44 protein-coding genes (1 of these 44 only partly in view) are annotated in these 51,486 nt (G+C 64.2%); 25 read left to right on the top strand and 19 right to left on the bottom strand.

Annotated features, from left to right (window positions below):
• Nucleotides 1–50, bottom strand: the beginning of a protein-coding gene (locus tag AC1Q7F_RS26750) for an alpha-ketoacid dehydrogenase subunit beta (RefSeq protein WP_492511608.1). 955 nt of this gene lie to the left of the window's left edge; 50 of the gene's 1,005 nt are visible here — the first part of the coding sequence; it begins with the start codon at nt 48–50; its stop codon lies beyond the left edge, outside the window.
• Nucleotides 50–1,054 carry a thiamine pyrophosphate-dependent dehydrogenase E1 component subunit alpha gene (locus AC1Q7F_RS26755; protein ID WP_492511609.1) on the bottom strand — a complete coding sequence of 335 codons (1,005 nt, stop codon included), beginning with the start codon at nt 1,052–1,054 and terminating at the stop codon, nt 50–52. Before AC1Q7F_RS26755 ends, AC1Q7F_RS26750 begins: the two co-directional genes overlap by 1 nt.
• Nucleotides 1,055–1,248: 194 nt before the next feature.
• Between AC1Q7F_RS26755 and AC1Q7F_RS26760 the strand changes: the two genes are divergently transcribed.
• Together AC1Q7F_RS26760 and AC1Q7F_RS26765 are read left to right on the top strand one after the other, a co-directional pair.
• Entirely contained in the window at nt 1,249–2,811 is a 1,563-nt protein-coding gene (locus AC1Q7F_RS26760; RefSeq protein WP_492511610.1) for a class I adenylate-forming enzyme family protein, read from the top strand.
• Nucleotides 2,808–3,491, top strand: a complete 684-nt coding sequence (locus AC1Q7F_RS26765) for an SDR family NAD(P)-dependent oxidoreductase (protein WP_492511611.1) — start codon at nt 2,808–2,810, stop codon at nt 3,489–3,491. Before AC1Q7F_RS26760 ends, AC1Q7F_RS26765 begins: the two co-directional genes overlap by 4 nt.
• Nucleotides 3,492–3,498: 7 nt before the next feature.
• On the opposite strand, the gene AC1Q7F_RS26770 is transcribed toward AC1Q7F_RS26765, so the two are convergent.
• Nucleotides 3,499–4,680, bottom strand: a complete 1,182-nt coding sequence (locus AC1Q7F_RS26770; protein WP_492511612.1) for an acetyl-CoA C-acyltransferase — start codon at nt 4,678–4,680, stop codon at nt 3,499–3,501.
• A 170-nt stretch (nt 4,681–4,850) separates the two neighbouring features.
• Here AC1Q7F_RS26770 and AC1Q7F_RS26775 point away from each other — a divergent pair, with 170 nt between their 5' ends.
• The 4 genes from AC1Q7F_RS26775 (at nt 4,851) to AC1Q7F_RS26790 (ending at nt 8,536) form a co-directional block, all read left to right on the top strand.
• A complete protein-coding gene (locus AC1Q7F_RS26775; protein ID WP_492511613.1) occupies nt 4,851–5,621 on the top strand; it encodes an enoyl-CoA hydratase/isomerase family protein in 771 nt (256 codons plus the stop codon).
• A gap of 3 nt (nt 5,622–5,624) precedes the next feature.
• Nucleotides 5,625–5,984: a Zn-ribbon domain-containing OB-fold protein gene (locus AC1Q7F_RS26780; RefSeq protein WP_492511614.1), complete on the top strand. Its 360-nt coding sequence runs from the start codon at nt 5,625–5,627 to the stop codon at nt 5,982–5,984.
• Nucleotides 5,981–7,141 carry an acetyl-CoA acetyltransferase gene (locus AC1Q7F_RS26785; protein WP_492511615.1) on the top strand — a complete coding sequence of 387 codons (1,161 nt, stop codon included), beginning with the start codon at nt 5,981–5,983 and terminating at the stop codon, nt 7,139–7,141. The genes AC1Q7F_RS26780 and AC1Q7F_RS26785 overlap by 4 nt, the downstream gene beginning before the upstream one ends.
• A gap of 162 nt (nt 7,142–7,303) precedes the next feature.
• Nucleotides 7,304–8,536 (top strand): amidohydrolase family protein, encoded by a 1,233-nt coding sequence (locus tag AC1Q7F_RS26790; RefSeq protein ID WP_492511616.1) that lies wholly within the window; start codon nt 7,304–7,306, stop codon nt 8,534–8,536.
• Between the two features lie 122 nt (nt 8,537–8,658).
• Here AC1Q7F_RS26790 and AC1Q7F_RS26795 read toward each other — a convergent pair whose 3' ends face one another.
• Nucleotides 8,659–9,399: an IclR family transcriptional regulator gene (locus AC1Q7F_RS26795; RefSeq protein WP_492511617.1), complete on the bottom strand. Its 741-nt coding sequence runs from the start codon at nt 9,397–9,399 to the stop codon at nt 8,659–8,661.
• 346 nt (nt 9,400–9,745) lie between these two features.
• Here AC1Q7F_RS26795 and AC1Q7F_RS26800 point away from each other — a divergent pair, with 346 nt between their 5' ends.
• The 3 genes from AC1Q7F_RS26800 (at nt 9,746) to AC1Q7F_RS26810 (ending at nt 13,133) form a co-directional block, all read left to right on the top strand.
• Nucleotides 9,746–10,618, top strand: a complete 873-nt coding sequence (locus AC1Q7F_RS26800; protein WP_492511618.1) for an IclR family transcriptional regulator — start codon at nt 9,746–9,748, stop codon at nt 10,616–10,618.
• A 181-nt stretch (nt 10,619–10,799) separates the two neighbouring features.
• Nucleotides 10,800–11,987 carry an acyl-CoA dehydrogenase family protein gene (locus AC1Q7F_RS26805; protein WP_492511619.1) on the top strand — a complete coding sequence of 396 codons (1,188 nt, stop codon included), beginning with the start codon at nt 10,800–10,802 and terminating at the stop codon, nt 11,985–11,987.
• Nucleotides 11,988–11,999: 12 nt separating this feature from the next.
• On the top strand, nt 12,000–13,133 hold the full coding sequence (locus tag AC1Q7F_RS26810; protein WP_492511620.1) for an acyl-CoA dehydrogenase family protein: 1,134 nt from the start codon (nt 12,000–12,002) through the stop codon (nt 13,131–13,133).
• A gap of 71 nt (nt 13,134–13,204) precedes the next feature.
• Here AC1Q7F_RS26810 and AC1Q7F_RS26815 read toward each other — a convergent pair whose 3' ends face one another.
• Genes AC1Q7F_RS26815 through AC1Q7F_RS26825 form a run of 3 tightly spaced genes read right to left on the bottom strand, consistent with a single transcriptional unit; the run spans nt 13,205 to nt 17,093 of the window.
• Complete coding sequence (locus AC1Q7F_RS26815; protein WP_492511621.1) at nt 13,205–14,107, bottom strand: 3-hydroxyacyl-CoA dehydrogenase NAD-binding domain-containing protein; 903 nt, start codon at nt 14,105–14,107, stop codon at nt 13,205–13,207.
• A gap of 43 nt (nt 14,108–14,150) precedes the next feature.
• On the bottom strand, nt 14,151–14,960 hold the full coding sequence (locus AC1Q7F_RS26820; protein ID WP_492511622.1) for an enoyl-CoA hydratase/isomerase family protein: 810 nt from the start codon (nt 14,958–14,960) through the stop codon (nt 14,151–14,153).
• A 30-nt stretch (nt 14,961–14,990) separates the two neighbouring features.
• Nucleotides 14,991–17,093, bottom strand: a complete 2,103-nt coding sequence (locus tag AC1Q7F_RS26825) for a 3-hydroxyacyl-CoA dehydrogenase NAD-binding domain-containing protein (protein ID WP_492511623.1) — start codon at nt 17,091–17,093, stop codon at nt 14,991–14,993.
• Between the two features lie 247 nt (nt 17,094–17,340).
• On the opposite strand from AC1Q7F_RS26825, the gene AC1Q7F_RS26830 reads away from it, so the two are divergent.
• The 3 genes from AC1Q7F_RS26830 (at nt 17,341) to AC1Q7F_RS26840 (ending at nt 21,551) form a co-directional block, all read left to right on the top strand.
• Nucleotides 17,341–18,486: an acyl-CoA dehydrogenase family protein gene (locus AC1Q7F_RS26830; protein ID WP_492511624.1), complete on the top strand. Its 1,146-nt coding sequence runs from the start codon at nt 17,341–17,343 to the stop codon at nt 18,484–18,486.
• Between the two features lie 96 nt (nt 18,487–18,582).
• Nucleotides 18,583–19,908 (top strand): aromatic ring-hydroxylating oxygenase subunit alpha, encoded by a 1,326-nt coding sequence (locus AC1Q7F_RS26835; RefSeq protein ID WP_492511625.1) that lies wholly within the window; start codon nt 18,583–18,585, stop codon nt 19,906–19,908.
• Nucleotides 19,908–21,551: an FAD-binding protein gene (locus tag AC1Q7F_RS26840; protein ID WP_492511626.1), complete on the top strand. Its 1,644-nt coding sequence runs from the start codon at nt 19,908–19,910 to the stop codon at nt 21,549–21,551. The genes AC1Q7F_RS26835 and AC1Q7F_RS26840 overlap by 1 nt, the downstream gene beginning before the upstream one ends.
• A 76-nt stretch (nt 21,552–21,627) precedes the next feature.
• Here AC1Q7F_RS26840 and AC1Q7F_RS26845 read toward each other — a convergent pair whose 3' ends face one another.
• Together AC1Q7F_RS26845 and AC1Q7F_RS26850 are read right to left on the bottom strand one after the other, a co-directional pair.
• Nucleotides 21,628–23,277 carry a GMC family oxidoreductase gene (locus AC1Q7F_RS26845; RefSeq protein WP_492511627.1) on the bottom strand — a complete coding sequence of 550 codons (1,650 nt, stop codon included), beginning with the start codon at nt 23,275–23,277 and terminating at the stop codon, nt 21,628–21,630.
• Nucleotides 23,278–23,309: 32 nt separating this feature from the next.
• Entirely contained in the window at nt 23,310–24,173 is an 864-nt protein-coding gene (locus AC1Q7F_RS26850; protein ID WP_492511628.1) for a TauD/TfdA dioxygenase family protein, read from the bottom strand.
• A gap of 190 nt (nt 24,174–24,363) precedes the next feature.
• Between AC1Q7F_RS26850 and AC1Q7F_RS26855 the strand changes: the two genes are divergently transcribed.
• The 4 genes from AC1Q7F_RS26855 (at nt 24,364) to AC1Q7F_RS26870 (ending at nt 30,671) form a co-directional block, all read left to right on the top strand.
• Entirely contained in the window at nt 24,364–25,152 is a 789-nt protein-coding gene (locus AC1Q7F_RS26855; RefSeq protein WP_492511629.1) for an SDR family NAD(P)-dependent oxidoreductase, read from the top strand.
• 324 nt (nt 25,153–25,476) lie between these two features.
• Complete coding sequence (locus tag AC1Q7F_RS26860; protein WP_492511630.1) at nt 25,477–27,804, top strand: TonB-dependent receptor; 2,328 nt, start codon at nt 25,477–25,479, stop codon at nt 27,802–27,804.
• A 78-nt stretch (nt 27,805–27,882) separates the two neighbouring features.
• On the top strand, nt 27,883–29,370 hold the full coding sequence (locus AC1Q7F_RS26865) for an aldehyde dehydrogenase (RefSeq protein ID WP_492511631.1): 1,488 nt from the start codon (nt 27,883–27,885) through the stop codon (nt 29,368–29,370).
• The gene (locus AC1Q7F_RS26870; RefSeq protein WP_492511632.1) at nt 29,367–30,671 is read left to right on the top strand and encodes an MFS transporter; all 1,305 of its coding nucleotides are present in this window, start codon (nt 29,367–29,369) and stop codon (nt 30,669–30,671) included. The genes AC1Q7F_RS26865 and AC1Q7F_RS26870 overlap by 4 nt, the downstream gene beginning before the upstream one ends.
• A 16-nt stretch (nt 30,672–30,687) precedes the next feature.
• Here AC1Q7F_RS26870 and AC1Q7F_RS26875 read toward each other — a convergent pair whose 3' ends face one another.
• From AC1Q7F_RS26875 to AC1Q7F_RS26890, 4 genes are read right to left on the bottom strand one after another with little or no spacing between them, the layout of a single operon-like run.
• The gene (locus tag AC1Q7F_RS26875) at nt 30,688–31,800 is read right to left on the bottom strand and encodes an epoxide hydrolase family protein (RefSeq protein WP_492511633.1); all 1,113 of its coding nucleotides are present in this window, start codon (nt 31,798–31,800) and stop codon (nt 30,688–30,690) included.
• Nucleotides 31,801–31,810: 10 nt separating this feature from the next.
• Nucleotides 31,811–32,119 (bottom strand): 2Fe-2S iron-sulfur cluster-binding protein, encoded by a 309-nt coding sequence (locus tag AC1Q7F_RS26880; RefSeq protein WP_492511634.1) that lies wholly within the window; start codon nt 32,117–32,119, stop codon nt 31,811–31,813.
• Nucleotides 32,120–32,135: 16 nt separating this feature from the next.
• Nucleotides 32,136–33,365, bottom strand: coding sequence for a CaiB/BaiF CoA transferase family protein (locus AC1Q7F_RS26885; protein ID WP_492511635.1), 1,230 nt, complete (start codon nt 33,363–33,365; stop codon nt 32,136–32,138).
• Nucleotides 33,366–33,379: 14 nt separating this feature from the next.
• Nucleotides 33,380–34,576 carry an acetyl-CoA C-acetyltransferase gene (locus AC1Q7F_RS26890; RefSeq protein WP_492511636.1) on the bottom strand — a complete coding sequence of 399 codons (1,197 nt, stop codon included), beginning with the start codon at nt 34,574–34,576 and terminating at the stop codon, nt 33,380–33,382.
• Nucleotides 34,577–34,754: 178 nt separating this feature from the next.
• Here AC1Q7F_RS26890 and AC1Q7F_RS26895 point away from each other — a divergent pair, with 178 nt between their 5' ends.
• The 9 genes from AC1Q7F_RS26895 (at nt 34,755) to AC1Q7F_RS26935 (ending at nt 43,259) form a co-directional block, all read left to right on the top strand.
• Nucleotides 34,755–35,891, top strand: a complete 1,137-nt coding sequence (locus AC1Q7F_RS26895; protein ID WP_492511651.1) for an oxidoreductase — start codon at nt 34,755–34,757, stop codon at nt 35,889–35,891.
• Nucleotides 35,891–36,451, top strand: a complete 561-nt coding sequence (locus AC1Q7F_RS26900; protein ID WP_492511637.1) for a nuclear transport factor 2 family protein — start codon at nt 35,891–35,893, stop codon at nt 36,449–36,451. Before AC1Q7F_RS26895 ends, AC1Q7F_RS26900 begins: the two co-directional genes overlap by 1 nt.
• The gene (locus AC1Q7F_RS26905; RefSeq protein WP_492511638.1) at nt 36,448–37,212 is read left to right on the top strand and encodes an SDR family NAD(P)-dependent oxidoreductase; all 765 of its coding nucleotides are present in this window, start codon (nt 36,448–36,450) and stop codon (nt 37,210–37,212) included. The genes AC1Q7F_RS26900 and AC1Q7F_RS26905 overlap by 4 nt, the downstream gene beginning before the upstream one ends.
• 110 nt (nt 37,213–37,322) lie before the next feature.
• Nucleotides 37,323–37,910 carry a GTP cyclohydrolase I FolE gene (folE, locus tag AC1Q7F_RS26910; RefSeq protein WP_492511639.1) on the top strand — a complete coding sequence of 196 codons (588 nt, stop codon included), beginning with the start codon at nt 37,323–37,325 and terminating at the stop codon, nt 37,908–37,910.
• A 26-nt stretch (nt 37,911–37,936) separates the two neighbouring features.
• Complete coding sequence (locus AC1Q7F_RS26915; protein ID WP_492511640.1) at nt 37,937–39,085, top strand: acyl-CoA dehydrogenase family protein; 1,149 nt, start codon at nt 37,937–37,939, stop codon at nt 39,083–39,085.
• Between the two features lie 4 nt (nt 39,086–39,089).
• Nucleotides 39,090–40,205, top strand: a complete 1,116-nt coding sequence (locus AC1Q7F_RS26920) for an acyl-CoA dehydrogenase family protein (protein WP_492511641.1) — start codon at nt 39,090–39,092, stop codon at nt 40,203–40,205.
• A 16-nt stretch (nt 40,206–40,221) separates the two neighbouring features.
• Entirely contained in the window at nt 40,222–41,256 is a 1,035-nt protein-coding gene (locus AC1Q7F_RS26925) for an acyl-CoA dehydrogenase family protein (protein ID WP_492511642.1), read from the top strand.
• Nucleotides 41,253–42,476 carry an acyl-CoA dehydrogenase family protein gene (locus tag AC1Q7F_RS26930; RefSeq protein ID WP_492511643.1) on the top strand — a complete coding sequence of 408 codons (1,224 nt, stop codon included), beginning with the start codon at nt 41,253–41,255 and terminating at the stop codon, nt 42,474–42,476. The genes AC1Q7F_RS26925 and AC1Q7F_RS26930 overlap by 4 nt, the downstream gene beginning before the upstream one ends.
• 27 nt (nt 42,477–42,503) lie before the next feature.
• Nucleotides 42,504–43,259 carry an SDR family NAD(P)-dependent oxidoreductase gene (locus AC1Q7F_RS26935; RefSeq protein ID WP_492511644.1) on the top strand — a complete coding sequence of 252 codons (756 nt, stop codon included), beginning with the start codon at nt 42,504–42,506 and terminating at the stop codon, nt 43,257–43,259.
• Between the two features lie 30 nt (nt 43,260–43,289).
• Here the strand turns inward: AC1Q7F_RS26935 and AC1Q7F_RS26940 are convergent, their stop codons facing one another.
• Genes AC1Q7F_RS26940 through AC1Q7F_RS26965 form a run of 6 tightly spaced genes read right to left on the bottom strand, consistent with a single transcriptional unit; the run spans nt 43,290 to nt 50,053 of the window.
• Entirely contained in the window at nt 43,290–44,894 is a 1,605-nt protein-coding gene (locus AC1Q7F_RS26940) for a GMC family oxidoreductase (RefSeq protein WP_492511645.1), read from the bottom strand.
• A gap of 18 nt (nt 44,895–44,912) precedes the next feature.
• Nucleotides 44,913–46,064, bottom strand: a complete 1,152-nt coding sequence (locus AC1Q7F_RS26945) for a serine hydrolase domain-containing protein (RefSeq protein WP_492511646.1) — start codon at nt 46,062–46,064, stop codon at nt 44,913–44,915.
• A 19-nt stretch (nt 46,065–46,083) separates the two neighbouring features.
• On the bottom strand, nt 46,084–47,349 hold the full coding sequence (locus tag AC1Q7F_RS26950; protein ID WP_492511647.1) for a cytochrome P450: 1,266 nt from the start codon (nt 47,347–47,349) through the stop codon (nt 46,084–46,086).
• A 16-nt stretch (nt 47,350–47,365) separates the two neighbouring features.
• Complete coding sequence (locus AC1Q7F_RS26955; protein WP_492511648.1) at nt 47,366–48,163, bottom strand: SDR family NAD(P)-dependent oxidoreductase; 798 nt, start codon at nt 48,161–48,163, stop codon at nt 47,366–47,368.
• 24 nt (nt 48,164–48,187) lie between these two features.
• Nucleotides 48,188–49,399, bottom strand: a complete 1,212-nt coding sequence (locus AC1Q7F_RS26960) for a cytochrome P450 (protein ID WP_492511649.1) — start codon at nt 49,397–49,399, stop codon at nt 48,188–48,190.
• A 57-nt stretch (nt 49,400–49,456) separates the two neighbouring features.
• Nucleotides 49,457–50,053: a TetR/AcrR family transcriptional regulator gene (locus AC1Q7F_RS26965; protein ID WP_492511650.1), complete on the bottom strand. Its 597-nt coding sequence runs from the start codon at nt 50,051–50,053 to the stop codon at nt 49,457–49,459.
• Nucleotides 50,054–51,486: the final 1,433 nt, after the last annotated feature.

Consider the following 51,486-nt stretch of genomic DNA (forward strand, 5'->3'; position numbering starts at 1 on the left):
ATGGCCTGCAGGATATTCTCCTTGGTGGCCTTCTTCGTCACGGCGCTCATCACACGGCTCCTTGCGCGAACACGTCGCGGGACAGTTCTTCCACGCCGGGCCACGCACTGGACAGGGCGTAGTCGAGGGCGTCATCCAGCGCGGTCTCGATCTCCGCCTCCATGGCCGCCAGTTCGACCTCTGTCGCCACCCCGGTTTCGATCAGCAATGTCCGGAAGCGCGGCACGGGATCGGCATCGATGGCGGCCTGCTTGCGCGCCTTGTCCATGTAGGCATCGGCATCGCCCAGCACATGACCATGGAACCGATAGGTCATGGCCTCGATCAGGGTTGGCCCGCCGCCAGCACGGGCGCGGGTGATGGCCTCGTGCGCGGCGGCATACATGGCGAACGGGTCGTTGCCGTCCACCCGCACGCCTGGCATGGAATAGCCTATAGCCCGGTCCGCGATCTGCTTCGCCGACGTCGCCTTTTCATAGGATGTGTGCTCGCCCCATTCATTGTTCTGGCAGACGAAGATGACGGGCAGCTTCCAGACCGACGCCATGTTCAGGCTTTCATGGAAGGCGCCGATATTCGACGCGCCATCGCCGAAATAGGCGACCGTCACCCGCCCGTCGCCCTTCAGCTGCGACCCCCAGGCCAAGCCATTGGCGATGGGCATGGAGGAACCGACGATGCCCGTGGTCACCATCACACCCGACTTCGGATGCGTGATGTGCATCGGCCCGCCCTTGCCCTTGCAGGTGCCGGTAACGCGGCCGGCCAGTTCGGCCCACAGGTCGCGCAGCGGCACGCCCTTGGCCAGCATGTCGTGGGTACCGCGATAGATGGTGCAGATATAATCGTCATCGGTCAGGTTGACCGAAACGGCGCTGGGGATCACCTCCTGGCCGCGCGGGGAATAATAGGGCATCACCACGCGTCCCGCATGGATCACCTTGCGCGACCGCTCGTCATTGGCCTTGATCAAGGCCATCCGGCGGTAGATGTCGCGTTGCGTCGCGGCATCGGGTACTGCCTTGTCCGTCATATCCACCCCGGTCCTCGCCATATCCGCCTCCCTTGTCGGGCGGCCTGCTGTTTCTGCTGTCGCATGTTTGGGCGGGGGACGCATCCGTTCCGTTCGCACCCGTCACAGGATATCGAGGTTGTGAAGGGTTGGGGCCATTCCGATGCAACCGCTCGACCTTTTGCCATGGGCGCAGGACAAGCGATCAGAATGTCTTTCAGGCAAAGGGAAGTGCCATGATCCGGTCCCTGGGCGACCTTATCCGCCGCAACGCCCGTTTCTTCCCCGACGATATTGTCACGGTCCATGCCGGGCGGCGGACCAGCAACCGCACCCTGCTGGAGCGGTGCGAGCAGGTGGGATCGGCGCTGCTGGCCAGCGGATGCCAGCGGCAGGACCGGGTATCCATCCTGGCCATGAACAGCGACACCTATCTGGAGGTGATGGCCGGGTGCTGGCTGTCGGGCCTTGTGCTGGCCACCGTGAATTTCCGGCTGGCAGCGGCGGAGTTCGAGCATATCCTGAACGACACGCGCCCGCGTGTGCTGATCTTCGAGGCGACCTACGCCCCTGCCATCGAGACTATCCGCGACCGCCTGGATATCGCGCTTTATGTCTGCCTGGATAGCGATGCGTTCGACTGGGCCATTCCCTATCATGCCGTGATGGAGCGAGGAAACGGACATCTGCCGGACCAGCAGGTGCGGCCCGACGAACTGGCCACGCTGATCTATACCAGCGGCACCACGGGGCGACCCAAGGGTGTCATGCGCTCCCACCTGGCGGAACTGACGCTGGGGGAGCAGATGGCCATGATGTTCGACTTTCGCACCGGTGGCCGGTCACTAGTGGTGATGCCACTGTTCCATGCCGGCGCGCAATCCTCCCTCTATGCCCAGCTCTGGCGCAGCGGCACGCTGTTTATCGAGCGCGCCTTCGATCCGGCCCGCGCGCTGGAGATCGTGGCGGCGGAGCGGATCACCAACCTGCATTTCGTGCCGCAGATGCTGCAATCCATCCTGGATGCGGCGGAGGGGCGGGAGGTAGATACCAGCAGCGTGGAGACCATCGCCTATGCCGCAGCACCCATGTCGCCGGCCCTGTTGCGCCGGGCGCTCGCCCGCTTCGGTCCCGTCTTTGTCAATGGCTGGGGGATGAGCGAGGGGAACGGCACCAGCCTGCCCAAGCATAAGCACGCCTTGACAGGGCCGGATGCGGCCCTGCTGGCCTCCATTGGCCAGCCCAACGCCAAGGCCGACATGCGGATCGTCGCCGACGATGGAGGTGACTGCCCGCCGGGTGTGCCGGGCGAGTTGTGGCTGCGTAGCGCATCGGTGATGACGGGGTACTGGAACAACAGCGTGGCTACGATCGAGGCCTTGCGCGACGGCTGGCTGCGGACCGGCGACGTTGGTTATGCCGACGCGGCCGGGAACATCTTCCTGGTGGACCGCAAGAAGGACATGATCATTTCCGGCGGGGAAAACATCTATAGCCTGGAGGTGGAACGGGCGCTCGCCGACCATCCCGGCGTGGCGTCGGTCGCCGTGATCGGCGTGCCCGACAATCGCTGGGGCGAAACGGTGATGGCCATCATCGTGCCCAAGGCCGGGACAAGCCTGACAGCGGATGCGATCATCACCCACAGCCAGCGTCTGCTGGCCAGTTATAAAAAGCCGCGCCATGTGCGCTTTGTCGAGGCGCTGCCGCTGTTGCCCAGCGGCAAGATCGACAAGATCAGCCTGCGCCGTCAGTTCGCCGGTGGGACCGGCATCATCCAGGGGGAAACCAGGACATGAGTGGACGTTCGATCATCATCACCGGCGGCTTCGGCGTACTGGGCCGGGCCGTGGCCGCCGCCTTTGCCGCGGCGGGCGACCGCGTGGCACGCGTGGATTTCACCGCCACGGCGCCAGATGCTAATGTCGGCGGCCTTGATATCGGTGGCGTGGATCTGGCCGATGCGACAGCCGCCGCCAAGGTGGTGGCAGCGGTGACAGCGGCCTTTGGCGGCATCGATGTGCTGGTCAATGTCGCCGGCGGCTTTGTCTGGCAGACGCTGAGTGATGGCGACATCGCCGACTGGCAACGGATGTACGCCATGAATGCCGTCACCTGCGCTACCATGACCAAGGCAGCCTTGCCAGCGTTGAAGGTGTCCGGCGCCGGACGCATCGTCAATATCGGGGCGGCTTCCGCCCTGGTCGCTGGGGCCGGTATGGGCGCCTATGCGGCATCGAAATCGGCGGTGCATAAGCTGACGGAAAGCCTGTCGGCGGAGCTGGCGGGAACCGGTGTGACGGTCAATGCTCTCTTGCCCAGCATCATCGACACGCCAGCCAACCGGGCCGAGATGCCTGACGCCGATGTCAGCGCCTGGGTGAAGCCAGAGGCCATCGCCGAAGCGATCGCCTTCCTGGCGTCGCCTGCCGCCCGCTGCATCAGTGGCGCGCTAATCCCCGTGACGCGGGGCGGGTGAGGGGGCGTCAGCCCCCTATTTCCAGCAAGGCGGCGGCCCCCATGCCGCCGCCGATGCACATGGTGACGACAGCCCGCTTCGCCCCCAGCCGTTGGCCGGCCAGCAGGGCATGGCCAACCATGCGCGATCCTGACATGCCGAACGGGTGACCGATGGAAATGGCACCGCCGTCGACATTCAGGCGCGACATGGGAATGCCGAGATTGTCGCGGCAATGGATAACCTGCACCGCGAAGGCCTCGTTCAGTTCCCAAAGGTCGATATCATCCACGGACAGCCCGTGTTTGCGCAGCAGCTTGGGCACTGCCAAGGCCGGACCGATCCCCATCTCCTCCGGTGCGCAGCCCACCACGTCGAAGCCGACCAACCTTCCCAGGATCGGCAGGCCGCGCCGTGCCGCCGCGTCTGCCTCCATCACCACACAGACCGATGAGCCGTCCGAAAGCTGGCTGGAATTCCCCGCAGTGGTCGTCCCCTCCTCATAGACGGGTTTCAGTTTGGCCAGTGCCTCCCGGCTGGTGTCCGGTCGGTTGCCTTCGTCGCGGGCAACGGTTACTTCCTCCTGCCCGGTAATGGCGCCGGATTTGTCGGTGACATTGCGGATGGTGGTGATGGGCACGATCTCCGCGTCGAAATGGCCGGCACGCTGTGCCTCGTCAGTGCGGCGCTGGCTTTCCACGGCGTAGGTATCCTGCGCTTCCCGACTGATGCCATAGCGGGTGCTGACCAGATCGGCGGTCCGTATCATCGGCCAGTAAAGTGCCGGGACATGGGCCGCCAGCCATTCATCCTGGTTGCGGAACTTGTTGCGGTGGGGGTCGACCAGGGACACGGTCTCAACCCCGCCAGCAACATAGATCCCGCCTTCGCCGGCCCGGATGCGCTGGGCGGCAAACGCGATGGTCTGCAGGCCGGAGGAACATTTGCGGTCGAGCGTAACGCCGGCCACACTTTGCGGCAGGCCGGCGCGCAGGGCCGCCTGCCGGGCAATGTTGGAACCGACGGCCCCTTCCGCCCGTGCAGTCCCCAACAGCACGTCTTCTACCTCCGCCGGATCGATAGCGGCACGGCGTACCGCCGCCTCGATCACATGGCCGGCCATACTGGCGCCGTGGATATTGTTCAGCGATCCGCGATGAGCCTTGCCGATGCCGGTGCGGGCCGTGGCGACGATGGCGGCTTCTTTCATCTGCTTGTACCCTGCAAGGGAAAATCCATGCCCACAGGTACGGGATGGCGGGGGGAATGCGCCATCCAGACACGGGAAAGCATCACGTTTGCGATGTCATGGCCGGCACCTTGACCCCTGGCGTCCGCATGGCTGAAACCCGATGTCAGATATGCAACGGGAGTCCTCCCATGACCATCGACGTCGAACGCCGCGACGGCATCGCCATCGTCACCCTGAACCGCCCCGAAACCAAGAACGCCATCACGCAGGAGATGCGCCGCCAGCTTTGGGAGGCGTTCGAGGAGATCGCCCTGGACCATACCGTGCGCGCCGTGGTGCTGACCGGTGCCGGGGGGGATTTCTGCTCCGGCATGGATGTCGGCAATATGGGGGTGGGGGGCATCAACGGGTCGCTGGACCGGATGCACACGCTGCACCGCATCGCCCGGTCCATCTATCACCTGAAGAAGCCGACCATTGCCGCCATTCCCGGCGTCTGCGTCGGCGTGGCCTGGGCCTATGCTTTGTGCTGCGACATCGTCCTGGTGTCGGAACGGGCGAAGTTCGCACAGATTTTCCGCAATATCGGCCTGACGCCGGACGGCGGCTCCGTCTGGCTGCTGCGCCAGCATGTGGGCGCCATGCGGGCCAAGGAAATCGCCTATTCCGGCCGCATGGTCCGCGCGGACGAGGCGGTGCAACTGGGGCTGGCGCTGGAAAAGGTGGAGGGCGACCGGTTGATGGAGCGGGCCCTGGAGCTGGCGCAAAGCCTGGCGTCAGGCCCCACGGTGGCGCTGGGCCTGGCCAAGCGGCAGTTCGACCTGGCGGCCAGCAGCAGCTTCGACCAGTTCCTGGACATGGAATATACGATGCAGCCCATCGCCAGCCGCACCGATGATCATCATGAGGGGCTGGCGGCCTTCCGGGAAAAGCGCCCGCCCGCCTTCAAGGGGGCCTGAACCATGATCCAGCCCGAGGCGGAATGGCGCGCCTTCCTGGCGCAGGGCCGGTTCATGATCCAGCACAGCCCGTCGACGGGGGCCTTTGTTTTCCATCCCCGCATCGCCGCTCCCGGCAGCGGTGCCGACGATCTGCAATGGGTGGAGGCGGCGGGGACGGGGACCGTCCATGCCGTCACCACCATCCTGCGCAAGGACCCGGCCGAGAACTACAATGTCGTGCTGATCGACCTGGATGAAGGCCCACGATTGATGAGCCGGGTGGTGGAGACGGCACCCGACACCGTCACCATCGGTCAGCGCGTGCGCGCCCGCATCATCCAGGAGGGGGACCAGCCGCTGCTGGTCTTTGTGCCCGCATGAATTATCGTCACGGATTTCCGCGCGGCGCCGCCTGGATTGTCGGGGCTTCCACCTTCGGTATCGGCCGCTGCCCCGGCGTCAGCGCCGTCGACATGGCGGCCAGGGCGTCGCTGCTGGCCCTGGCCGATGCCGGGCTGACCCTGGCCGATGTCGACGCGCTTTATACCTCCGCCCCGTTCGAGGCGTTGGGCGGCATGGAACTGGCCGAATATCTGGGCATCACGCCCAAGGTGACCGACTGCAACCGCACCGGCGGTTCGGCGTTCGAGGTTTATGTGCAGCAGGCAGCTTTGGCCCTGGCTGCTGGCCTGATCGACTGTGCCCTGATCGCCTATGGCGCCAACCCCGCCAGCCATCCGCCCAAGACCGTGGGCATGACGCGGCCGTCGCCATGGGAGGCACCGTATCAGCCCCTGGCCCCGATCTCATCCTATGCCCTGGCGACCAGCCGGCACATGTATCAGTACGGCACGACGCGTGAGCATCTGGCGGCGGTGGCCGTGGCGGCGCGTGCCTGGGCGCAACTGAACCCGGAAGCGGCCGTGCGTGACCCGCTGACCGTTGATCAGGTTCTGTCGGCGCGTATGGTGTCCACGCCCCTGACGGTGCGCGATTGCTGCCTGTTCAATGACGGGGCGGCCGCTATCGTCATGGTGCGGGCCGATCGGGCCAGAGACCTGCGTAAGGCTCCGGTTCCCTTATTGGGCGCGGCCCATGCCGTCACCCACCGGGAGATTTCCGGTATGCCGGACCTGACCCGCACGGGCGCCGCGATTTCCGGCGCGCAGGCCTTCGCCCAGGCGGGGGTGACGGCGGCCGAGATCCGGTTGGCCATGCTGTACGACGCCTTCACCATCACGCCGATCCTGTTCCTGGAGGATCTGGGCTTCTGCGCCAAGGGGGAAGGGGGGGCGTTCGTCGCCGACGGGGCCATCGCGCCCGGCGGGCGACTGGCCGTCAACACCAATGGCGGCGGCCTGTCCTGCGTGCATCCGGGCATGTATGGCCTGTTCCTGCTGGTGGAGGCCGTGCGGCAATTGCGGGGCGAGGCGGGCGACCGGCAGATACCGGGCCTGGATCTGGCCGTCGCCCATGGCAATGGCGGTGTGCTGTCCAGCCAGGCGACCGTTGTGCTGGGCAGGATGGATTGCCTTTGAGGGCCGGTGCGGCCCAACCCATCAGATGGGTGATCACTCACCCTCCCGGCCCAGCAACCCCCTGTCAGCATCGCCATGCTCTGCTAAATTTCCAACAGCAACAGCCTCCCGCCCAATAGGCGTTGGTTTACAGAGGCTTGTAAGCATACAGGAAGGAAAGCCATGACCAGCCAGGCCGCAGTCAAGCCGGGCGCGGCAGCCCCGCGCTATCAAGGTCCCATCTTCGACGCCGACACCCATTACTGGGAGACGGAAGAGGCGTGGAGCGCCTATCTTTCCGACGGTGCCAAGAAGAATTACGGCATCACTTTCAAGACCGGCGATGATGGCAAATACGCCATGTATGTCGGCCCCCGCAAGGTGGAGATCAGCGCCGATCACCTTCAGGAGGATGGCCGGGTGCCGGCACCCGGCAAGCTGCATGAATGGTTGCGGGCCATGAAGGACGGCAAGGCCGATATCGACTTGCATGTCCACAAGACGGCCGACATGATGGAACCCGGTGCCCGGCTGGCCCGCATGGATGAATGGGATGTGCGCGGGTCGATCCTGTTCGTTGGCAACATGATCACCGCCATCTCGTTCCTGGACCAGCCGGCCGCGGCGCACGAGGTGCTCGGCGCCTATAATCACTGGATGTTGGACCACTGGAAGTTCAACTACAAGGACCGGATTTTCTCTGCGCCGATCATTACCCTGGCCGATCTGGACAAGGCGTGTGAACAGGTCCGCTGGTGCATTGAGAATGGCGCCCGCGCCATCCTGATGCCGATGGGGCCCTATAATGGCAAGGCGCCGGCCCATCCCGACCATGATCGGTTCTGGGCCATCGTGAACGAGGCGAAGCTGCGCGTGGTCTTCCACGTGTCGGAAGCCATCTACATGAAGGACCATATGGCCGTCTGGGGCGAGCCGGTCCAGCAGTCCCGCATCAAACAGACGGCGTTCGTCTGGATGCACGGCTATTCCGAACGCCCGGTGATCGAGACCTTGTCCAGCTTCATTTTCTGGAACTTCTTCGAACGGTTCCCCAACGTGAAACTGCTGTCGGCGGAAAACGGTGCCGAATGGGTGCCGGCCATGCTGACCAAGATGGACAAGTGCCGTGGCATGGCCAAGAACGGCTATTGGCCCGGCGGTCAGCTGAAGGACCGGCCCAGCCGCATCTTTGCCCGCAATATTGCGGTCGTTGCCTATCCTGAAGACAATATCAAATCCATCATCGACCAGGTGGGCAATGCCGACTGGATTCTGATGGGGTCGGATTATCCGCATGCGGAGGGTGTGGAGCAGCCGCGCGATTTCGCGGATGAAGCCTGCAAGGGCATCAGTGACGCCGACACGCGCAAGATCATGTACGAGAACGGCATGCGTTTCATGGGCCTGACGCCCTGAAAACTTTTTGGCCGGTTCCTCCCGGCTCACCTCGGGCGGTATCCGTCGGCTTCTTCGGGGGCAGGCGGGGCCGCCCTTTCTTTTTGCCGTCCTGTCCCCGGCTCCATCGAACAGCCAGATGTTCAGTCCGGATCGGATGGCGGCAGGCCGGACGCCAACCGACCGAAATGCAGTGTTTGGTCCAGTAGCGGCTCAAATGACGCCTGCAGCCGGGTCAGGGGAGCGGCCACAATCAGGGCGCCGATGACCATATCGCTGGCGTCGAAGACGGGAACGGCGATGGCGGCCGTGTCTTTCAGCATCTCCCCGAAACTGGCGCAATAGCCAAGGCGCCGGATGGATTCCAGGCTTTCCAGCAGCTTTTCGGGGGTTGTGCGGGTGGATGGGGTCAAGGCGCGGAAATGGCCGCGACCCAGATAGTCCTGGCATTGGTCGGCCGATGAATAGGCCAGCAGCACGCGCCCGGCCGCACTGGCATAAAGCGGTGCGCGGATGCCGGCACGCATGGCGTAATGCACGGGCTGCCGGCTGTTGACGGCGTCGGTGAAGATGGCCTGCCCGATGTCCCAGTCGGCGATGGCGAAGGCGACCGATTCACCGGTCGCCTCAGCCAGTTCATGGACATAGTGGCGCACAATGTCCGGCTGTGACCAGGCCATGATGATATTGCCGGCCAGACGGTAGGCACAGGGACCCAGGCGATAGACATTATCCTCGCAGATCAGGAAGCCGTCGGCGGCCAGCCCGCGCAGGCTGGCCAGAAAGGTGCTTTTGGCGACCCCCATGGCCTGGCTCAGTTCCGACAAGGTCATGCCCGACCGGTTTTTGGCCAACAGATCGAACAGGCGCAACACGCGCGTCATGGCCCGGGGACCCGACGCATTGCCGCCGCGCCCGTTTTCTTCCTGTTCGAGCAATTGTCCGAAACGTGTCATTCGCTGACGGATGAGGTGAGTGATGTGTCGCCGGTTGGCTGTCCACAGGGCGTGGCACCGGCTGCGACCCGTTATCACTATTGTGCCCGCAAGCGGGATGCGTCCGGGACTGTTCAAGGGGCGTGTGCGGCGGATATCATGAATGTGATGGATGCTGTTCGGATAATCGAACAGGGTTCGGAAAATCTTGTGCATCAGATGGGCGATGGCATACGGTTTCTCCAAGGCCGCACCAACACATACAATGGTGGCCAAATACAGGAGGGAACGCGCGATGAGCAGCAAAGACGGCCGCACCATCAAATCCGCCTATCGTGTCCTTGAGATCCTTGAGTATTTCGACCGCAAAAACCGCACCGCCACTGTCATGGATCTGTCGCGTGCATTGGAATATCCGCAATCGAGCACGTCTGAACTGCTGCGTTGTCTGACGAAGCTCGGCTATCTGCATTATGACCGGTTCAAGCGGACCTACAGTCCCACCGCGCGTGTCGCCCTGCTGGGCGCCTGGGTCGAGCCGACGCTGTTCCGTGGCGGTGCTGTGGTGACGGTGCTGGATCGTGTTGCCGATGCGCTGGGCGAAACGGTCGTCCTGTCCACCGCCACCTCCTATGTTGTCCAGCATCTGCATGTCATCGACGGGCTGCATGATCATGCCGTGGTCGAACATGCCGGCAATACCGACTGCCTGCTGCACAGCCCGCAGGGCAAGCTGCTGCTGTCCACCTACAAGGATACGCATGTGCGTTCCGCTCTTCACCGCCTGAATGCGGAGGAGCAGGATCCGGCGCGCCGCGTGAAGGTGGCGGAACATATGGATGAGCTGGTGCGCCTGCGGGAACGGGGCTGGATCGCCACTGCCGACCATGGCGATGGCACCGGATCGGTCGCGGTGCTGCTGCCGCCGCGCTGTGGCAGCGACCGGCTGGTCCTGAGTGTGCTGGCGCCGACCGCGATCGTCCAGGCACGGGCCGAGGAAATCGTCTCCATCGTGCAGGAACAGCGCAAGGGGGTGCTGCCGATGCCGCGCCCAAAGCCCGCCGCCCGCCCTGAAGGTCAGGTGCAGACCGCCAATGGTCAGCAGGTGCCGGCCTGGCCCATGGGCTATACCCGCAAGATCATTCCGCGCACGGCGGCCGCTTCCTGATCAACACGCAGCCGATGGTTCGCGATGGGCCGGGGATGCTGCTTCCCCGGCCCTTTGTTTTTCGGCCTTTGCGCCCGACAATATCGGCCATGTGAAGCCTCCGGGCCTTTGCACCGGCGTGCGTTGACCCGTTCCGGCTCTGCGGCACATTTCTGACTGAAAGCAGAGCGGGATGATGATCATGAATCTGGATTTCACCGATGCCGATCGCGCGTTCCGTCAGGAGGTGCGCGATTTCCTGGCCGACGCGCTGCCGGCCGACCTGCGCCGCAAGATGGTGGAGCGCCGGCACCTGGGCAAGGACGACATCGTGCGCTGGCAGCGTATCCTGAATGCGCGGGGTTGGGCTGTGCCGGCCTGGCCGGTGGCGTGGGGTGGTCAGCCCTGGACCCCCACCCAGCGTTACATCTTTCAGGAGGAAATGGCGCTGGCCCATGCGCCGGAGGGATCGCCCTTCAATGTCAACATGATCGGTCCCGTCATCGCCCGTTTCGGCACCGACGAACAGAAGCGCCGTTTCCTGCCCCGCATCGCAAATATCGATGATTGGTGGTGCCAGGGCTTTTCCGAGCCCGGTGCGGGGTCCGATCTGGCCGCGCTGAAGACCAGTGCCGTACGCGATGGCGACGATTACATACTGAATGGCCAGAAAATCTGGACTACCCAGGCCCAGCATGCCGACTGGATGTTTGCCCTGGTCCGCACCGACAATAGCGGCAAGAAGCAGCAAGGCATTACTTTCCTGCTGTTGGACATGCACACGCCGGGCCTCACCATCCGTGCCATCCCGTCCATTGACGGTATCGCCGATCTGAATGAAGTGTTTTTCGACGATGTCCGCGTGCCCGTCGCCAATCGCATCGGGGAGGAGGGACGCGGCTGGGATTACGCCAAACAATTGCTGGGCCATGAGCGCAGCGGCATCGCGCGCATCGGCCTGTCAAAGGAACGGCTGTCGCAATTGCGGCACCTGGAGACGGACCTGCATGAACGCGGCGTCCTGTCGGACGCGGAGCGGCAGCGCCTGCGCCGGCGACTGGCGGAGGTGGAGGTGGACCTGCGCGCCCTGGAACTGACGCAGTTGCGGGTCGTCGCGGCCGACAGTCATGGCGGCGGGGCCAACAGTGCCGCTTCCATCCTTAAGGTCCGGGGCACGGAGCTTCAGCAGCGCATGACGGAAATGACCGTGGAACTGGCTGGGCCGGCCGGGCTGTCGATGCCGGACCATCACCATCATGTCGATGCAAGCGGTGACGGTTGGCTGGAAGCGGCGGCCCCTTTCTACTTCACCATGCGCAAGGTCTCGATCTTTGGCGGGTCCAACGAGATCCAGAAAAACATCATCGCCAAGACCGTGCTTGGCCTGTGAGGAACAGCGGCAATGGATTTCGACCTGAATGACGAACAGCGGCTTCTGTCCGAAAGCGTCAGCCGCTTCATCACCGACCGCTATGATTTCCATGCGCGCGAAGCGGCCATGAAACAGCCGGACGGGTTCAGCCGGGAAATCTGGGCCCGGATGGCCGAGATGGGACTGCTGGGCCTGCCCTTTGCCGAGGCGGATGGCGGCTTCGGCTGCGGTCCGGTGGAGACCATGCTGGTGATGGAGGCGCTGGGCAAGGGCCTCGTGCTGGAGCCCTATCTGGCCACCGTCGTGCTGGCCGGTGGCGTGCTGCGTCGGGTTGGCAATGCGGCACAGCGGGCCGAACGGGTGCCGGCCCTCATCGCCGGTGACCATGTCATGGCGCTGGCGCATCAGGAATGGCCCGGTCCCCGCCACACGACCACTCGGCTGACGACACGGGCTGTCCCCGTCGACGGCGGCTGGCGCCTGGACGGGGCCAAGGTTGCCGTGATTGCCGGACATGCCGCCGATGAATTGGTGGTCAGTGCGGTGACACCGGAAGGTGTGGGGCTGTTCCTTGTCGATCCCCGGGTCGACGGTGTCATGCGTGCCGACCGAATTGGTTATGACGGGGTGTGGCTGGCCGATATTGCCTTCACCCATGTGCATCTGCCGGCCTCGGCCCTGCTCGGGACGACGAGTAGCGGGAGTGCCATCCTGGACGCGGTGTTCGAAGAGGCCAACGCCGCCCTGGCGGCGGAAGCAGTGGGCATCATGCAGGATGTCCTGGATGTAACCGCTGACTATCTGCGCACCCGCACGCAGTTCGGTGTGGCCATCGGCAGCTTTCAGGCGCTGCAGCATCGGGCCGTGGACATGCTGATGCAGGTCGAGCTGTCACGGTCCATGGCCATGCTGGCGGCGATGTCGCTGGACCGGCCCGCCGATGAACGCCGGCTGCACATCGCCGCCGCAAAGGCCAAGATCGGCCAGGCCGGGCGGTTCGTGGGACAGCAGGCCGTCCAGCTGCATGGTGCCATCGGCCTGACCAATGAATATAAGATCGGTCACGGGTTCAAACGCCTGACCGCCATTGATGCGCTGTTCGGCGACAGCGACCATCATCTGGATGTGCTGGCAGAGGCTGGGGGAGTTCCCGCCATTGTTTAATGCGGTATCGGAATGAAACAGCCACCCGGCGAACTGCCGGATGGCTGTTTGTTTCGTAACCGGTTTAAATGTTATTCTGCCAACGTCCGCAATAGCCGCAGCACCATCGCATCCTGGTGACGGGCGATGTCGGCAACGGGGCGGTGGCCGTTCGCCTCCATCACTTGCGCCGTCAGTTTCGCCTGCAATGCCGGATCGGCCAGATCCGGGTCGGTCATGGTCTGCCAGCGGTTTATGATGCCCGGCGCGAAATGGTGCAGGAAGCCTTCCATGCCGGCATCGCCACCGCCGGTATGGAAGGTGGTGAACTGCCCCTGCACAGCCCATTTCAGGGCGGGTCCGAAGCGGATGGCCCGGTCCACATCGGCCACCGTGGCGTAACCCTGGGCCACCAGCGACACCGCCTCCCGGAACATGGCGCTGGTCAGGCGGTTGGCGATGTGGCCCACGATCTCTCGATGCAGGCGCACAGGCTCCTTGCCCATGGCGACATAGAAATCCGTGGCGGTGTCTATGGCGGCGGCATCGGTCAGCTCCCCACCGCCCAGTTCCACCAGTGGCATCAGATGCACGGGATTGAACGGATGACCCAGCACGCAACGCTGCGGATGCCGGCAATCCTTTTGCAACAGGCTGACGGGCAGTCCGGACGTGCTGCTGGCAATGATCACATCCGCCGGCAGCAGCTCGCCTAGCCGCGCATAGAGTTCGGCCTTCACCTCCGGCCGTTCCGGCGCGTTCTCCTGCACGAAGTCGACACCATCCAATGCGGTGGCCAGATCGGTGTCGAAGCTGAGGCGGTCGGGATTGGCACCGGGGGCCAGTCCCAGATTTTCCAGGGCCGGCCAGGCTGCTTCCACCTGTGTCCGCAACCGCGCTGCGGCATCCGCAGAGGGGTCCTGGACCGAGACGTCATAGCCCCGGCCCAGGAAGGCGGCGACCCACCCCCCGCCGATCAGGCCGGCACCGACCACGCCGACCCGCCGGATTCTGCCCCGCCCGCGATAGGTGCCTGCCTCAGAAACCCTGGAATTCGGGTTTGCGCTTTTCGGCGAAGGCATTGGCCGCCTCCTTGTAATCCTGGGTCAGCATGGTCAGGGATTCATAGGCGATCGACAGTTCCAGGACCTGATTCAACTGTGCCTTCAACTGCTTGTTGACAGCGGCCTTGGACCAGCGCACGGCCCAGATGGGGTTGCCCGCGATCTCGGTGGCGATCTTGTGCGCCTCGGCCAGCACATCCTCCTTGGGGAAAGAATAATTGACCAGGCCCATGCCGGCGGCCTCCGCTCCGCGCAGCAGCTTGCCGCGCATCAGGAATTCCTTGGCGCGCTGCGGCCCGACCAGCAACGGCCAGACCACGGCCCCACCATCACCGGCCACCAGACCGACCTTGACGTGCGTGTCGCCCAGGCGGGCATCATCGGCCACCACGCTCATGTCGCAGAACAGCGCCATGGTCATGCCCAGGCCGATGGCGTCGCCATTGACGGCGGCGATCACCGGCTGCGGCGTCAGCAGCATGTGCTCGAAGATGCGCAGCGTGTTCTGTGGTACGCGCAGGGCGTATTTCAGCCCGTACTCCGTGCCGGCACGGGCGGCCATCTTCTTGATGTCGCCACCGGCGGAAAAGGCGCGGCCAGCCCCGGTGAAGACGATGGCCTTGATGCTTTCATCCTGGGCCAGATCGACCCAGATATATTCCAGTTCCTTATGGTTCTCCGGCCCGACGGCGTTCAGCTTGTCGGGGTCGTTCATGGTGACGGTGGCAACGCTGTTGGCGTCGATCTCAACCTTCAGGAACTGGTACTTGCTGTAATCGACCATGCTTTTCTCCATTGTCCGCGTCCTTGGCTATCAGGCGCGGCTTTTCTGCCATTCTGCGAAGGTTGAGCCCTGTTCTGCCAGCGTGCGCAGCAAGGCAGCCGGTTCCAGGGACGGATCGTCGGTGTCGGCGCGGAACACGTCAAGCCGCGCCACGATATGGGCCAGCCCCACCTCGTCCGCATGGAACAGCGGGCCACCGCGCCAGCGCGGCCAGCCATAGCCGTTGACATAGACGACATCGACATCGGACGGACGCAGGGCGATGCCTTCCTCCACCACGCGCGCCGCCTCGTTGATCAGGGGGTAGAGCAGGCGTTCGGTGATTTCTTCCGGTCCGATTTCGCGACGGATGATACCCAGCCGTGATGACGTCTCCAGGATGAACGCCTCGACATCGGGGTTGGGGTGGGGCGTGCGGTCGCCGGCCTCGTACCGATAATAGCCCTGTCCCGTCTTCTGCCCGAACCAGCCGCGTTCGCAGATGCCATCGGCGATGGGGAAGGGGGTCCCGCGCCGCTTGCGGATCGACCAGCCGACATCCAGGCCCGACATATCGTTGATTTCCAGCGGCCCCATGGGGAAGCCGAATGCCTTCAGCGCACCGTCAATATCCGGTGGCAGGGCCCCTTGCTGCAGCAGGCGCTCGGCGGCGGCGGAGCGTTTGGCGATGATGCGGTTGCCGATGAAACCGTCGCAATTGCCCGACAGGACGGGCACCTTGCCGATGCGCTTGCCAACGGCCATGGCGGTGGCGATGGCCTGGTGGCCTGTCTTTGCGGCCCGCACCACCTCCAGCAGCTTCATGACATTGGCTGGCGCGAAGAAATGCATGCCCAGGAAATCTTCCGGCCGGGTCAGGACGGACGCGATCTCATCCACATCCAGGGCCGAGGTGTTAGAGGACAGGACCGTACCGGGCCGGGTGACGGCGTCCAGTTCGCGGAAAATGGTCTTCTTCAGATCCATATCCTCGAACACCGCCTCCACCACCAGATCGACATCGGCCGCGGCTGCCCGCTCCGTGGCGCCGGTCAGCAGCGCCATCTGCGCGTCCATGCGGTCCCGCGACAGCGACCCGCGCTTGACGGAACCGGCATAGTTGGCGCGGATGCGGTCGATGCCGCGATCCAGTGCCTCCTGCGTGGCGTCGATCAGCAGCACGGGGATGCCAGCCCCGACAAAGCTCATGGCGATGCCGCCACCCATGGTGCCGGCCCCGATGACGGCCACCTTGTTGATGGGGCGGGGGGTGATGTCGGCCGGAATACCGGGGATTTTCGCCGCTTCCCGTTCCGCGAAGAACTGGTGACGCTGGGCACGCGACTGGCTGCCGGCGATCAGTTCGGCGATGGCGGCTGCATCCTCGGCCAGGGCCTGATCAATCGGCTGGGTGAAGGACCGGCGCAGCGATGCGATATTGGCGGCGGGGGCCGCCTGCCCCCTGGTCTTTTTGGCCCAGGCGGCTGCCGCGGCGTCGAACGCCGTGGGATCGGCCCGCGTGGCCGCCAGCTTCTCCTCCCGGTCGCGTACCGGCACGGCGGGCGGGGAAGCGTCGATGGCCCGACGGGCGAAGGTCAGGCCCGCCGCAACCACGTCGCCATCGGCCACATCATCAACAATGCCCAGGGACAATGCCTCGGCAGCGCCCACCGGCTTGCCCGACAGGCAGAATTCCAGCGCCTTTTCCGGCCCGATCAGGCGCGGCAGGCGCTGGGTGCCACCGGCGGCGGCCAGCAGGCCCAGATTGATTTCTGGCAGGCCGACCTTCGCCGTGGGCACCGCCACACGGAAGGCGCAGCCCAGCGCCACCTCCAGACCGCCGCCCAGCGCCGTGCCATGGATGGCGGCGATGACGGGTCTGCTGGAGGTTTCCAGGGCCGCAATGACGGCTTGCAGCCCCGGTTCGCGTTTGGGCTTGCCGAACTCGGTGATGTCGGCACCAGCGAAAAAGGTCCGTCCCGCGCAGGCCAGCACGATGGCACGCACGGCAGGATCGGCGTTCAGTTCCGCCAGCGCCCGTACCAGCCCGTCGCGGACAGCAAAACCCAGAGCATTCACCGGCGGGCTGTCGGAGATGATCAGGCCGATATCGCCGTCGACGCGGATGGAGATGACTTCGTTGATGTCTTTCATGGCGTGTGCGGCCACTTTCTGCGGTGGATCTGTTTGGGGTGCAGAGCATCGCCCATGCCCCTCACCAGCGGTCCGACGCCTCGAACTGTCAAGAAAGGCCCGGTAAGAGGTCGGCACCCATCGCGGATGTGAAGGCTTGCACCGCGACTGCTGACATCACTCGCCGGTGGGGGTTCCAGGGCCTATGCAGAATTCCGACCTGTCGCCGCATTCAAGGTGGCGCATCCTTCGCAGTGGGATCACGAGAATGCATTTCAATCTGACCGAGGAGCAGACGCTTTTCCGGGATTCGGTCGCGGCCTTTGCCCGGCGTCACCTAGCCGACGGCGCGCTGGTCCGCGCCCATGCCGATGATTATCCCTGGGATATTGCCCGCGCCATGGCCGAACAGGGCCTGCTGGGCATCACCATCGAGGAGGAGAAGGGCGGCGTCGGTGGTTCCCTGATGGATGCGGTCCTGGCTATCGAACAGGTGGCGGCCGTCTGTCCGCGATCCGCCGACGTGATCCAGGCCGGCAATTTCGGTGCCATCCGCACCTTCGCCGGCTTTGCCTCCCCTCAGCAGCAGGCGGAATATCTTCAGCCGCTGCTGAAGGGTGACGGCCTGATCGCGGTGGCCATGACGGAGCCGAATGCCGGGTCGGCCGTGACGGAACTGACCACGACGGCCGTGCCCGATGGGGACGGGTTCCGCGTCACGGGGCAGAAAATCTTCACCACCCATGGCCTGCACGCCACCGTGTTTCTGGTCTATGTCCGTTATGGGCCCGGCACCGGCAATATCGGATCGGTTCTGATCGAACGCGGGCAGGAGGGATTCACCTTCGGCAAGCCGGTGCGCTTCCTGTCAGGCGAGGAATGGAATCCGCTATTCTTTGACAATGTTTATGTGCCCAAGGAAAAGGTCCTGTTGGGACCGGGCGGCTTCAAAAAGCAGATCGCCGGCTTCAATGTGGAGCGTATCGGCAATACCGCCCGCAGTCTGGCCCTGGGTCGTTACGCCTACATCGCCGCCATCGAACATGCCAGGACGCGTAGGCAGTTCGGCAAATATCTGTGTGAATTCCAGGGCTTGCAGTGGAAGTTCGCAGAGATGAAGGTAAAGCTGGATGCCGCGCAGTTGCTGCTGTATCGCGCCGCCACCAATGCCGATGCCGGCTTTCCCTCGGCCGAGGAAACGGCCATTGCCAAGGTTGCCTGCAACCGGGCCGGGTTCGATTGCGCCAACGAGGCGATGCAGATCATGGGCGGGTCCGGGTTCGGCGAGGATGCGCTGATCGAATACTGTCTGCGCCGCACCCGTGGCTGGATGATTGCCGGCGGCACCATCGAAATCCTGCTGAACCGCATCGCCGAGAACGTGCTGGAGCGTCGGTTTTCCCAAGGCGCATAGCCGCTCCTGGAATAGGCGCCACCGCAGAAATATTTCACTTGGAACGGCCGGGACGGATACCGGACAGTGCCGGGCATGTCAGGGAGGAACATTGGAATGGATGAGAAGATACAGCGGACGGTTGATGGTGAGCCGGTGCGCCCGGATTTCGTACCGGCCGCAGCCTATATCTCACCCGACTATGTCCGACTTGAGAAAGAACGCCTGTGGCCCAAGGTCTGGCAGATGGCGTGCCGGGAGGAGGAGATCGCCGAACCCGGCCATTACTACACCTATGAGATCGCCGATGAGTCGATCACCGTCGTGCGCCAGCCATCGGGCGATATCGCCGCCTACTACAATGTCTGTCCGCATCGTGGCCGCCGCTTGACGGAGGGCTGCGGCAAGATGGGCCGGTTCCATTGCCGCTACCATGGCTGGAAATGGTCGCTGGAAGGGCAGCCCGTCGATGTGGTGGATCGCCAGGACTGGGGGGATTGCCTGCAGGATGAGGACATCCGGCTGGTCTCCGTCAAGGTCGGAACCTGGGGCGGCTGGGTCTTCGTGAACATGGATCCCGACGCGGAACCGCTGGAACAGTTCCTGGAACCGGCCAAGTCCATGCTGGACGCGTTCGAGTTCGACAAGATGCGCTATGTCTGGCGCAAGAGCGTCGTCATGCCCTGCAACTGGAAGGTGGCACTGGAGGCCTTCAACGAAGGCTATCATGTGCAGACCACGCACCGGCAGTTGCTGCCCTATTTCGATGACATGACCTACAGCGCGGCCAAGGGCAAGCATGGCATGTTCGGCTATGCCCCCACCTCGCTGTTCGGCCTGCCCAGCCCGCGCCTGGGGCCGGTGAAGGGCGACATCCGCCAGGGTCTGTATCAGTTCAACAAGGAAATCTGGGACACGCTGAAGGCGACGACGACGGAGGAGATGCTGGCGGCGGGCCGGCGCCTGATGGAACTGCCCGAGGATAGCGACGTCTACACCGTCTATGGCGCCTTTGCGCAGTTCCACCGGGAGGAGGCGGCGAAGAACGGCCGGCCCTTCCCCGATATACCGATCGAAACGCTGATGGCCGCCGGCACCGACTGGCACATCTTCCCCAACCTGGTTTTCCTGCATCAGCCGACCAACGTGCTGTTCTACCGCGCCCGGCCCAATGGCGATGATCCGGACAGTTGCATCTTCGAGATCAATGTCATCGAACGCTTCGCTGAAGGGGCGGAACCGGGTGTGGAGGTCGAACATGGCGCCGATTGGGCCAAGGTCGACTGGGGCCTGATCCTGGAACAGGACTTCGCCAATATGGGCGAGGTGCAGAAGGGCATGAAGTCGCGCGGCTTCAAGGGTGCCCGGACCAGCCCCGTCCAGGAACGGGCTATCAGCAATTTCCACGCGACGCTGCACCATTATCTGGCGGACAAGAACTGATGACGAACCAGACCTGGGACGAAAGTGCGGATTTCATCATCGTCGGGTCCGGTGGCGGGTCGATGGCGGCGGGGCTTTACCTGAAATCCATCGGCAAGCAGCCGCTGATCCTGGAAAAGACCGACAAGATCGGTGGATCGACGGCCATGTCGGGCGGGGTGCTGTGGATACCCAACAATCCTTTGCAGGCCCGCGAAGGGATCGCGGATGGCGAGGAGGCGGCCCGGACCTATCTCTATCGTGTCGTCGGCAATGACGCAGGCCCGGGTTCCACGCCGGCCCGCAAGGAAGCCTTCCTGAAGGCCGGCCCGGAGATGGTGCGCTTTCTGGAAGGGCAGGGGATGAAATTTATCCGCGCCCATGGCTGGTCCGATTACTACGATGATCTGGAAGGCGGCTGTCCGGAAAGCCGGTCCCTGGCAGCGCCGATGCTGGATGCCAAGGATATGGGGCCGCTGTTCGACAAGCTGCGGATGGGGCCGATGGTCATGCCGCTGCCCGTGGACCAGACCCGCAACATCACCCTGGCCACCCGCACGCCACGTGGGATGTGGGAGGGCGTGAAGCTGCTATGGCGCCTGCGCCAGGGTCAGAAGACCGGCAAGCCCATGCTATCCTATGGCGGGTCGCTGCAGGGACGCATGCTGATGCTGGCCGATGCCAAGGGCGTGCCCATCCGCACGGGCACGGGCGTGACGGAGTTGGTGGAACAGGGCGGCCGGATCGTCGGCGTCGTTGCGCGGGGGGTGGACGGCACAGTGCGCCGTATTCAGGCCCGCGACGGCGTGCTGATCAATGCCGGCGGCTTTTCCCATAATTCCAAGATGCGGGAGCAATATGGTCCGCAGCCCGCCTCCACCCGCTGGACCAACGCCAATCCCGGCGATACGGGGGAAATGATCGAGATCGCGCAGGCCCATGGCGCCGCCCTGGACCTGATGGACCAGGCCTGGTGGGTTCCTGGCACGCTGCCGCCTTCGGGCGATGTCTATATGCATGTGACCGACCTGTCGAAGCCGCATGTCATCGTGGTCGGGCAGAATGGCCGGCGCATCATGAATGAGAGCCAGTCCTACATGGCCAATGGCCAGGCCCTGTACAAGGCGGGGGTGCCGGCCTGGGTGATCATGGACAGCCGCCATCGCCAACGCTATGCCTGGGGCACCCAGCCGCCGGGCAAGACCCCGGCCGACTGGGAGAGCAGCGGCTACATGATCAAGGCCGACAGCATCCGCGAACTTGCCGTCAGGATCGGCCTGGATCCCGACGCGCTGTCGCAAGAGGTTGCCCGGTTCAATGGCTTTGCCGCCACCGGCAAGGATTTGGATTTCCGCCGTGGCGAGCGGGCCTATGACAATTGGTTCGGTGACCCGTGGACCAAACCCAATCCCAATCTGGGCACCATCGAGAAGCCACCTTTCCTGGCATTCAAGATGGTGCCGGGCGATGTAGGGACCGCCGGGGGTATCGTCACCGACGAACATGCCCAGGTACTTCGAAGCGATGGCAGTGCCATTCCCGGCCTGTACGCCACGGGCAACAGCACCGCGTCCGTCATGGGCCGTGTCTATCCAGGGGCCGGCGCCAGCATCGCCGCGTCCTTCGTCTTCGCTTGGCTGGCCGCCCGTCACGCCTGCGGGTGAGAAAGCGGATCGGACGCTATGAAAAGGGGGCCGGATGTCGATCCGGCCCCTTGCATTTTCTGGATATGCACGACGATCAGGCGACCAGGATCAGCTCCGACGCTTTCTCCGCGATCATGACCGTCGCGGCATGGGTGTTGCCGGAAACGATGGTCGGCATCACCGATGCATCGACGACGCGCAACCCTTCCACCCCACGGACACGCAGGTGCGGGTCCAGAACCGATCGTTCATCGGCCCCCATGGCACAGGTTCCAGACTGGTGATAGCCGGTGGACCCCGCCGCCCGGCAGAAGGCCAGGAGGCCGTCATAGCTGTCGGCCTGGGGGCCTGGCGTAAGTTCATGATCGAAATACCGGGCCAGCGCCGGCTGCCCCATGATCCGCCGCGCCCATTCCAGGGCGGCCACCGTGGCGCGCTGGTCGGCCGGGTCGGACAGAAAGCCCGGCCGGATCGCCGGGTGTTCGGCCGGATCGGATGAGCGAATATGGATCGACCCGCGCGACCGGGGGCGCATGACATAGCCGCCAATGGTCATGCCGGGCTCCGCTTCCATGCTGATCTGCCCGCGTTCGGCCAGGGCCTTGAAATCGACCGTGCCGGCACTGGCGAAGAATTGCAGGTCGGGAAGGTCCAGCGCCGGGTCTGATCGCAGGAACGCCGTCAGGTTGGACCCGCCCAGGGCCAGCAGGCCGCTGCGTGTCGTCGCGTAACGTAGAATCTGCCCGAACAGGCCCAGCCCGCGGGACAGGCTGTTCAGGCTGGGGCTGCCTGGCTTCAGCCGGGCACGGACCATGGAGGCGTAGTGATCCTGCAGGTTCTCGCCGACGCGCGGGCTGTCAACCAGCGGTGTGATGCCCAGCGCGGAGAGATGAGACGCATCACCAATCCCCGACAGCTCCAGCAACTGCGGAGAATTGATGGCGCCGCCCGCCAGAATCACCTCCCGCCGCGCCGTGGCGCACCTCATCTCCCCGTCCTGAACGTAGTAGACGCCAGTGGCTTGCCGCCCCATGAACCGGATACGGGTTGCCATTGCCCGCGTCACCACCATCAGGTTTGATCGCCGCATGGCCGGATGGAGGTAGGCGACGGCGGCAGACTTGCGCAGGCCCCGCCGCGTATTGAGACGCACCGGGGACACCCCTTCCCGGCGGTCGCCGTTCAGATCGTCGCTGCGCGGCGCACCTGCTTCAACAAAGGCGTCGATGATGGCCTGCTGTACGGGATGGCGCATGGGAACGTCGCCCACGTCCAAGGGGCCGCCTGTGCCGGCGATGCTGTCACTTGCGGCGCGGCCGGCCTGATTCTCGATGCGTCGGAACAGGGGCGCCACGTCGGACCAGGACCAGCCGGCGCACCCCATCTGCCGCCAGCCATCATAGTCTTCCGGCAGGCCCCGGACATACAGCATGCCATTGATCGACGAAGAGCCACCTAGGACCTTGCCGCGTGGGAAATGATGCTGACGGCCATTGCTGCCCGGATCGGGTTCAGTCCTGTAGTTCCAGTTGATCTTTGGATCCGCCAGCATGCGGGTGAAACCGGCGGGCAGATGGATATTGATGTTACTGGAGAACTGCGAGAGTTCCCGCAGCGGCCTGTCATCACCCCCTGCCTCCAGCAGCAGCACGCGGGAGCTGCCATCGGCTGACAGACGATTGGCCAATACGCAGCCGGCGGAACCGGCGCCGACAATGACATAGTCCGCTTCGAGCTGTTTCATGCTGCGCCTTGTCCTTGGGTCTTCAGTGTCGATCATGCTGCACGATTCCGGCACAGATCCGGAATCCCCCTTGTGCTTATCCGGTACAGCAACCGCTGTTTGCCGGGCAGGTCGGAATATTCGATCGGCGTTGCGCTGTGGACCGTGGTGAAATTATCCCACAGCACGATGTCGCCCGGCGCAGTCTTCCAGGTGATGCGGAACCGGTCCTCCGCGACATGGGCACGCAGGCGCCGGATCAGCGCCCGGCCCTCGTCCGGGGGCATGCCGTCGATGGCGAAGGCCGTGCCCGAGGCATAGATCGCGCGCCGCCCCGTGACCGGATGCCGGATGATCAGCGGATGACGCTGATGGGGCATTTCCCGTTTTGGGCGGTTGGGGTCTGGTTCTGTTTCCCCTTCAATCCAGGGGGCGGCGCCCAGTTCATGAATGGCCACCATGTCCAGCAGTTGCGCCTGCATCGACGGCAGCAGGGCGTTGAAGGCGGCTGCGGTGTTGGCAAACAGGGTTTCCCCTCCTTCGTCAGGGGTAAGCCGGCCATAGAGCATGGTGACGGCTGCAGGTTCCGCCTCATAGCTGCCGTCGGAATGCCAATGCACGGCCCCGTCACGCATGGCGGGGGGTGTGGCAGGATCATTGGAGATGGTGATCATCTCGGGATGTTTCTGGCCACGATGCTCTGCGATGAAGAATTCCAGCGGCGTGCCCCAGCAGCGGCCAAAACGGACATATCCACCATCGTCCAGTTGCTGTCCCCGGATAACCAGCACCCCATGCCGATGCAGAAGGTTAATGAGCCGGACCATGGTCGCGTCGTTCCAGCCCTGTGACAGGTCCAATCCATGGATAATGCTGCCCGTATGGGGACTGATCTCCTCCTCCTGCATATCGACCATGTGCGTTTCCCCGAATGTGGCCGTTCCGCCTATTTTTGATCTTCACCTGTTTACGGCCTGAAACCGGAGTGGGGGGAGAGGGGGGCGCAATGTCATCGCCGATGTGATCGTTTCGAGTCCCCGTCTGCCCTCCATCTGAAACGCGTCCTATCAAAGGCTGGAAAGACGCGACATTTCGGGGAGGAATGTGATGGAGGGCTTGTTTTCGTTGGCGGGCCGGCGAGCATTGGTAACCGGGGCATCCAGGGGATTGGGGCGCGCCATCGCTCTTGGCCTCGCGCGGGCGGGTGCCGATCTGGTGCTGGCGGCCCGCGATGGGGCGAAGCTGGCCGATGTGGCATCGGAGGTCCGTGCGCTTGGCCGCAGCGCCGATATCGTGACCTTCGAGCTGGGTGACCTGAAGGCGGTGGAGGCGGCCGCGCGGGAACTTGCCGGCGATGTCCGCCCCATCGATATCCTGGTCAATAACGGCGCCATCGCCGGATGGGGCAGCCTGCCCGACAGCAGCCTGGACGGCTGGCAGAACATGTTCGACGTCAATGTCGCGTCGATGTACCTGCTGTGCCGGGAGCTTTCGCGCGGGATGCTGGAACGCAAATGGGGGCGGATCATCAATTTCGCCTCCTATGTCGCGCAGACCGGGCGTCCCAACCTGTCGGCCTACACGGCCAGCAAGCACGCGGTTCTGGGCCTGACGCGGGCCGTGGCGGCGGAACTGGCGCCCGGTGGCGTCACCTGCAATGCCATTGCCCCTGGCTTTTTCGATACCGACATGGCGGCCCCGACGGTGGGCAACCCGGCACGGGCGAAAATTTTCCGCGATGCCATCGCCATGGGCAGATTCGGCGACCCGGCGGAGATTGTCGGGCCAGCCCTGTTCCTGGCGTCCGACGCTTCATCCTATGTGACAGGTCACATGCTGCATGTGGATGGCGGTGTTGCGGGCATCCTGTCCTTGCCTGTTGTGGTGCAAACCTAATATTGCATGTGTTCCAGGTGCTTACGAGCCGCAAGTGATGGAGTGCAAGGGGAAATGGGGATCATGTATCTGATCCATCCTGCCATGGCCGAGCCGATGGCTTCCCTTGCGGAGCGCTTCGATTTTAATGGGTGCCGGAGCGCATCATTGCCCATACCAATGGAATGAAGACAGGCCAAGGGCCCGTTCCGGATAATCATCCGGTGTCATTCCCAGTGCGCCCAAAATAACAATCGACGAATCCAGGGGAGGAAACTCATGAAGCTGCGCACGTTGACAATGGCGCTGTTGGCGACTTCAACCATATGTGGTCCGGCGCCGGTCATGGCTCAGACAGCCTCCACCGAGGGACCGCAGGCCGGTAGCGGCCTGCTGGAAGAGATCATCGTCACGGCCCGCCGCCGCGATGAGGTGCTGAAGGACGTGCCAATCGCCGTTTCCGCCCTGTCGGGCGACGCTTTGGAGAAGGTGGGCGTGGCGGACGTGCAGTCGCTGCAATATCAGACGCCGTCCCTGTCCATCACCACCGGCGCCAGCCAGCGCAACGTGGTTTCCTTTGCCATGCGCGGCCAGCGCGCCCAGGAAAGCCAGTTGTTCACGGACCCGCCGGTCGGCACCTATTTCGCCGAAGTGGTGCAGCCACGCCCCTACGGCTTCGGCAATGCGCTTTACGACCTGCAATCGGTCCAGGTGCTGAAGGGCGTGCAGGGGACCCTGTTCGGCCGCAACATGACGGGCGGGGCAATCCTGGTGGAACCCCATCATCCGGTGCTGGAGGAGACGCAGGGCGAGATCAAGCTGTCGGCCGGCAATCGCGACATGCGCGAGGTCTATGGCATGGTCAACGCGCCGCTGGGCGAGAAGTTCGCGGTGCGCGTGTCGGGCAAGGTGCGCCGCCGTGACGGCTGGTCGCATGAAGTCACAACGGGCCGCGACTATGACAACCAGCACTATGACAGCGCCCGTATCTCCCTTCTGGCCAAGCCGTGGGAGGGGGTCGAGAACTTGACGGTGTTCGACCATTACACCAGCGACGAGCACGGCACGGCGGCCTTCCTGACCGCGATCAGCCTGCCATCGGCATTGTCCAACTATGAAGGGCTGCGCGCCGCCGGGCAGATCACCGACAATATCCCCGCCCAGTTCGCCGCCGCCCAGCAACTGTTCAAGAACAAGCGCTATTCCCTGGATATGGGGGCCGGCGAAGGCGGCAACCTTGACGCCTTTGGCTTGCCGTTCGAGAAGACCCGCAACAACGGCCTGGTCAACAAGACCACCATCGAATTGAACGATGCGCTGACACTGAAGAACATTTTCGGCTATCGCAACCAGGCCCGCAACGTCGTGCAGGATTATGACGGCATCCCCGCCTTCCTGATCACGCCGCGTCAGTTCGCCTATATTGAAAGCTACAGCGAGGAGCTTCAGCTTCAAGGTGAAGCGGCCGACGGTGACTTCACCTATATCCTGGGCGGCTTCTACTTCAAGGAAAAGGGCATCGACGGTTCCTACACCAACACCCTGCCGCAACTGACCTTCGCCGGCGCCCGCGTGCCGCAATCCACTTCCGCCGCCCTGTTCCAGGGCTATAGCGCCGGTGAAGGCTCCTCGACCACCTACGCGGCGTTCGCGGCGGGCACCTACAAGCTGACACCGGAACTGACGGCCTCGGGCGGCATCCGCTACAATTACGACAAGCGGAAGATCACCGTGTCGCCGACGCGGCCCATGCTGCGCACCTGTGAATTCGACCTGAATCTCATCACTGCCGGGGTGCAGTCGGTGCCCTACGACCAGTGCCATTTCAACAGCCAGAAGAGCTTCGATGAGTTCACCTATGACGCGACGCTGCAATATCAACTGAGCGGTGATGTGACCAGCTACGCTTCCTTCCGGCACGGGTTCCGGGCTGGTGGCTATTCCACCCGCGCGCAGAACAATGTGGCCCTGCAGCCGTTCCTGCCGGAGAAGGTGGATGAGTATGAACTGGGCGTGAAAGCGGATACATTCGTTGGCGACGGTCGCCTGACTGCCAACCTGGCGCTGTTCCAGCAGAATGGCAGCAACGTCCAGAAGCAGCGGGCCAGCAGCCTGGATGTCAATGGCGACGGCGTGGCCGATACGGTGGTCACCGTGGTCGACAATACTGCCAAGCAGCGCAACCGGGGTGGCGAACTGGAGTTCGGTTACAGCACCGAAATCTTCAGCCTGACGGGCTTCTACTCCTACACCAAGGTGGACATCCTGCGGGGGGCCTCGTCGCTGACCCTGCCCAACCGCACCGTCCTGCCGGAGTTCGAGCAGCGCGGCACGCCCAAGCACCAGTTCGGCCTGACGGGCGTGGTCAACCTGCCGATCGAGGATAGTCTTGGGGCCGCCTCCTTTACGGCAAACTATACCGTCCGCAGCAAGATCTATCTGGATGACTTCGAGATCCAGGGCCTGCAGCCGTCCTACAGCTTGGTCAATCTGCGGCTGGAATGGAACGATATCAATCGCACCGGCATCAATGCCGCGATCTTTGGCACGAACGTGTTCAACAAGGAATACCGGGTCGGCGTTCTGGGCTTGATCGGTGAGGGACTGGGCTTCCAGTCCAGCGTCTATGGCGAGCCGCGCATGTTCGGGGTGGAACTGGGCTACAAATTCTGATCACCCGGTACGTTGAAGGCGGACGGAGATGCACCCCGTCCGCCTTTTCTTTGTGAACATCCATCAGCAGGACGGGACATGACCAGCAACCTCGCCAACCTGTCGCATCCGGATCGTTTGTTCATCGCCGGCCAATGGGTCCGACCGGGGTCTGGGGGCGGCTGGATCGAACTGGTATCGCCGTCGACGGAGGCATCGCTGGGTGCCGTTGTGGCTGCCGCGCCCGCCGATGTCGACCGGGCAGTGGCCGCCGCCCGCCATGCCTTCGATCACGGCCCTTGGCCGCGTATGACGGGTGGTGAGCGGGCGGTAGCCCTGCGGCGGGTGGCTGACAGGCTGGCCGCGCGGGCGCCGGACTTCGCCCAGGCCTGGACGCTTCAGGTAGGCATGCCCATCGCACATTCCAGCATGTTCGCACCCTACGCACGGGCCTATTTCGACTATTTCTGCGGATTGGCGGAGACTATCGGGTTCGAGGAACTGCGCACGCCGGCACAGGGTGGAACTTGCGTCGTGGTGCGCGAGCCGGTCGGGGTGACGGTGGCCATCGTGCCCTGGAACGCGCCGCTGGCTACGCTACTGCTGAAGGTCGCACCGGCATTGGCAGCCGGCTGCACCGTTATTGCCAAGCCGTCGCCGGAAACGCCGCTGGAGGCATTGCTGCTGGCCGAATGCGTGGCGGAAGCCGGGCTGCCCGAAGGCGTCTTCTCCGTCCTTCCCGCCGATCGCGAGGTGTCGGAATATCTGATCCGCAAGCCGGAGGTGGACAAGGTCAGCTTCACGGGTTCCACCGCCGCCGGCCTGCATGTGGCCGCCATCTGTGCGGCCCGTTCGGCGCGTGTCACCACGGAACTGGGCGGCAAGTCGGCGGCCATCGTGCTGGACGATGCCCCCATCGAGACCATAGTGGCGGGCATCATGCCCAACCTGATCGGTCTGTGCGGGCAGCAATGCGCCGCCTTCAGCCGGATCCTCGTGCCTCGTCCGCGCCAGGGAGAGATCGCGGAGGCATTGGCCGCCGCCTTCCAGGCGGTTCAGGTCGGCGACCCGTTCGCGGCGGAAACACAGATGGGGCCGCTGATCGCCAAACGGCAGCTCGACCGTGTCTGCTCCTTCATCGACCGGGGGCGGGCCGAAGGGGCGCGGCTGATCACGGGTGGCGGCCGCCCGGCCCATATGCCGCGCGGCTGGTTCATCGAACCCACCCTGTTCGCCGATGTCGACAATGCCATGACCATCGCGCGGGAGGAGATTTTCGGTCCTGTCGGCAGCATCATCCCCTTCGATGATGTCGAACAGGCCATCGCCATTGCCAATGACAGCCCCTATGGCCTGTCGGGCGGCGTCTTCACCCCGGATACCGACCGCGCCTATGCCATCGCCCGGCGCATCCGGACAGGCAATTTTGGGCAAAATGGTCGCGTTATCGACTTCACCCTGCCTTATGGCGGGTTCAAACAGTCAGGCATCGGTCGTGAAGGGGGTATCGAGGGACTGCATGGTTTCACGGAGGTGAAGTCGGTGTTCCTGCCACACCCGCCATCTCATCTGGGATCGCGCGCATGAAGACGGGTGACGGTTACGCTCCTGGCTATACGCCGCTGAAGGCCTGGTGGGCCGTGCTGGTGATCATGCTGTTCCAGATCGTCTCGCTCATCGACCGTACCGTCATCGCCGTGCTGATCCCGGAGATGCGGGCGGAACTGGGGCTGAACGACTTCCAGCTTTCCTTGATCCAAGGCATGGCGTTTGCCTTGTTCTACGGTGCCATGGGGCTGGTGATCGGCGGGCTGGTGGATCGCTGGTCGCGCCAGGGGATCATGTTCGCGGGCATTACCATCTGGTCGCTGGCGGCGGCGGCCACCGGCTTGGCGCGCGACTATGCCCAGCTGTTCGGTGCGAGGCTGCTGGTCGGGTTCGGGGAGGGGGCCATCTCGCCGGCGGCGCAGTCGCTGCTTGCGGGCATCTTCCCACGTCGCCTCCTTGCAACACCGATGTCTTGCTTCGTGGCTGCCGGGGTCGCCGGCATCGGTCTGTCGTTTGCTCTGGGCGGATTCCTGCTGGATCATTTCACCCGCTCACCATTGGGCGGGCCGCTGGAAGGGTTGGCGCCCTGGCGGCAGGTGCTGGTGGTGACCGGCATTCCAGGCGTGTTGGTCGGTCTGCTGGCCTTCAGTTTCAAGGAACCGGTGCGAGCCGCGACGGGCGATGGCAGGGCAACCTGGAAGGCCTTCTTCGCCCATCTGCGCCTTCATGCCCGGCTGATGGGTGGGCTGATGGGTGGCTTCCTTTTATCGGCCATGGCCACGCAGGGTGCCATGATCTGGACCCCCACCTATGCCAGACGCGTGCTGGACATGGGCGCCACGGAGGTGGGCGGCATGATGGGGCTGGCCGTGACGGTGGGCGGTATCATCGGTTCGCTGGCCATGGGGCAGATCGCGGACCGGCTGTATGCGCGGGGCATCCGGGACGCCGCGATCCGGCTTTATTTCTGGATGCTGGCCGTGGCGCCGCCGCTGGTGGCGGTCGCATACCTGGCTGGGTCTGCCCAATTGCTGTTCGCCGGCGTCCTGCTGCTGATGCTGACCGTCGGTGCCTCCTTCGGGCCGGCGCTGGCGGCGGTGCAGATGGTGTCGCCACCAGCGATGCGGGGCCGGTTCGGCGCCCTGGCGGTGCTGGTCTCCAATCTCGGGGGATTGGCGCTGGGCCCGATGCTGGTCGGTGGATTGACGGATTATGTCTTCGCCGATCCCAACCGGATCGGCTGGTCCATCATCATCTCCCTGACCGGCCTGGGTGCGGCGGCGGCGGCGGTGGTCGGCTGGGCGCGGCCGGCCTACAGCGAACAGGTGCGGGAGGACTGAACCCCTCCCGGTCCCGTTACAGTCCCTTGAAGAATTCGGCCACCTCACGCGTGAAGGCGGCCGGTTCCTCCATCGCCGCGAAATGGCCTCCGGCCGGCATCTCCGTCCAGCGCACGATATTGTAGACGCGCTCGGCCACGCCGCGCGGCGGATAGGGCAGGAATTCGGCCGGGAACAGGGCGCAGCCCGTGGGCACGCTGATCCGGTCATCCGACCGGGCTTCGGTGAAGATGCTGCGATACATCCAGATGGCCGACTGCACCGCGTCATTGACCAGATAGATCATAGCGTTGGTCAGCAGCGCATCCTTGCCGAAACGGCCGTCAACGTCGCCCTTGGTGTCGCCCCATCCATGGAACTTCTCCATGATCCAGGCGGCGAAGCCCAAGGGGCTGTCGGCCAGCGCCAGTCCGATGGTCTGCGGCTTCGTCGCCTGTTCCATCATATAAGCCGACTGCATCTGCTGCACCGCCATCAGGCGCTGACGCCAGGCCAGCGTTTCGGCATCATCCGCCGCTGTGGGCGTCACAGGCCCCATGAACAGGTTCAGGTGGATGCCGGCCACGACGTCGGCATGGTCGCGCCCCAGCCAGGTGGTGACGGCCGATCCCCAATCGCCCCCCTGCGCCCCGAACCTTGTATAGCCCAGTACATCGACCATCAGCCGGCGCCACAGGGACGCGACATGGCGGGGACCGATGATGCCATCCGGCCGGCCGGAGAAGCCGAAACCGGGAAGGCTCGGGACGACCACGTCGAAGCCCATGGCCGCCAGCGGTTCCACCACGCGGTCGAACTCGAAGAAAGAGCCGGGCCAGCCATGGGTCAGGATCAGCGGCAATCCCGACCCGCCGCCGCGCAGATGGATGAAATGAAGGTCCATCCCGTCCACCGTCGCCTTGAAGTGCGGCAACCGGTTCAGGTGCCGCTCCGCTGCCCGCCAGTCATAACTTTCCAGCCAATGGCGGCGCAGGTCCGAAAGCCAACCCGCGTCGGTGCCGTAGGTCCAATCCCGATCATCCAGCGGCGCGTATCGCTGCTCGCTGGACAGTTCCAGTCGACGGCGGATCAGGTCCAGCACCGCATCGGGAACAGCGATGGTAAAGGGGTGGGGAGCACGGTTAGCCATCGTCGAATCCTCAATCTTCCGGGGCCAGAGTGACCACGGCGCCCGCCGGCAGGCTGGTCATGTCGATCTGACAGGACAGGCGCGATTGCGGACGACGATTCGGACTGCTGTCCAGCAGGTCCGCCTCCCCGTCGGACGGGGGACCGGCATCGGCTCCCTCGATATAGACATGACAGGTGCCGCAGGACAGGGAACCGCCGCAGATGGCCTGCAGCTCATCCAGGCCGGCATCGCGGATCAACTGCATCAGGTTGCCTTGCGCGGTCAGTGCCGCCTCGCGCGGCTGGCCGGCGCGGTCGATGATAGTAATATGGTTCACGGTTCTTGTTCCCCAATCAGATAACGCCACTGTCGCGCAACGTCTGCAATGTGACCGCGTCCAGCCCCAGTTCTTCTGTCAGCACCTGCAGCGTATGTTCGCCCAACATCGGCGGGGGCGCATACACCCGGATAGGGGTATCAGAGAAATTCAGCGGGCTGCGGATGACTGACAGGTCGGGTGCCAACGGGTGGCTGACTGGGGCCGCCATGCCGCGATGGCGTACCTGCGGGTCGGCGAAGACCTGACCGATATCGTTGATGGGGCCGCTGGGAATGCCGAACGCTTCCAGCCGCTCCAGCCATTCAGCGACAGTGAGACGGCGGAAAATGGCATCAAACGTGTCGGTCAGGGCGTCGCGGTTCTCCACGCGCAGGATGTTGGTGCGGAATTGCGGATGGTCGGCCAGGTCGGGCCGTTCCACCGCCTCGCACAGGCGCACATATTGCGCGTCGTTGCCGGCCGTCAGCATAATGGCGCCATCGGCGCACGGAAACAGGGTGGACGGCATGCCGCCATTGCCCTGCGTACCGCGCCGCACCGGCACCTCGCCGCTGGTCAGGTAGATCTGGGCATAGTGCGACAAAGCGGCGATGCCGCAATCCAGCAGGGCAACGTCGATGTGCTGACCCGTGCCCCCATTGGCGTCGCGACTATAGAGAGCCGCCAGGATGGCATTCGATACGTTCAGGCCCGTCAGCACATCGACGATGCTGGGGCCGACCTTCATGGGGCCGCCGCCTTGCTTATGATCGGGCAGCCCGGTCACGCTCATCAACCCGCACTGCCCCTGGAACACCGCATCATAGCCGGGCTTGGCGGCATAGGGACCGGTCTGTCCATAGCCAGTCACCGAACAATAGATGACGCACGGGTTCAGCGCCTTCACCGCCTCGTAATCCAGGCCATAGCGGGCCAGATCGCCGACCTTGTAATTCTCCAGAACGACATCGGCCCTGGCGGCCAGGGCACGGACAATCTCCTGTCCCTTGGGATGGGCGATGTTGACGGTCACGGACCGCTTGTTGCGGTTGGCCGACAGGTAGAAGGCATTTTCCCGCGTCGGCTTGCCGTCTGCGCCGGTCAGGTAGGGGGCGCCGAAGGCACGGGCATCGTCGCCATTGCCGGGCCGTTCCACCTTGATGACATCGGCGCCCAGATCGCCCAGCATCTGTGCGGCGAGCGGCCCCGCCAGCACCCGCGACAGGTCCAGCACCCGGATATTGTCCAAGGGCAGTCTTGCCATGGTCTGTCCTCCGCTCACAGCCGTTCAAAAATAGCGGCCACACCCTGTCCCCCACCGACGCACATGGTTTCCAACCCATAGTGGGCTTTCCGGCGCTGCATCTCATGCAGCAGCGTCACCATGATGCGCACGCCCGTGGCCCCGATCGGGTGGCCCAGCGAGATGCCGGAGCCATTGACGTTCAGCCGCGATGGGTCATCCCAGCCCCAGCCCTTCAGCACGGCCAGCACCTGCGCCGCGAACGCCTCGTTCAATTCGACAAGATCTATCTTGTCCCAAGACAGGCCGGTGCGGGCGAACAGTTTGGCGACGGCCGGGACCGGCCCGATACCCATGATGGCAGGATCGCAACCTGCGGACGACCAGCCGACCAGCCGGGCGACAGGCATGAGCCCAAGGGCAGCTGCGCGGTCTTCCGCCACCACCAGACAGGCGGCGGCAGCATCATTTTGCTGTGCGGCGTTGCCGGCGGTGACCGTGCCGCTCTTGATGATGGGACGCAGGGCCGACAGGCTTTCGATCGTGGTGTCACCGCGCACGCCCTCGTCCCTGTCGAACAGGTCGATGGCACCTTTGCGCCCCGGCACCGGTACAGGAACGATTTCGTCCGCGAACAGGCCCGCCTCCCAGGCGGCGGCGGCGCGGGTCTGGCTGCGTGCGGCGTAGGTATCGGCTTCCTCCCGGCTGATGCCGTCGCGCTTTGCGAGGTTCTCGGCTGTTTCGATCAAGCCGGAAATGGGGCCGAACCGCTCCACCGGCTGCGACCGCTCCCGCCCCCGGTCCAGCCGGTCATAGAAGGCGACGGTGCCAGCGCGGGCACCCTTGCGCATGCTAGTGCTGTAATATTCGATATTGCTCATGCTTTCGACCCCGCCCGCCAGCACAACATCGGCGGCACCGGTTTCCACCATCATCACAGCACTGGCGATGGACAGCAGGCCGCCGCCGCAGCGCCTGTCCACCTGGATGCCCGCCACCTCCAGCGGCAGGCCGGCGGCCAGTGCCGCCCAACGGCCGATGCAGGGGGCTTCGCTGTTGGCATAGGACTGGGCGAACACAACTTCATCGATGGTCGCGGGATCGATGCCGGATCGGTCGACAACAGCCCGTACGATATGGGCGGCCAGGGCTTCCGCCGGCATATCCTGCAACCGCCCCAGGAACTTGGCCACGGGCGTGCGCAGGGGGGTCGCGATGACGGCGCGTCTCATCTTTGTGAAGTCCGGTTCCGTTGAAACTCGTCCGGTGATTAGCGCATGGCATGCCGGCCTGTTCAGCCCCCCGGCCCATATCATCACGCTTGCGATGGCTGCGGCCGGACGCTTGTCCCTGTCGCCCGCTTGTCCCGATGGTGGGGGCATAGATGGCATGGGAGGCCCGTTGGTGGATATGGAACCTTTGCTGCGGCCGCTTCGGCTGCGCGGGCTGGAATTGCCCAACCGGGTGGTGATGGCGCCCATGTCGCGCTATGCCAGTCCCGGGGGCGTGCCCGGCGAGGATGTCGCCGCCTACTATGGCCGCCGGGCGACGCATGGCGTTGGGCTGATCGTGACCGAAGGGGTGGCGATCGATCACCCTTTGGCCGTCGACCATCCTAATGCCCCGCGTCTGTTCGGCGAGGATGCTCTGACGGGCTGGTCTCGTGTGGTGGATGCCGTTCACCAGGCTGGCGGGCGCATCTGGCCACAGCTCTGGCATCAGGGGCCGATGTGGAACGTGGAAAGTACGCAGCCAGGGCTGTCCGTGCCGTCCCTGCGCCCGTCGGGCATCTGGGGACCGGCGGATGGCACCATCTCCATTCCGGTGGCCGGGCGGGACGCGGCTCTGCCACCGACAATGCCGGCCAGCGACAGTGACATCCAGGATGTCATTGACGCCTATGGCAAAGCGGCGGCCAGCGTGCGCCGATTGGGGTTCGACGGTGTCGCCATCCATGGTGCGCATGGCTATCTGATCGACAGTTTCCTCTGGTCCTTCACCAACCGGCGGAATGACCGCTGGGGCGGGGATGTGGAACGGCGTTCGGCGTTCGGGGCGGCGGTGGTGCGCGCCGTGCGGGCGGCCGTGGGGCCGGACCTGCCCATCTGTCTGCGTCTGTCACAGTTCAAGATGCAGGATTACAGGGCGGTGCTTGCCGACAATCCGGATGACCTGGGCCGGCTGCTGCAGCCGTTGGCCGATGCGGGCGTGGACCTGTTCGATGGCAGCCAGCGCTATTTCGACACGCCGATCTTTGCCGGATCGCCGCTGAACCTGGCGGGATGGATGCGTCTTTTGACGGGGGTGCCATCCATGGCCGTGGGCGGTGTCGGTCTGGACAAGGCGCACGGCCCCGCCCGTCATATCGATGACAGTCAGCAGGCCGCCAATAATCTGGCCGCCCTGCTGGACCGGATGCGGGCTGGGGAGTTTGACCTGATCGCGGTTGGCCGGTCGCTGCTGAACGATCCCCGCTGGTTCGAACGGGCGCGGAGGGGACAGCCCTTCCTGCCGTTTGATCCCGCCAATCTGCAAAGGTTGACGTGATGGTGTCCTCTCTCGAACAGCGGCTGGACCGGGTGGAGTCCCATCTGGCCATCCAGCAATTGCCGGTGCGCTATGCCCTGGCCGTGGATGGCCGTGACATCGAAGCCTGGACCGGCCTGTTCGTGCCCGATGTCGATTGCGGCCGGCATGGCAAGGGACGTGATGTGTTGAGATCCATCATCACGCCGGCCTTGCGCAGCTTCTATCGCTCCGTCCACCTGATCTGTGGGCACCAGCTGGATTTCACTGATGCCGACCATGCCACCGGCGCCGTCTATTGTCGGGCAGAGCATGAGGAGGCGGGCCGCTGGATCACCATGGCCATCATTTATTTCGATGAATATGCCCGGGTGGATGGGGAATGGTTCTTCGTCCGGCGCCGGGAAAAGCACTGGTATTGCACCGATTGGGCTGACCGACCGAGTGCCCCCTTCAATGATTGGCCAGGGCGCGACCTGCCGCCGCGCCTGCCGGGCGATTTCCCCGGCTGGGTCGATTTCTGGCACGGGGTGGATGTGGCTGGCCTGACGGACATGCCCCTGGAAGGAGCGAAAAAATGACCCATGCGCAGCGTTTCACGGACCGTTCCGTTATCGTAACGGGTGGCGCCTCCGGCATCGGTCGGGCTACGGCCCTGGCGCTCGCGCGCGAAGGGGCGCGGGTGACCATCGGCGATCTGGACCAGGAAGGTGGGCAAGGGGTGGTGGCGGATATAGCTGTCCTGGGCGGCCACGCCCTGTTCCGGCGTACCGATGCGACGGTCGAGGATGATCTGGCCGCCCTAGTCGCGGCGGCCGTTGCAGCGCATGGCCCGCTGGCCCATGCCTTCAACAATGTTGGCCTGTCGCGCCATGGCGGGATGGAGGATATGTCGCGGACGGACTGGGACTGGACCCTGGCCGTGTCGCTGACATCGGTCTTCCTGTCCATGAAGCATGAACTGCCGGTGATGGCCGCGCGGGGCGGCGGGTCGATCGTCAATACCGCCTCCATGTCGGGCAAGATCGTCACGCCCGTCGCCTCGCCCGCCTATTGTGCGGCGAAGGCGGGGGTCGTGCATCTGACCGCCTATGCCGCACACAGCCATGCCGTCAAGGACATCCGGGTCAACAGTGTCTCGCCGGGGCTTGTCGCCACCCCCATCGTCACCCGCATGCTGACCCCCGAACAGCAGGTGGTGGTGGCGTCGGGATCGCAATTGATCGGCCGGGCCGTGACGCCGGAGGAGGTGGCTGCCACCGTCCTTTTTCTGCTGAGCGACGATGCCGCCATGATCACCGGCACGGATACGGAGGTCTGCGGCGGCCGGCGTCAGGGCTGAAGGATCAGAAGCATGATCCATTAAGGCTCCGGCGGTGGCATCGCTGGCGGCCCCTGGATCAGCCTTCCTATGATGCGGACCAGACATAGAGGCAACCCGATCCCAGGACCATGACGACATCATCCCACGCCGGTGCCGAAATCCCGGATGACATCCAGGACGCCATCCGCCGCCTGATCCGCTGGGCCGGCGACGATCCAGACCGCGAAGGCCTGCTTGACACACCGCGCCGGGTTGCCAAGGCCTGGAAGGAATATTGCCGGGGCTATGGTGACGATCCTGCCTTCCATCTGTCACGCATCTTTCATGAGGTCGGCGGCTATGACGAGATCGTGCTGCTGAAGGACATCCCGTTCCAGTCGCATTGCGAACACCATATGGCGCCGATCACCGGCAGGGCCCACATCGCCTATCTGCCCGACAGGCACGTTGTCGGCATCTCCAAGCTGGCCCGCGTGCTGCACGCCTTCGCCCGTCGGCTGCAGGTACAGGAAAGGCTGACGGCGGAGGTGGCGGACTGTATCTGGGAAAATTTGAAGCCGCTGGGCGTGGCCGTGGTGATCGAGGCGACCCATGGCTGCATGACCTCACGCGGGGTCAATACGCCGGGTGTCGTCATGAAGACCAGCCGCATGATGGGCGCGTTCCGCGATGACGAGAAAAGCCGCAAGGAAGTGCTGGCCCTGATGGGCGTTTGAACCAGGGGGCCTGAGGAGAGTTGACGATGCAGGATTGGAATGCACTGTCCGACGAGGCGTTCCGCGCCGCGGCACGCCAGTTCATCGAAACCCATTGCCCCGCCCATATAAGGCGCGGCGAGGAGCACGTGCGCTGGGAGCAGTCACAGGGCTGGTATGGTGCCATGGCCACCCATGGCTGGCTGGCCCCCGGCTGGCCGGTCGAACATAGCGGCATGGGGTTGAAACAAGCCAAGCACCTGATTTACCTGGAGGAGTGGGCCCGTGCCGGCATTTCCCGCGTCATGGAGCAGGGGGTGCTGAATGTCGGGCCCGTGCTGCTGGCCCATGGCACGCCGGAACAGGTCGCCTATTATCTGCCGAAGATCATCTCGGCAGAACACCTCTGGTGCCAGGGCTTTTCCGAACCGGGGGCGGGGTCCGACCTGGCGGCGCTGCGTACCGAGGCGCGGATCGAGGGCGATGAATTCATCATCAACGGCCACAAGATCTGGACCTCCGGTGCCGTCGACGCCAACCACATCTTCGTCCTGGCCCGCACCGACAAGAATGTGCGCAAGCAGGCGGGCATCAGCTTCATCCTGGTCGATATGCGCCAGCCGGGCGTGACCGTGAAGCCCATCGTCACCATCAATGGCGATGCCGAATTCGCCGAGGTGTTTCTCGACGATGTGCGCGCACCGGTGACCAATCTGGTCGGCGGCCTCAATAATGGCTGGAAGGTCGCGCAATCCCTGCTGGGGTTCGAACGGGTCTGGGCCGGTTCCCCCCACATGGGACGGCAGGCCATGGACCGGCTGGTGCGGGTAGCCCGTCTGGCCGGGCGTGACCGCGACCCGGTCACGCTGGACCGCATCGCGCAATTGCAGATCGACCTGGCCGACAATGCCGAGATGTATGAAAGACTGGCCCAGGAAATCCGCGCCGGCCATTCCTTCGGGTTCGAAGTGTCGACCCTGAAGATCGTGGCCACGGAGACCTATGCAAGGATCACGGAACTGACCCAGGAAATCGCCGCCGAGCGGGGCGGTCTGGGCGGCGAGGTGCCGTTCGATGACGGCACGGCCGACCTGCTGCGCGACTACCTGACGGCCCGGGCGCCCATGATCTATGGCGGCACCGTGCAGATCCACCGCAACATCCTGGCCAAGCGTGTGCTTGGCCTGCCGGGTTGAGGACATGATGGACCCGATTTCCACCGATGACAGCATGATCGCGGAACTGCGGGACGGCGCGCAGCGTCTGGTCGCCGACCGTGCCGACCATGGCCGCACCCGCCACCTGCGGCATACTCTGCCGGGCCATGATGCGGAACTGGCGGGCACTTTTGCCGAACTGGGCTGGTTCGGGGTGCTGGTGCCTGAGGCCGATGGCGGCATCGGCCTGGGTCTGGCCGAGATGGCGGCTCTGTTGCGGGAACTGGAAAAGGGCCTGATGGGCGAGCCCCTGCTAGCCCAGGCGGTGCTGGTGGCCCGTGTGCTGGTCCATGCGCCGGCCGGGCCGTCGCGATCGGGGCTGCTGGCAGGGTTGGCTGCGGGTGAAATCCGCCCCGCCCTGGCCCTGGATTTCGATGATGTGCTGCCCGCCGTGACCGCGACGGATGAAGGGGAGGGGTTCCGCCTGTCCGGTGCGGCCCTGTCTGTGGCCGGGGCGGCAGGGGCCACCCATCTTCTGGTGCCGGCGCGGCTGGACAAGGGGCATGGCCTGTTCCTGGTGCCGGTGGATGCGCCGGGGATCAGCCTGTCCTGGCTGTGGCGCGCCGATGACAGCCCCCTGGGCCAATTGACGCTGAACGGCGTGACCGTTCCGGATGAAGCGCTGCTGGCCCCGCCCAAGACGGCGGAGGCCGCGATCAACCGGGCCCTGGATGAAACCCGCGTGGTCGCCGCCGGCGCCTTGCTTGGCCTGGCCGAGCATATGCTGGCTATGACCCTGGACTACATGGGAATCCGCCGGCAGTACGACCAGTTGATCGGCAGTTTCCAGGCGTTGCAGCACAAGGCTGTCGATCTTTACATCGAGAAGGAACGGGCCGTGGCCGCCCTGGGCTTTGGCCTGTCACGGGCCGGCGACCCGGCGACCCTGCCGCTGGCGGCCCTACGGGCCAAGGGCCGCTGTTCGGAAGCGGCCAGCCGTATCGCCCGTGAAGCCATCCAGCTGCATGGCGCTATCGGCTTTACCGAGGAACATGATCTGGGCCTGTATGTGAAGCGGGCCTTGACCCTGTCGGCCTGGCTGGGCAATGCCGGGGAACAGCGGCGACGGTTCGTGTCCATGGGACTGGCCTTGGCCTGACGCAGGGGGGGGCGAGATGAGTGACGGGATCGATCTGACCGAACTGCGCCGGGGCTTCCGGGAGGTTCTGGACGCGGAGGCCGGGCCGGAGCGGGTGCGCCGCCATGTGCATAAGGGGGGGGCCTTCGACCACGATCTGGCCGCAACGGTTGCGGGACTGGGCTGGACCGCGTTGGGCGCGGCGGAGGCTGATGGTGGGCTGGGTCTTGGCCTGCCTGCCCTGTCCGTCCTGCATGAGGAGTTGGGGCGCGGGCCTGCCTGCCTGCCCCTGATGACAACATTGCTGGTCATCGACGCCCTGAAAGACGCATCGGATGCGGTGCGGGGGCGATGGCTGGCGCCGCTGATGTCGGGCGATCTCTTCGCCGCGCTGGCGCTGGATGTGGACCTGCCGGTGGGTGACCGGATCACCGGGCGGGTTGCACATGTGCTGCACGGAGATGTGGCGGGGCTGTTCCTGCTGTCCACTCTGGACGGGCGCTATCTGCTGGTCCCGCGTGAGGCTGCGGGCTTGACAGTCCAGCCGACGCCCCTGGTCGACCGGACGCGGGGGGCAGCCAGTCTGGAACTGTCTGATACGCCGGTCCTGGCGGTCCCGGTCGATGGCGCGGCCCTGCGCCGGCATGCGGCCCTGGCGCTGGCCTGCGACAGTATCGGGGGCGCAGATGCCATTCTGGAAAGGACGGTCGAGTACCTGAAGATTCGTACCCAGTTCGGGCAGCCGATCGGCGGGTTCCAGGCGCTGAAGCACCGCGCTGCCAATCACAAGCTGCGGCTGGAATCCGCCCGCGCCCTGGTTGATCTGGCTGTGCGGGCCGATGGGGACGGGCGGCGGTCCCTGGCCCTGGCGCATCTGGCCCGTGCCCAGGCGGTGGAAGCCTATGCCACCATTGCCGACGATGCCGTGCAGCTGCATGGCGGCATCGGCTTTACCTGGGAACATGAATGCCACCATTACCTGAAACGCGCCTGGTTGAACCGGGCGCTGTTCGGGGGGGAGGAAGTGGCGCTGGACGCTGCTGCTGCCCTGTTGACGGAGGACGTCGCATGACGACCCATCCATTGCCGCTTGATCACCTGCATGACGAGGCTGCGTTCCGGGCGGCGCTGCGGCAATGGCTGGCCGCTGTGCTGCCGGCCGACTGGAAAGGCAAACTGGTCGCGGCACCGGAGGCGGATTATGTCACGTTCCAGCATTGGTGGTTCGATCAGTTGCGCCGGGTCGGTTTGGCCACCCCGCATTGGCCGCGCGCCTGGGGCGGGGAGGAATTGTCGTTGCGCAATGCCGTGATCCTGAATGAGGAACTGGCCCGCGCCGATGCCCCGCGCCCGGACATGTTCACCATTTCCCTGTTCCATCTGCCGGCGACCCTGTTCGCCCATGGCACGGCCGAACAGCGCGACCGCTATCTGGCGGGTGTCCGGGATCATGGGGAGGTCTGGTGCCAGGGTTTCTCCGAACCGGGGGCGGGGTCCGATCTGGCTTCCCTGCGCACGAAGGCGGAGAAGCGGGAAACCGCGGATGGCCGCACCATCTATGTGGTCAATGGCCAGAAGGTCTGGTCCTCCTATGGCATGTATGCCCGCTATTGCCTGCTGCTGGTCCGCACCAATCCGCAGGCGCCCAAAAAGCAGGCCGGCATTTCCTATTTCATCCTGGATATGGACAGCCCCGGTGTCACCCGCCGGCCGATCCCTCAGATCAATGGTGGGGCGGAATTCTGCGAACTGTTCCTGGACGACGTGGAAATCCCGGCGGAAAACCTGATCGGGGCGGAAAATGACGGCTGGCGCATCGCGCAATCCACCCTGTCGGCCGAACGCGGCCTGATCATCGTGGATCTGGCGGCCCGGCTGCAATTCGGGATGGACATGGTTCTGGCCGATGCCGGGGCGGGCAAGGTGGCGTGGTGGATGGATATTGCCCATCGCCGCGCCTATATGCGGCTCTATGCCCGGCTGCTGGCCGTGCGCGCCATCATCGACCGGATGATGGCGGAGGTGATCGTCGACCCGCATATGGGCCAATCACCCCTGCCCAGCTATGTGAAGCTGCTCTATTCCGAACTGCTGCACGACCATTGGGCCTTCATGCTGGCGCGGGGCGGGATGGAGGCGCAGGTGGCGATGCCCCGGATGACGGGCGACAGCAACCAGACAACCGACAGCTATGACGCCTATCTCTGGTCCTATGCCTGGACCATTTCCGGTGGCACCAACGAGGTGCTGAAGAATGTCCTGGCCGAACGTGTGCTGGGTCTGCCGCGCTGACGCGGAACATCGACAGGGGAGGAATTCATGGCTCAATTGAAGGGCAAGGTCGCCATCGTCACCGGTGGCGGCCAGGGGGTGGGGCTGGGCATCGCCACGGCGCTGGCCGGGGCCGGGGCATCGCTGGTTATCACAGGCCGTAACGCGGCAAAGCTAGAGGCGGCGGCGGCCGGCCTTCGCACCCTTGGGAGTGAGGTTGAATGCGTCGCGGCTGACGTTCGCTGCCGCGCCGATGCGCAACGGGTGGTGGCCGCCGCCATCGCCCGCTTCGGCCGGCTGGATGTGCTGGTCAACAATGCCCAAAGCTCCCACCCCGGCCAGAAGCTGGAGGAGATCGACGATGACACCATCGCCCTGACATTGGAGAGCGGCCCCGTCGGCACGCTCTACCATATGCAGGCGGCCTTTCCCCATCTGAAGGAGCAGGGCGGGTCGATCATCAATCTGGGCTCACGCGAGGGTATCCATGGCGGACCCGGCTTCGGCATCTATGCCGCTGCCAAGGAAGGGGTGCGGGCTTTGTCGCGTGTGGCGGCCCGTGAATGGGGTCGCTATGGCATCCGGGTGAATGTCATCTGCCCGGCCGCCCTGAGCCCCATCGCGGTCACGTATCTGGCGGAACATCCGCAGGAAGCGGAGATGTACCGCAAGGAGATCGCGCTGGGCCGCTTCGGCGATCCGGCCGCCGATATCGGGCCGGTCGCGGTGTTCCTGGCCGGCGATGACAGCCGCTATGTCACCGGCCAGACCATCAATGCCGATGGCGGTTTGATGATGTTGTGAAGGCGGGGGGAGGGTGGGACGGGCGGCCCCTTATCGCCCGTCCTCCCGGATCAAATCAGCCGCACGCCAGCCGATGGCCATGATGGGGCCGTTGGTGTTGGCCGACACCATGGTTGGCATCACCGACCCGTCGACGACGCGCAAGCCGCTGACGCCATGTACCCGCAGGCGGGCATCAACGGCGCCCCGCGACGGGTCGCCGATGCGGCAGGTGCTGCTGGCATGGTATCCGGCCTGTCCATGGGATTTGAAGACCGACACGATGTCGTCGTCGCTGTCGACGCCCGGCCCCGGTGCTGTTTCCGCGCCCACCAGACCCGCCAGGCTGGGATGGCGCATCCATTCGCGGATGAAGCGGAAACCAGCGATGGTCACCTGCCGGTCATAGGGATCGGCCAGATAGTTCGGCCTGATCGCCGCCGGCAATGCGGGGTCACTGGACCGGATGCGGATGCTGCCTTCGCTGCGCGGCCGCAGGGGATAGGCGAACAGGTGCAGCCCGTGCGCCTTTTCAAAGCCGATGCCCTTTGAATTGACTTCCAGCGAATAGGGGGCGGCCAGCAGTTCCGTGTCGGGGCGCCCCGCACGGTCGACGGCATTGATGAAGGCGGCGGCCTGATAGGCGCCGGCCGCCATGATGCCACGCCGGAACAGCAGATATTTCAGTGTGTTGGCGACAAGCCGCCAGCCATTGAATTCCAGGTTCTGGCTGTGGGGTTGCAGCATCCGGTACTGCATCATCAGCAGCCGGTGTTCCAGCATGTGCTCCCCCACATGGGGATTGTCGGCCACCACGGGCACATGCAGGTCGCGCAGCAGGCCGGCCGGCCCCACGCCGGAAAGCTGCAGCAAGCGGGGCGTGTGCAGGGCACCTGCCGACAGGATCACCTCCCGCCCGGCCAGGAACCTGCATTCCCCCGCGGCATTACGGCCTGCCACGCCGATGGCGCGCGTGCCCTGGAACAGTAGCCGTTCGATGGTCGTACCGGTGACGACAGTCAGGTTCGGGCGGTTGCGCGCCGGCTTCAGGAAGGCCTGGGCCGCACTGGACCGCCGGCCCTTGTGAATGGTGCGCGGGGCGGGGCCGATGCCGGTCTGATCGGAACGGTTCAGATCCGGCTTGTAGGGGATGCCCATCGCCGCGCCGGCATCGACCAGCGCGCGGGACAAGGGGTCCAGCGCCGTCGGGACGGAGACCTTCAGCGGCCCGTCGGTGCCGCGTTCACCATCGGCACCCAGCGCGTGACTTTCCATGGCCTGGAAGCAGGATCGCATTGACGCCCAGTTCCAGCCGGTGGCCCCCAGGTCCGCCCATTCGTCGTAATCTTCCGGCTGTCCCCGGAAATACATCATGCCGTTGACGGCGCTGGACCCGCCCAGCACCTTGCCCCGCACCCAGGTTTCCGACGGGATGCCCTCTCCGGCGTCGGTCTGGAAGAACCAGACATGCTTGGGATCGGACAGCAGTTTGCCGAAACCCTTGGGCATATGCACCAGCGGGCTGCTGTCCGGCGGCCCCGCCTCGATCAGCAGGACGGAGACGCCGGGCTGTTCCGACAGCCGGTTGGCCAGCACACAGCCGGCGGAGCCGGCGCCGACAATGACATAGTCGAAGGAGGGCGATGTCGTGGTCAAGGTGGGGGCTCCCAGCGGTCAGGACAGGCCGAGGGCGGCGCGGATCGCGTCCCCCACCAGGGTGCGGCTGTCCTGGTCCAGCGTATAGGCATCGAACATGCGATTATGGCAGAAGGCAACGGCCAGCCGCCGGTCGGGATCGGCCCAGCCCAGCGATCCGCCCATGCCCGGATGACAGATGGCGCGCGGATTGCGCGGGGCGGAAATGGGCGGATTGTCGCCGCCCAGCCAGTAACCGCCAAGGCCGATGGGCACCTGCATCCCGAAAAACACCGGGTCCGGCCCGAAATCGGGACGCGGCGTGCTGAACCACGCCACCTGGTCGGCCGACAACAGGCGCCGCCCCTGGAATTCCCCGCCATTGGCCAGCATGGCGAACAGCTTCGCCTGGCTGCGGGCGTTGGAGATGCCGCCGACGGCGGGGATGCAGGCCTGCTGCACGGCGGGGCGGGAGAAGGGTTCAGGCATCAGATCCACCTGCATGGGGCAGGTGACGCGGTAAAGCGTGCCATCCTGTGCCACCTGCACCGCGCTGTCATCCAGCGTGGCCACCCGGTGCGCCTGGGCCGGCGGCAGGCCCAGCCAGAAATCCGGCGCGCCCAGCGGCAGCAGGATTTCCTCCCGCACGAAGGAGCCGAAGGGGCGGCGGCGGGCATCGGTGCGCCGGACCAGTTCCCCCAATATCCAGCCGAAACTCATCGACTGATAGCCGCTTTGCGTGCCCGGCTCGAACAGGGGCGGCTGTGCCGCCAGCCAGCTCACCATCCAGTCCCAGTCGCACATCTGATCGACCGTCACATCGGCCGGGAGTTGCATCAGACCGGAACAATGGGTCAGCACCTGGGCGACGGTCAGCTTTTCCTTTCCCGCTGCTGCAAATTCCGGCCAATAGCGGGCGATGGGGGCGTCATAATCCAGGCGGCCATTCTCCGCCTGGATATGCACGGCGGTCGCCGTCAGTGCCTTGGAAACGGAGAAGATATTGAACAGCGTGTCGGCGGTCATCGGGGCACCGCCGGGGGCAGCATGCCCGCTCCAGCAATCGACCACCAGTTCATCGCCCAGATATGCCGCCACCTGCACGCCGATTTCTCGCCCGTCGGCGACAAGCTGGTCCAGAAGTGATTGCACGGCGCGGTTGGCGGCATGGTCGGTGATGGGGGATGTCATGATCGCTTGAACTCCCAAATCAGGCCGGATCGAACCGGACATGCACCTCATGCGGGCCGCGCAGCGCGAAGCCGACGACCTCCGGTGCCGGATGGTCGGGATCGGCCCGCAGGCCGGGAAGCCGGTCCAACAGGGCGTTCAGCGCCACCGTCATTTCCATGCGCGCCAGATGCTGGCCGATGCAGATATGGCGGCCATGGCCGAATGGCATGTGGCCCGTGGGCTTGCGGAAAATGTCGAACCGGTCGGGGTCGGGGAAGGCGTTTTCATCCCGGTTGGCGGCACCCAGCATGACCAGCACATGGTCGCCCGGCCGCATGGTGACGCCCGCGATTTCGATCTCCCGCGTCGGCGTGCGCGAAATGCCCGGCACGGGGGCGTTCCAGCGCAAACCTTCCTCCAGCGCCTGGGGCACCAGCGACCGGTCCTGCCGCACCGCCTCCAACTGGTCGGGGTGGGTCAGCAGGGCGGCCAGCACGCTGGAAAAACCGTGATAGGAAGTGTCGCCGCCGGCATTCATCAATTGCCTAAAAAAGGCGATGACGATGTCGTCCTCCAACTCCCCGCCAGGGCCGGACAGGCGGGCCAGATTGCTGATCAGGTCGGTTTCGGACAGTGGGTGCGCACGCCGGTGATGGACGATGGCGGTCAGATATTCCTTCAGCTTGGTGATGGCATCCATGCCATGTTCATGGTCGAAGATGATGCCGATCTGTCCGAAGGCCAGCTTGTGGAAGATGGCCCGGTCCTCTTCCGGCAGGGCCATCAGTTCATGGATGAAATGGAAGGGGAAATGCAGCGTGAACTGGCTGACCAGTTCCGCCTTGCCGTCACCCGCGAACCCGTCGATCAGGCGATGGATCATGCGGGGGATCATGTCCTTGCCCCATTCCTCCACCATCTTGGGGTTGAAGGCCTTCTGGAACAGGCGGCGATTGTCGAAATGCGTCTGCCCGTCCATCGTGGTGACGGAGCGCCCGAAATAGACGCCCAGATTGTTCTCGTACACTGTGTTGGAGAACGTCCGGGAGTCGGCCAGTACCGCCGTCGCCTCCGCATGGCCCAGCACCGCGACATGTCGCAGATGCTTCATGGTCAGGTCGGGATAGAGGCCGAAATGTACCCGTATATCCCCGTCGAACACCGGCGACAGGCGGCGCAGCCGCGCCAGTTCCGGGTAACAGTCGCGGATGCGGTATTCACCCCCCAACGTCCCCATGGCGTTGAACGGGTCATAATCCGGATCGTCGAAATCGCGGATGCGGGGAATGGCGTGGGTATCCATGGTGTTCTCCGCCGGCTCAACTGATCAGGAAGCCGCCATCGACGGCCAGCAAATGCCCCGTCACGAAGCGGGAGGCATCGGATGCCAGGAACAGGCAGGCATTGGCGATGACCTGCGGGTCGGCATTCTCGCCCCCCAGAGGGACGCGGCCCGGCTGCAGGAAGGGGCCGCGCAACGGGTCGCCAACCTGGGTGGACGCGATGGCCGCTTCTGTTGCGATGCCGCCCGGCAGGATGGCGTTCACGCGGATACGGAACTCCGCATATTCCAGGGCCAGCGATTGGGTCAGCGCGTTCAACGCGGCCTTTGACATGCCATACTGGATATTGTCGTAGATGCCGGCCTTCAGCGAGGTGACGGAGGAGATGTTGATGATGGAACCGCCGCCCGTCGCCTTCATGCGGCGCACACTTTCCTGTGTGCATTGAAAGACCCCGCGCACATTGATGGCGTGCATGCGGTCCAGGAATTCGGGCGTCGCCTTCTCGAAATTGCAGCGCGGATAGATCGCGGCACAGTTCAACAGAATGTCGATGCGCGGAAAGACGGCGTCCAGGCTGGCGAAGGCCGCCTGGATGCTGTCGGGATCGCCCTGGTCCATGGCGATGGCGGTGGCTTGTCCGCCGGCATCGCGCACCTGGGCCGCGAATTCCTCGGCCTTGGCGATATTCAGGTCCAGGGCGGCGACATGGGCGCCGGCCGCCGCGAACAGTTCGGCCGTGCGGCGGCCGATGCCGGTGGCGGCACCGGTGACGATGGCATTGCGGCCGGCAAGGCCGAACAGATTGCCCAGTAGGGGCAGGTCGATGGACATGCGATCCTCCGATATATTTTGTGTTCAGGCGCCGACCGGCCAGAACAGTTCCAGGCTCAGCACTCCGTTCACCATGCCGGTGGCCAGCCGCGGTTTCGTGCCGGGCTTGATCTGGAAATCCGGGATGCGCCGCAGCCATTCGGTGAGGAAGGCCTTGATCTCCCGCCGGGCCAGCACGGCACCGGGGCAGGTATGGGGGCCGTTGCCGAAGGTGGCGTGCGGAACCGGGAAGGGGCGGGTGAAATCCACGCGCAACGGGTCTTCCACCTTACGTTCATCCAGGCCGTACAGAAGATTGGGGGGCAGGATCATGTCGCCGGCCCGCAGTTGCACGCCCTTGAATTCCATGTCGTGGGTGACGACACGCGCGGTATTGGCCACACCGTGCCGGCGCAGCAATTCCTCGATCGCCCCTTGCATGAAGCCGCTATCGTCCAGCCCGTCGCGCAACTGCCGGCGGTGGTCCGGGTTGCGGGCCAGGAAATTGGCGATGAAACCCAGGGAGGAGGCCACGGTATCCAGCCCGCCGAACAGAACCAGCGAGGCGAAAGCGACGGCCTCGGCCTGACTGATCCTCTCGCCATTGATATCGGCATTTACGATCTGGGACAGCAGATCCTCCCCCGGTTTGGCCCGTCTTGCGTCGATCCAGGGCATCAGATAGGCGGCGATGCCGGCATGGGCCCGGTGCCTTGCCTCCACGCTGGTGCCACGCACGGCATCCTCGGCCAGGGGCAGCAACAGCGTGCGGTCCGCGCGCGGCAGGTCGACCAGATCCAGGAAGACGGCGATGGGCAGGATCTTGGCGAAATCCTCGATGAACTCGCACTCCCCGCGCGGCTTCAGTTCCTCGACCAGTTGGATGGCTAGGTCGGTGATCTTGGCGTCCAGCGCGTTCACCACCTTGGGCAGCAGGGCGCGGGTCAGCGGTCGGCGATAGGCGGCATGTTCGGGCGGGTCGACCTCCAGCGGAATCTGCCTTGGGTATTCCGGCGGCATGGGCGGGATGGTGATACGCCGGTGGGAAAACCGCTCATGGTCGCGCTGGATCACTTCGATATCGTCGGCACGGGTCGCCACCCAGTGACCGCCATTGGCCGGCGTCCAGAAGATGTCCGGGTTGTTCTGCTGAAAGGCCCGATAGGCCAGCTGGATATCCTCGTCGGCGCCGGGCACGTCATAGATATCGAAATGCACGACGCGATCCGCCGGCACATGTTTCGGTCGCATAACCATGGCGCTCTCCCCCGTGACTGCTTCTTATGCAGTAACACTACATAGCGGGGGCGCCGATCAATCAGGATCGTTCGTGCCGCCGGCGAGGGCACGAACCATCATCAATCTGATATTCTCGACCAGTTTGTCGTTGGACGGGGCCCCGTCCGGAAACAGCCAGTCGCTGAACAGCACCGACGACAGCAGCATGCCCAGCGACAGACGTACGGCAATATCCGGATCAAAGGGGCATGGGCGGCCTTGCGACTGATGAAAGGCTTCAATTTGCGCAGCGGCGATGCGGAAATGCCGTCGCATGCCATCCAGCCGCTGTTCGGACCGTTCATCGGCTGTTTCAGCCAACCCCTTCATGGCGATATCGCAAAGAAGCTGACGGTTCTGCGTTAGAAACCCAACCATCTGGTTAAGTAACGCACGCCCCTCATTCGCGTCGACATTCCAGGTTTTTCCGGAATCCCGTGGCCCCAGCAACTGTGTTGCGAGAATATCAAAAGGGTCAAAAACAACCTCATCGAATAGACCGGCCTTACTCTTGAAGTGCCGGAAGAGCAACGTCTCACTCACGTCTGCCTGCCTCGCGATTTCTTTTGTTGTCGTCGCTGCATAGCCCATTTCGTTGAATTGCTTTTGTGCTGCAGCCACGATACGCGTCAAGATATCCTGTTGAGATCTGCGTCTGCGTCGGGAACCGGGCATATCTTTACCTGTCACGCGATCCTACCAATTTTTAAGATCACTAATAATCTCATTCATTTCTTAGCTGATTTCCACGCTTGCCGGAGCAAAATTCCTAGCTTTGCTTTGACATATCATATTTATGAAATGACTCTTATCCGGAAATAGGCTCCACCAGAGCTGAGATTCTGGTGGCTCTCATAATTACTTTATTGGTTTTATATTCAACTTTTTATAAACATAATGGATATGCCATTATGGCGTACATCAAAATCCGATATTGGTGCTGCATAGAAATGTATAACTGTATCATAGCGGTTTCTCCTCAATACAATCTGGGTCTTGACGCTGAATCGACTGCTCTGTACTGCATCTGTAATGCGCAAAGCCCGCCACCTGTTTGGCGATGAATCCAGACACCTTCTCTGCAGCGTTTCTGGGGTGTTGCGCCTCCTGCACGGTGGCGCCCCGCACAGGCTGGTCGACATTCACTTGGTCGACCTCGCTACGTTCGCGCTGTGCTTGAGCTGCGCGACTTTCCCTGGCAATCCGCTATCGGCCCCAAATCGGGCATAAGCTGATGACCGTAAGAATTTATAGATCAATTAAATATTCATGGAGAGATTGTCGTACCATCGGTCAAATCCCGCCCCCGCATCCAAAAAGCCCCGTAACCTCAATAGGTTACGGGGCTTTTTGCTGTCTGCGGCGCGGAAGCGGGCCAAAGCGTGGAAGCACGGGAATGAGCTAAGCGTTCTTTGGATAAGTCATTGCATACACATCCCAACGCACATCCAAAAATCCGGGTCGGTCAATGATGATATCTAGGTTTGAACCCTCTCTCGCCTGCACAAAATCGAACAACTGCCGCTTGCAGGCGGTACCAGCCACGCTCGCATCAGCATCGGACCCAAACTCAACATCAGACAGCGAAGCGTGCGGAGCGTCTGTATCTCCTCAGTCAAGGCCCTGCGAAGTTCATATTTGTATCGGGCCAGCTCATCCAGGCTGTAGCTTTTATTCTTCGTCACCGCTTCCAGAGCGTGCTGAATGAACAGCCGGGCCGCAGGCTTGGTGATGTCCGGGTGGGGAATGCCAAGATCAATCCAATTAACAAGCCGGGGTAAGGACCAAGCCGGTTCCTGTACCGCCATTGCAAGTTGATCGTGAAGCTGACCAACGAAGGCGATTTTCAGGGTTCCCTTGTCTGTGACGTCGATTTCCCAGGACTTGGTATCGCAATGGATGGTAAACTGGGCCGCAATCGGGCGTGGGTGGGACTATCGGGAATTCCGTGCTCGGCTGGGCGGTTTCAAATCAGGCGTTCATGGCCTATGTGAACCTGTCGCCGAACAGGACGGCCATCTGAGCCTTGGCGGCCATCCATTCACGGGTGGGCATTTTCCACTCTT

The organism is Niveispirillum sp. GW835-FHT14G11, assembly GCF_058793615.1.

Excerpts from the sequence above, each read along its gene's own strand:
- AC1Q7F_RS26935 (WP_492511644.1), top strand. The coding sequence starts at position 42,504 with ATGGCTCAATTGAAGGGCAAGGTCGCCATCGTCACCGGTGGCGGCCAG.
- AC1Q7F_RS26885 (WP_492511635.1), bottom strand. The coding sequence starts at position 33,365 with ATGGCAAGACTGCCCTTGGACAATATCCGGGTGCTGGACCTGTCGCGG.
- AC1Q7F_RS26835 (WP_492511625.1), top strand. The coding sequence starts at position 18,583 with ATGGATGAGAAGATACAGCGGACGGTTGATGGTGAGCCGGTGCGCCCG.
- AC1Q7F_RS26805 (WP_492511619.1), top strand. The coding sequence starts at position 10,800 with ATGAATCTGGATTTCACCGATGCCGATCGCGCGTTCCGTCAGGAGGTG.
- folE (WP_492511639.1), top strand. The coding sequence starts at position 37,323 with ATGACGACATCATCCCACGCCGGTGCCGAAATCCCGGATGACATCCAG.
- AC1Q7F_RS26795 (WP_492511617.1), bottom strand. The coding sequence starts at position 9,399 with ATGACGCGCGTGTTGCGCCTGTTCGATCTGTTGGCCAAAAACCGGTCG.
- AC1Q7F_RS26895 (WP_492511651.1), top strand. The coding sequence starts at position 34,755 with ATGGAACCTTTGCTGCGGCCGCTTCGGCTGCGCGGGCTGGAATTGCCC.
- AC1Q7F_RS26905 (WP_492511638.1), top strand. The coding sequence starts at position 36,448 with ATGACCCATGCGCAGCGTTTCACGGACCGTTCCGTTATCGTAACGGGT.
- AC1Q7F_RS26790 (WP_492511616.1), top strand. The coding sequence starts at position 7,304 with ATGACCAGCCAGGCCGCAGTCAAGCCGGGCGCGGCAGCCCCGCGCTAT.
- AC1Q7F_RS26845 (WP_492511627.1), bottom strand. The coding sequence starts at position 23,277 with ATGAAACAGCTCGAAGCGGACTATGTCATTGTCGGCGCCGGTTCCGCC.
- AC1Q7F_RS26860 (WP_492511630.1), top strand. The coding sequence starts at position 25,477 with ATGGCTCAGACAGCCTCCACCGAGGGACCGCAGGCCGGTAGCGGCCTG.
- AC1Q7F_RS26955 (WP_492511648.1), bottom strand. The coding sequence starts at position 48,163 with ATGTCCATCGACCTGCCCCTACTGGGCAATCTGTTCGGCCTTGCCGGC.
- AC1Q7F_RS26810 (WP_492511620.1), top strand. The coding sequence starts at position 12,000 with ATGGATTTCGACCTGAATGACGAACAGCGGCTTCTGTCCGAAAGCGTC.
- AC1Q7F_RS26890 (WP_492511636.1), bottom strand. The coding sequence starts at position 34,576 with ATGAGACGCGCCGTCATCGCGACCCCCCTGCGCACGCCCGTGGCCAAG.
- AC1Q7F_RS26825 (WP_492511623.1), bottom strand. The coding sequence starts at position 17,093 with ATGAAAGACATCAACGAAGTCATCTCCATCCGCGTCGACGGCGATATC.
- AC1Q7F_RS26840 (WP_492511626.1), top strand. The coding sequence starts at position 19,908 with ATGACGAACCAGACCTGGGACGAAAGTGCGGATTTCATCATCGTCGGG.
- AC1Q7F_RS26855 (WP_492511629.1), top strand. The coding sequence starts at position 24,364 with ATGGAGGGCTTGTTTTCGTTGGCGGGCCGGCGAGCATTGGTAACCGGG.
- AC1Q7F_RS26920 (WP_492511641.1), top strand. The coding sequence starts at position 39,090 with ATGATGGACCCGATTTCCACCGATGACAGCATGATCGCGGAACTGCGG.
- AC1Q7F_RS26870 (WP_492511632.1), top strand. The coding sequence starts at position 29,367 with ATGAAGACGGGTGACGGTTACGCTCCTGGCTATACGCCGCTGAAGGCC.
- AC1Q7F_RS26820 (WP_492511622.1), bottom strand. The coding sequence starts at position 14,960 with ATGGTCGATTACAGCAAGTACCAGTTCCTGAAGGTTGAGATCGACGCC.
- AC1Q7F_RS26915 (WP_492511640.1), top strand. The coding sequence starts at position 37,937 with ATGCAGGATTGGAATGCACTGTCCGACGAGGCGTTCCGCGCCGCGGCA.
- AC1Q7F_RS26875 (WP_492511633.1), bottom strand. The coding sequence starts at position 31,800 with ATGGCTAACCGTGCTCCCCACCCCTTTACCATCGCTGTTCCCGATGCG.
- AC1Q7F_RS26770 (WP_492511612.1), bottom strand. The coding sequence starts at position 4,680 with ATGAAAGAAGCCGCCATCGTCGCCACGGCCCGCACCGGCATCGGCAAG.
- AC1Q7F_RS26760 (WP_492511610.1), top strand. The coding sequence starts at position 1,249 with ATGATCCGGTCCCTGGGCGACCTTATCCGCCGCAACGCCCGTTTCTTC.
- AC1Q7F_RS26800 (WP_492511618.1), top strand. The coding sequence starts at position 9,746 with ATGAGCAGCAAAGACGGCCGCACCATCAAATCCGCCTATCGTGTCCTT.
- AC1Q7F_RS26765 (WP_492511611.1), top strand. The coding sequence starts at position 2,808 with ATGAGTGGACGTTCGATCATCATCACCGGCGGCTTCGGCGTACTGGGC.
- AC1Q7F_RS26755 (WP_492511609.1), bottom strand. The coding sequence starts at position 1,054 with ATGGCGAGGACCGGGGTGGATATGACGGACAAGGCAGTACCCGATGCC.
- AC1Q7F_RS26865 (WP_492511631.1), top strand. The coding sequence starts at position 27,883 with ATGACCAGCAACCTCGCCAACCTGTCGCATCCGGATCGTTTGTTCATC.
- AC1Q7F_RS26775 (WP_492511613.1), top strand. The coding sequence starts at position 4,851 with ATGACCATCGACGTCGAACGCCGCGACGGCATCGCCATCGTCACCCTG.
- AC1Q7F_RS26930 (WP_492511643.1), top strand. The coding sequence starts at position 41,253 with ATGACGACCCATCCATTGCCGCTTGATCACCTGCATGACGAGGCTGCG.
- AC1Q7F_RS26960 (WP_492511649.1), bottom strand. The coding sequence starts at position 49,399 with ATGGTTATGCGACCGAAACATGTGCCGGCGGATCGCGTCGTGCATTTC.
- AC1Q7F_RS26850 (WP_492511628.1), bottom strand. The coding sequence starts at position 24,173 with ATGGTCGATATGCAGGAGGAGGAGATCAGTCCCCATACGGGCAGCATT.
- AC1Q7F_RS26925 (WP_492511642.1), top strand. The coding sequence starts at position 40,222 with ATGAGTGACGGGATCGATCTGACCGAACTGCGCCGGGGCTTCCGGGAG.
- AC1Q7F_RS26950 (WP_492511647.1), bottom strand. The coding sequence starts at position 47,349 with ATGGATACCCACGCCATTCCCCGCATCCGCGATTTCGACGATCCGGAT.
- AC1Q7F_RS26780 (WP_492511614.1), top strand. The coding sequence starts at position 5,625 with ATGATCCAGCCCGAGGCGGAATGGCGCGCCTTCCTGGCGCAGGGCCGG.
- AC1Q7F_RS26900 (WP_492511637.1), top strand. The coding sequence starts at position 35,891 with ATGGTGTCCTCTCTCGAACAGCGGCTGGACCGGGTGGAGTCCCATCTG.
- AC1Q7F_RS26830 (WP_492511624.1), top strand. The coding sequence starts at position 17,341 with ATGCATTTCAATCTGACCGAGGAGCAGACGCTTTTCCGGGATTCGGTC.
- AC1Q7F_RS26785 (WP_492511615.1), top strand. The coding sequence starts at position 5,981 with ATGAATTATCGTCACGGATTTCCGCGCGGCGCCGCCTGGATTGTCGGG.
- AC1Q7F_RS26945 (WP_492511646.1), bottom strand. The coding sequence starts at position 46,064 with ATGACATCCCCCATCACCGACCATGCCGCCAACCGCGCCGTGCAATCA.